At 66.6% G+C, this 55,641-nt stretch carries 54 protein-coding genes, 2 tRNA genes and 1 pseudogene (1 of these 57 only partly in view); 28 read left to right on the top strand and 29 right to left on the bottom strand.

Annotated elements, in window-relative coordinates:
* From LL06_RS04970 to LL06_RS27900, 3 genes are all read right to left on the bottom strand, one after another.
* Positions 1–764, bottom strand: the 5' portion of a protein-coding gene (locus tag LL06_RS04970; RefSeq protein ID WP_052161224.1) for an alpha/beta hydrolase. The gene continues 205 nt to the left of window position 1, outside the view; 764 of the gene's 969 nt are visible here — the first part of the coding sequence; the start codon lies at positions 762–764; the stop codon falls past the left edge of the window.
* A 180-nt stretch (positions 765–944) separates the two neighbouring features.
* Positions 945–1,021: transfer RNA gene (locus LL06_RS04965), tRNA-Pro, on the bottom strand.
* Positions 1,022–1,188: 167 nt separating this feature from the next.
* Positions 1,189–1,452, bottom strand: coding sequence for a hypothetical protein (locus tag LL06_RS27900; protein ID WP_035523054.1), 264 nt, complete (start codon positions 1,450–1,452; stop codon positions 1,189–1,191).
* 130 nt (positions 1,453–1,582) lie between these two features.
* On the opposite strand from LL06_RS27900, the gene bhcC reads away from it, so the two are divergent.
* From bhcC to LL06_RS04935, 5 genes are all read left to right on the top strand, one after another.
* Positions 1,583–2,746, top strand: a complete 1,164-nt coding sequence (gene bhcC / locus LL06_RS04955; RefSeq protein WP_035523051.1) for a 3-hydroxy-D-aspartate aldolase BhcC — start codon at positions 1,583–1,585, stop codon at positions 2,744–2,746.
* A 79-nt stretch (positions 2,747–2,825) separates the two neighbouring features.
* Positions 2,826–4,028: a glycosyltransferase family A protein gene (locus LL06_RS04950; RefSeq protein ID WP_035523048.1), complete on the top strand. Its 1,203-nt coding sequence runs from the start codon at positions 2,826–2,828 to the stop codon at positions 4,026–4,028.
* Positions 4,025–5,152 (top strand): glycosyltransferase, encoded by a 1,128-nt coding sequence (locus LL06_RS04945; protein ID WP_035523045.1) that lies wholly within the window; start codon positions 4,025–4,027, stop codon positions 5,150–5,152. Before LL06_RS04950 ends, LL06_RS04945 begins: the two co-directional genes overlap by 4 nt.
* Positions 5,153–5,337: 185 nt before the next feature.
* A complete protein-coding gene (locus tag LL06_RS04940; protein ID WP_035523042.1) occupies positions 5,338–6,306 on the top strand; it encodes an efflux RND transporter periplasmic adaptor subunit in 969 nt (322 codons plus the stop codon).
* Complete coding sequence (locus LL06_RS04935) at positions 6,303–9,521, top strand: efflux RND transporter permease subunit (protein WP_035523040.1); 3,219 nt, start codon at positions 6,303–6,305, stop codon at positions 9,519–9,521. Before LL06_RS04940 ends, LL06_RS04935 begins: the two co-directional genes overlap by 4 nt.
* Before the next feature lie 95 nt (positions 9,522–9,616).
* Here LL06_RS04935 and mog read toward each other — a convergent pair whose 3' ends face one another.
* The 3 genes from mog to LL06_RS04920 all read right to left on the bottom strand — a co-directional run bounded on the left by mog (position 9,617) and on the right by LL06_RS04920 (position 12,693).
* Entirely contained in the window at positions 9,617–10,144 is a 528-nt protein-coding gene (mog, locus tag LL06_RS04930) for a molybdopterin adenylyltransferase (protein ID WP_035523037.1), read from the bottom strand.
* 49 nt (positions 10,145–10,193) lie between these two features.
* On the bottom strand, positions 10,194–11,852 hold the full coding sequence (locus LL06_RS04925; protein ID WP_035523034.1) for a GMC family oxidoreductase N-terminal domain-containing protein: 1,659 nt from the start codon (positions 11,850–11,852) through the stop codon (positions 10,194–10,196).
* A 115-nt stretch (positions 11,853–11,967) separates the two neighbouring features.
* Positions 11,968–12,693 carry a Crp/Fnr family transcriptional regulator gene (locus LL06_RS04920; RefSeq protein ID WP_035523032.1) on the bottom strand — a complete coding sequence of 242 codons (726 nt, stop codon included), beginning with the start codon at positions 12,691–12,693 and terminating at the stop codon, positions 11,968–11,970.
* 198 nt (positions 12,694–12,891) lie between these two features.
* Between LL06_RS04920 and LL06_RS04915 the strand changes: the two genes are divergently transcribed.
* Genes LL06_RS04915 through LL06_RS04905 form a run of 3 tightly spaced genes read left to right on the top strand, consistent with a single transcriptional unit; the run spans position 12,892 to position 17,208 of the window.
* A complete protein-coding gene (locus LL06_RS04915) occupies positions 12,892–13,620 on the top strand; it encodes an ABC transporter ATP-binding protein (protein ID WP_152599496.1) in 729 nt (242 codons plus the stop codon).
* Positions 13,617–15,992, top strand: a complete 2,376-nt coding sequence (locus tag LL06_RS04910) for an ABC transporter permease (RefSeq protein ID WP_162835371.1) — start codon at positions 13,617–13,619, stop codon at positions 15,990–15,992. Before LL06_RS04915 ends, LL06_RS04910 begins: the two co-directional genes overlap by 4 nt.
* A 4-nt stretch (positions 15,993–15,996) precedes the next feature.
* On the top strand, positions 15,997–17,208 hold the full coding sequence (locus LL06_RS04905; RefSeq protein ID WP_035523029.1) for an HlyD family efflux transporter periplasmic adaptor subunit: 1,212 nt from the start codon (positions 15,997–15,999) through the stop codon (positions 17,206–17,208).
* Here LL06_RS04905 and LL06_RS04900 read toward each other — a convergent pair.
* The 6 genes from LL06_RS04900 to LL06_RS04875 form a co-directional block, all read right to left on the bottom strand.
* The gene (locus LL06_RS04900; protein ID WP_081963658.1) at positions 17,116–17,850 is read right to left on the bottom strand and encodes an SCO family protein; all 735 of its coding nucleotides are present in this window, start codon (positions 17,848–17,850) and stop codon (positions 17,116–17,118) included. The two genes, LL06_RS04905 and LL06_RS04900, sit on opposite strands and share 93 nt — an antisense overlap.
* A gap of 3 nt (positions 17,851–17,853) precedes the next feature.
* The gene (locus tag LL06_RS04895; RefSeq protein WP_035523026.1) at positions 17,854–18,354 is read right to left on the bottom strand and encodes a copper chaperone PCu(A)C; all 501 of its coding nucleotides are present in this window, start codon (positions 18,352–18,354) and stop codon (positions 17,854–17,856) included.
* Between the two features lie 187 nt (positions 18,355–18,541).
* Positions 18,542–18,919 (bottom strand): hypothetical protein, encoded by a 378-nt coding sequence (locus LL06_RS04890; RefSeq protein WP_035523023.1) that lies wholly within the window; start codon positions 18,917–18,919, stop codon positions 18,542–18,544.
* A 143-nt stretch (positions 18,920–19,062) separates the two neighbouring features.
* Entirely contained in the window at positions 19,063–19,494 is a 432-nt protein-coding gene (locus tag LL06_RS04885) for a cytochrome c (RefSeq protein ID WP_035523020.1), read from the bottom strand.
* A 130-nt stretch (positions 19,495–19,624) separates the two neighbouring features.
* Positions 19,625–19,984 (bottom strand): cupin domain-containing protein, encoded by a 360-nt coding sequence (locus LL06_RS04880; RefSeq protein WP_035523017.1) that lies wholly within the window; start codon positions 19,982–19,984, stop codon positions 19,625–19,627.
* Positions 19,985–20,055: 71 nt separating this feature from the next.
* Positions 20,056–20,838 carry an inositol monophosphatase family protein gene (locus LL06_RS04875; RefSeq protein WP_280114103.1) on the bottom strand — a complete coding sequence of 261 codons (783 nt, stop codon included), beginning with the start codon at positions 20,836–20,838 and terminating at the stop codon, positions 20,056–20,058.
* Positions 20,839–21,234: 396 nt separating this feature from the next.
* Here LL06_RS04875 and LL06_RS04870 point away from each other — a divergent pair, with 396 nt between their 5' ends.
* The 4 genes from LL06_RS04870 to LL06_RS04855 all read left to right on the top strand — a co-directional run bounded on the left by LL06_RS04870 (position 21,235) and on the right by LL06_RS04855 (position 25,118).
* Positions 21,235–22,293, top strand: a complete 1,059-nt coding sequence (locus LL06_RS04870; protein WP_152599497.1) for an ABC transporter substrate-binding protein — start codon at positions 21,235–21,237, stop codon at positions 22,291–22,293.
* 73 nt (positions 22,294–22,366) lie between these two features.
* Positions 22,367–23,266, top strand: a complete 900-nt coding sequence (locus tag LL06_RS04865) for an ABC transporter permease subunit (RefSeq protein ID WP_035523008.1) — start codon at positions 22,367–22,369, stop codon at positions 23,264–23,266.
* The gene (locus LL06_RS04860; protein ID WP_035523005.1) at positions 23,263–24,051 is read left to right on the top strand and encodes an ABC transporter permease; all 789 of its coding nucleotides are present in this window, start codon (positions 23,263–23,265) and stop codon (positions 24,049–24,051) included. Before LL06_RS04865 ends, LL06_RS04860 begins: the two co-directional genes overlap by 4 nt.
* Positions 24,051–25,118, top strand: coding sequence for an ABC transporter ATP-binding protein (locus LL06_RS04855; RefSeq protein ID WP_035523002.1), 1,068 nt, complete (start codon positions 24,051–24,053; stop codon positions 25,116–25,118). Before LL06_RS04860 ends, LL06_RS04855 begins: the two co-directional genes overlap by 1 nt.
* 87 nt (positions 25,119–25,205) lie before the next feature.
* Here the strand turns inward: LL06_RS04855 and LL06_RS04850 are convergent, their stop codons facing one another.
* The 7 genes from LL06_RS04850 to LL06_RS04820 all read right to left on the bottom strand — a co-directional run bounded on the left by LL06_RS04850 (position 25,206) and on the right by LL06_RS04820 (position 33,665).
* The gene (locus tag LL06_RS04850; RefSeq protein ID WP_035523000.1) at positions 25,206–26,762 is read right to left on the bottom strand and encodes an AMP-binding protein; all 1,557 of its coding nucleotides are present in this window, start codon (positions 26,760–26,762) and stop codon (positions 25,206–25,208) included.
* 3 nt (positions 26,763–26,765) lie between these two features.
* Positions 26,766–27,950 (bottom strand): thiolase domain-containing protein, encoded by a 1,185-nt coding sequence (locus LL06_RS04845; protein WP_035522996.1) that lies wholly within the window; start codon positions 27,948–27,950, stop codon positions 26,766–26,768.
* Between the two features lie 65 nt (positions 27,951–28,015).
* The gene (fahA, locus tag LL06_RS04840; RefSeq protein WP_035522993.1) at positions 28,016–29,293 is read right to left on the bottom strand and encodes a fumarylacetoacetase; all 1,278 of its coding nucleotides are present in this window, start codon (positions 29,291–29,293) and stop codon (positions 28,016–28,018) included.
* 78 nt (positions 29,294–29,371) lie between these two features.
* Positions 29,372–30,694, bottom strand: a complete 1,323-nt coding sequence (gene hmgA / locus LL06_RS04835) for a homogentisate 1,2-dioxygenase (protein WP_052161227.1) — start codon at positions 30,692–30,694, stop codon at positions 29,372–29,374.
* Positions 30,695–30,825: 131 nt separating this feature from the next.
* Positions 30,826–32,118, bottom strand: coding sequence for a TRAP transporter large permease (locus LL06_RS04830; protein WP_035522987.1), 1,293 nt, complete (start codon positions 32,116–32,118; stop codon positions 30,826–30,828).
* Complete coding sequence (locus tag LL06_RS04825) at positions 32,115–32,621, bottom strand: TRAP transporter small permease (RefSeq protein ID WP_035522985.1); 507 nt, start codon at positions 32,619–32,621, stop codon at positions 32,115–32,117. Before LL06_RS04825 ends, LL06_RS04830 begins: the two co-directional genes overlap by 4 nt.
* A 30-nt stretch (positions 32,622–32,651) precedes the next feature.
* Complete coding sequence (locus LL06_RS04820; RefSeq protein ID WP_035522982.1) at positions 32,652–33,665, bottom strand: TRAP transporter substrate-binding protein; 1,014 nt, start codon at positions 33,663–33,665, stop codon at positions 32,652–32,654.
* A gap of 110 nt (positions 33,666–33,775) precedes the next feature.
* On the opposite strand from LL06_RS04820, the gene LL06_RS04815 reads away from it, so the two are divergent.
* The 8 genes from LL06_RS04815 to LL06_RS04780 all read left to right on the top strand — a co-directional run bounded on the left by LL06_RS04815 (position 33,776) and on the right by LL06_RS04780 (position 40,911).
* Entirely contained in the window at positions 33,776–34,636 is an 861-nt protein-coding gene (locus LL06_RS04815) for a succinylglutamate desuccinylase/aspartoacylase family protein (RefSeq protein WP_035522979.1), read from the top strand.
* A 71-nt stretch (positions 34,637–34,707) separates the two neighbouring features.
* Positions 34,708–35,805: a 4-hydroxyphenylpyruvate dioxygenase gene (hppD, locus tag LL06_RS04810; RefSeq protein WP_052161223.1), complete on the top strand. Its 1,098-nt coding sequence runs from the start codon at positions 34,708–34,710 to the stop codon at positions 35,803–35,805.
* Positions 35,806–35,901: 96 nt separating this feature from the next.
* Entirely contained in the window at positions 35,902–36,867 is a 966-nt protein-coding gene (locus LL06_RS04805) for an ABC transporter substrate-binding protein (protein ID WP_035522976.1), read from the top strand.
* Between the two features lie 28 nt (positions 36,868–36,895).
* Positions 36,896–37,825, top strand: coding sequence for an ABC transporter permease (locus LL06_RS04800; protein ID WP_035522973.1), 930 nt, complete (start codon positions 36,896–36,898; stop codon positions 37,823–37,825).
* Positions 37,818–38,618 carry an ATP-binding cassette domain-containing protein gene (locus tag LL06_RS04795; protein ID WP_035522970.1) on the top strand — a complete coding sequence of 267 codons (801 nt, stop codon included), beginning with the start codon at positions 37,818–37,820 and terminating at the stop codon, positions 38,616–38,618. The genes LL06_RS04800 and LL06_RS04795 overlap by 8 nt, the downstream gene beginning before the upstream one ends.
* A complete protein-coding gene (locus tag LL06_RS04790; RefSeq protein WP_081963656.1) occupies positions 38,615–39,916 on the top strand; it encodes an alpha-hydroxy acid oxidase in 1,302 nt (433 codons plus the stop codon). The genes LL06_RS04795 and LL06_RS04790 overlap by 4 nt, the downstream gene beginning before the upstream one ends.
* A gap of 19 nt (positions 39,917–39,935) precedes the next feature.
* Positions 39,936–40,292, top strand: a complete 357-nt coding sequence (locus tag LL06_RS04785; protein WP_035522968.1) for a RidA family protein — start codon at positions 39,936–39,938, stop codon at positions 40,290–40,292.
* 91 nt (positions 40,293–40,383) lie between these two features.
* On the top strand, positions 40,384–40,911 hold the full coding sequence (locus LL06_RS04780; protein WP_035522965.1) for a MarR family winged helix-turn-helix transcriptional regulator: 528 nt from the start codon (positions 40,384–40,386) through the stop codon (positions 40,909–40,911).
* 223 nt (positions 40,912–41,134) lie between these two features.
* On the opposite strand, the gene LL06_RS04775 is transcribed toward LL06_RS04780, so the two are convergent.
* Together LL06_RS04775 and LL06_RS04770 are read right to left on the bottom strand one after the other, a co-directional pair.
* Positions 41,135–41,208, bottom strand: a tRNA-Gln gene (locus LL06_RS04775).
* 211 nt (positions 41,209–41,419) lie between these two features.
* On the bottom strand, positions 41,420–42,001 hold the full coding sequence (locus tag LL06_RS04770; RefSeq protein WP_035522961.1) for a biotin transporter BioY: 582 nt from the start codon (positions 41,999–42,001) through the stop codon (positions 41,420–41,422).
* A 191-nt stretch (positions 42,002–42,192) separates the two neighbouring features.
* Between LL06_RS04770 and LL06_RS04765 the strand changes: the two genes are divergently transcribed.
* Positions 42,193–43,101, top strand: a complete 909-nt coding sequence (locus LL06_RS04765; protein ID WP_035522958.1) for an MBL fold metallo-hydrolase — start codon at positions 42,193–42,195, stop codon at positions 43,099–43,101.
* 8 nt (positions 43,102–43,109) lie between these two features.
* On the opposite strand, the gene LL06_RS04760 is transcribed toward LL06_RS04765, so the two are convergent.
* A complete protein-coding gene (locus tag LL06_RS04760) occupies positions 43,110–44,018 on the bottom strand; it encodes a DUF1499 domain-containing protein (protein ID WP_035523102.1) in 909 nt (302 codons plus the stop codon).
* A 180-nt stretch (positions 44,019–44,198) separates the two neighbouring features.
* On the opposite strand from LL06_RS04760, the gene LL06_RS04755 reads away from it, so the two are divergent.
* The 3 genes from LL06_RS04755 (at position 44,199) to LL06_RS04745 (ending at position 46,389) form a co-directional block, all read left to right on the top strand.
* A complete protein-coding gene (locus LL06_RS04755) occupies positions 44,199–44,624 on the top strand; it encodes a hypothetical protein (RefSeq protein WP_052161219.1) in 426 nt (141 codons plus the stop codon).
* A 107-nt stretch (positions 44,625–44,731) separates the two neighbouring features.
* Positions 44,732–45,973, top strand: a complete 1,242-nt coding sequence (locus LL06_RS04750) for an aconitase X catalytic domain-containing protein (RefSeq protein WP_035522955.1) — start codon at positions 44,732–44,734, stop codon at positions 45,971–45,973.
* A complete protein-coding gene (locus LL06_RS04745) occupies positions 45,970–46,389 on the top strand; it encodes a DUF126 domain-containing protein (RefSeq protein WP_035522953.1) in 420 nt (139 codons plus the stop codon). The genes LL06_RS04750 and LL06_RS04745 overlap by 4 nt, the downstream gene beginning before the upstream one ends.
* A gap of 35 nt (positions 46,390–46,424) precedes the next feature.
* On the opposite strand, the gene LL06_RS04740 is transcribed toward LL06_RS04745, so the two are convergent.
* The 3 genes from LL06_RS04740 to LL06_RS04730 all read right to left on the bottom strand — a co-directional run bounded on the left by LL06_RS04740 (position 46,425) and on the right by LL06_RS04730 (position 50,516).
* Positions 46,425–46,712 (bottom strand): addiction module antidote protein, encoded by a 288-nt coding sequence (locus tag LL06_RS04740; RefSeq protein ID WP_035522950.1) that lies wholly within the window; start codon positions 46,710–46,712, stop codon positions 46,425–46,427.
* Between the two features lie 77 nt (positions 46,713–46,789).
* Positions 46,790–49,459: a pyruvate, phosphate dikinase gene (ppdK, locus tag LL06_RS04735; RefSeq protein WP_035522947.1), complete on the bottom strand. Its 2,670-nt coding sequence runs from the start codon at positions 49,457–49,459 to the stop codon at positions 46,790–46,792.
* A 175-nt stretch (positions 49,460–49,634) separates the two neighbouring features.
* Complete coding sequence (locus LL06_RS04730) at positions 49,635–50,516, bottom strand: LysR family transcriptional regulator (protein ID WP_035522944.1); 882 nt, start codon at positions 50,514–50,516, stop codon at positions 49,635–49,637.
* 101 nt (positions 50,517–50,617) lie between these two features.
* Between LL06_RS04730 and LL06_RS27895 the strand changes: the two genes are divergently transcribed.
* Positions 50,618–50,986 carry a hypothetical protein gene (locus LL06_RS27895; protein WP_035522941.1) on the top strand — a complete coding sequence of 123 codons (369 nt, stop codon included), beginning with the start codon at positions 50,618–50,620 and terminating at the stop codon, positions 50,984–50,986.
* A gap of 205 nt (positions 50,987–51,191) precedes the next feature.
* Positions 51,192–52,337, top strand: a complete 1,146-nt coding sequence (locus LL06_RS04720) for a DegT/DnrJ/EryC1/StrS aminotransferase family protein (RefSeq protein ID WP_035522938.1) — start codon at positions 51,192–51,194, stop codon at positions 52,335–52,337.
* A gap of 17 nt (positions 52,338–52,354) precedes the next feature.
* Here LL06_RS04720 and LL06_RS04715 read toward each other — a convergent pair whose 3' ends face one another.
* The 3 genes from LL06_RS04715 to LL06_RS04705 all read right to left on the bottom strand — a co-directional run bounded on the left by LL06_RS04715 (position 52,355) and on the right by LL06_RS04705 (position 53,833).
* The gene (locus tag LL06_RS04715; protein WP_345775673.1) at positions 52,355–53,035 is read right to left on the bottom strand and encodes an RES family NAD+ phosphorylase; all 681 of its coding nucleotides are present in this window, start codon (positions 53,033–53,035) and stop codon (positions 52,355–52,357) included.
* Positions 53,032–53,448 carry an antitoxin Xre-like helix-turn-helix domain-containing protein gene (locus LL06_RS04710; protein ID WP_035523097.1) on the bottom strand — a complete coding sequence of 139 codons (417 nt, stop codon included), beginning with the start codon at positions 53,446–53,448 and terminating at the stop codon, positions 53,032–53,034. Before LL06_RS04710 ends, LL06_RS04715 begins: the two co-directional genes overlap by 4 nt.
* Positions 53,449–53,566: 118 nt before the next feature.
* Positions 53,567–53,833: a PepSY domain-containing protein gene (locus LL06_RS04705; RefSeq protein WP_052161217.1), complete on the bottom strand. Its 267-nt coding sequence runs from the start codon at positions 53,831–53,833 to the stop codon at positions 53,567–53,569.
* A 248-nt stretch (positions 53,834–54,081) separates the two neighbouring features.
* Between LL06_RS04705 and LL06_RS04700 the strand changes: the two genes are divergently transcribed.
* Positions 54,082–54,366 carry a BrnT family toxin gene (locus LL06_RS04700; protein WP_035522935.1) on the top strand — a complete coding sequence of 95 codons (285 nt, stop codon included), beginning with the start codon at positions 54,082–54,084 and terminating at the stop codon, positions 54,364–54,366.
* A complete protein-coding gene (locus LL06_RS04695; protein ID WP_035522932.1) occupies positions 54,356–54,625 on the top strand; it encodes a BrnA antitoxin family protein in 270 nt (89 codons plus the stop codon). Before LL06_RS04700 ends, LL06_RS04695 begins: the two co-directional genes overlap by 11 nt.
* Before the next feature lie 32 nt (positions 54,626–54,657).
* On the opposite strand, the pseudogene LL06_RS04690 reads toward LL06_RS04695, so the two are convergent.
* A pseudogene (locus LL06_RS04690) lies at positions 54,658–55,641 on the bottom strand (chromosome segregation protein SMC); the annotation flags it as partial.

Raw genomic sequence — 55,641 nt, 5'->3', positions numbered from 1 at the left:
ATGTCCGCGGGACTGCCCGCCATCCGGCCGTCCTGGATCATGCCCTGCCTGCGCGGGCGGATCGGCATCAGCGCGTCGAGCACCAGCCGCGCCCGTTCCCGCTCGGACGCGGAGACCGAGTCGAGCAGCGCCGGATCGGTGGCGAGCAGCGTCCCCATCACCTGGTCCGGCGCCAGCCGGCTCGCGGCCCAGAACCAGGCGTCCGAGGACAGCAGCCGGCCCACCAGCGCCTGCTGGAGCGGGGTGAAGTCGACGGGATCGCGGTTTCTGAGGTTCATGGCCGGGACCAGCAGGATGAGATGCGAGCACCGGTCCGGATGGCGCAGGGCGAACTGCGCCGCCGGCAACGCGCCCGCCGATCCGCCGGCCACCGGGATCCTCTCGATGCGCAGATGATCGAGCAGGGAGGCAAAGGCATCCGCCTGGTTCTCGGGCGACGGATCGGCGGGAAAGGCACTGCGGAGATAGCCGAACCGGGACGGCGCGATCACCTGGCGCCCGCGCAGGATCAGCCCCCCGGCGAACAGCAGGCCCTGGTCGAAGCCGCCTCCGGTGCCATGGACCATCATCAGCGGATCGCCGCGCCCTTCGACGGCGTATTCGAGATCGCCGAACCGCGTGGCGACCAGGCTCGATCTCCGCGCAAGCCGCAGATGCGCCGCGCTGACCGCCTCCCTGTAGGCCCCCGCCGCATAGCCGCCGCCAAAGGCCGCAGCGCAGGCGGCCGCGGCTCCCCCGAGAAGACTGCGCCGGGACAAGGACATCACCGATCCCTCCAAGACGTGCCAGACTGCCCGCAGCCTAGCCTGAATCGGACTTCCGGCGTTGATCCGCATCAACCGCCGCCACAGGCGGGAGGAAACCGGGTATCCGCGCCAGGCCTTGCGTGTCGATATCGGTGGATGAAGCGTGAGGGATGTCCGCCGGGCCGGACAGAGAAAGACTGGTCGGAGTGAGAGGATTCGAACCTCCGACCCCGTCGTCCCGAACGACGTGCGCTACCAGGCTGCGCTACACTCCGTGACCAGTTTGCGGCTGGCCGTGACCAGCGGCTGGCTTATAGACCGGCGCAATCGTCGCCACAAGCCCCTAATGCATCTCAGGTTCAAATGGATGTGTGGAAATGTCACGGCGCGGGGGACTGCAGAGCGCGGTGGAGCGTCCGGTCGGCGGCGGCGTGCGGCCCGGTCAGCGCTCGTCGCCAGACCCGTCGCCCGCGGAGGGCGGCTGCTTTCCCGCGCCGCCCTCATCCGGGGGTGCGGTGCCGACCTGGCCCGAGAGGAAGAAGCCCCAGCCCGTGTAGGCGGTGAGGGCCAGGAAGAACAACGTCCAGCCTTGCGAGCCGCCGAGATATTCCACGACCGTCCAGCCCGCCACCACGCAGAAGATCACGATCCGGCGGACGAGAGAGTTGAAGAACGGATGGCTGAAATCGGCCAAGGCCCATCGCATGGAGTCACCTCTTGTTCATGACGCGGCAGTTGCCCACCCTGGCCCTCCGCGTCCCGGCCGGTCAAGCGCGGACTGGCATTTCGTGCGGATTTGCGGCAGGGATGGGGCCGGTCGGACCAAGGAGACTTTGATGAGCACAGACGCCAATCTCGACGGGCTGGAGGTGGGCTATGACGTGCCCGCCCTGCCCGGCATGGAGGAGCAGGAGATCCAGACGCCGTGCCTGATCCTCGATCTGGATGCGCTCGAGCGCAACATCGTCAAGATGGGCGCCGAGGCCAAAGCCATGGGCGTGGCGCTGCGGGTGCACGGCAAGATGCACAAATCGGTCGACGTGGCCAGGCTGCAGCAGAGGCTCGGCGGCGCCGTCGGGGTCTGCTGCCAGAAGGTCTCGGAGGCGGAGGCCTTCGTGCGCGGCGGGATTTCCGACGTGCTGATCTCCAACCAGGTGCGCGATCCGCTGAAGATCGACCGGCTGGCGCGGCTGCCCGCGCGGGGCGCGCGGATCGGCTGCTGCGTCGATGACATCGACAATGTGGCGGAGCTCTCGGCGGCGGCGGTCCGGCATGGCGCGACGATCTTCTGCCTGGTCGAGCTCGACTGCGGCGCGAAGCGGTGCGGGGTGAGCACGGCCCGCGAGGCGGTGGCACTGGCCAAGGCGATCGGCGCCGCGCCGGGTCTCGAATTCGCGGGCATCCAGGCCTATCAGGGCGCGATGCAGCATCTGGAGCGCCACCAGGACCGCAAGGCCAAGTTCGAGGCAGCACTTGCGATCGTCACGGAAACGGTGGCGGCGCTCGCGGCGGAGGGCCTCGCCTGCGGCACGGTGACCGGCGGCGGCACCGGCTCCTACCGCCTCGAAGGCATGTCGGGCGTCTACACCGAGCTGCAATGCGGCTCCTACGCCTTCATGGACGCCGATTACGGCCGGGTGCTCGACGAGGACGGCCGGCGTCTCGACGCGGCCCAGTTCGAAAACGCGCTGTTCCTCCTCACCTCGGTGATGAGCCACGTCAAGCCCGGCAGGGCGATCTGCGACGCGGGCCTGAAGGTGCAGTCGGTCGACAGCGGCCTGCCGTCAGTCTTCGGCAGGGACGACATCGCCTACACCGAATGTTCCGACGAGCACGGCACGCTCGCCGATCCCCAAGGCGTGCTCAGGATCAACGACAAGCTGCGGCTGGTGCCAGGCCATTGCGACCCGACCTGCAACCTGCACGACTGGTATGTCGGCGTGCGCAACGGCCGGGTCGAATGCCTCTGGTCGGTCTCGGCGCGCGGCAAGGCCTATTGAGCCCCTGCCCGCGCGTGTCAGCATGGCGCAAGCTTGGTCTGGCAGGCTGGCTCACCACAGCCGCGCTTGAAAGCTCCTTATGGTCCACCTGACAATCTGCATTCCGACGCGCAATCGTCAGGCCTATTGCATGGAGACGCTGACAGCGCTGGCGGAGGCGGACGGGGCGGATTTCGAGGTGCTGGTCGGCGACAATTCCGACGATCCGGCGCCGCTGGCGGAGTTTTTCCGCACCATCCTCAAGGACAGCCGGTTCCGGCTGATCCCGCCCGGTCCGGCGGTACTGCCGATGGTGGGCAACTGGGAGCGGCTGATCGAGCAGGCGGCGGGGCGGTGGATCTCGGTGATCGGCGACGACGATCACATCGACCCGCGCGTGACCGGACTGATCCGCCGCTGCGAGGTGCTCTACCGCGATGTCGACGCCATCAGTTGGGACCCGATGAGCTTTCACTGGCCCGACAACCGGCCGGTGCCGACCCTTGCCAGCATTCCGATGACCAGCGCCATTGCGCTGCGCCCGAAGGCGGACCTTGCCGACCGGCTGTTCCGCTGGAGCGAGGGGCGGCGGCGGCCCTCCGTCGGCGTCGGCCTCTATCACGGCGCGGTGCGCGCCTCTCTGATGCAGCGCATCCGCCAGACCTATGGCGGGCGCTTTTTCGAGCATCCGGTGGTGGATTGGGAAAACACCTGCAAGGTGGTGGCCGAGGCCGGCAAGATCGTCCATTGCGAGCGGCCGTTTTCGGTGCTGGGCGCCTGTGCCGCGTCGAACTCGGCCGCCACTCTCTCGACCGAGACGATGAAGACCCGGCTCGACATTTTCGAGCGCGAGAGCGCGGGCTGCATCAGCCTCGACCAGCCGTCCTTCCCGTTCTCGCTGTTCGATCCCGGCGTGTCGCTGTGCCTGTGCATCGCCACGACGATCGCCTGGTTCTGCCAGGCCCATGGCGTCGACCAGACCGGCTTCGGCGTCAATTTCGCCAGGGCCGCCATCGACGAGTGCAGATACTGCGTCACGCCCGAGGAGTATGCGGCCAGGGTCGGCTGTTTCGCGCGCGGGTTCGCGGCCTGGGAAGATGGACGCTGGGCCGGCCATTTCAGGCCGGAGCCGTTCAAGCCGCCCAAGACCGTCAACCGGCTGTCGGGGCTCAGCCATGACACGCTCTACATCCGCGAATCGGGCATCGGCCCGGCGACTCCCGCGGCGTTCTACCGCTTCGGCGAGAACGCCATCCTGCCGGTGGAGGCCGTGGTCACCGGCGCCAAGGTGTTCGCGCCGTGACGCTTCTGTCCATCTGCATCCCGGTGATGGCGCCCGACCCGGACCTCGCTGCAAGCCTGCGGCAGATGCTCGCCCGCGAGCGCGGCGATGTCGAGATCCTGGTGGGCGACTTTACCGGCGGCGCGGTGGCGGAGCTTCTGCAAAGCGAACCCGGATTGGGCGACACGCGGCTGCGGCTGGTTCCGCCCGCGGACGGCCACGAGGCGCTGCCGGATCTCGCCGCCTGCGCCAACCGGATGATTCCCGAGGCGCGCGGGGCGTGGGTCTGCCTGATCGAGGCCCATGACTACGCGGATCCCGAAATCTGCGCAGTGATCGAGGCGGCGACCAAGCGGGTGCCGGACGCCGATGCGCTGTCCTGGGGCCGGGCCCGCCATGTGCCGCCGGCGCTCCGCCAGGGCCGGGACATCGCGATCATTCCGACCGGAAGCCGTCTGCTCGCGCCCGAGCAGGCGGACGCGATGCGCAGCCAGTTCTACTGGGAGGGCGCCTCGGACCGGCCGGACTGTCCGTTCGGGGCCTGGCACGGCGCGGTGCGGCGCGATCTCCTGGAGCGGACCCGCGCGGCCTTTTCCGACGTCTGGTTCGAACAGGCGGCGGCGGACATCGACAGTGCCTGCAAGACGGTGACGCTCGCCCGCCGCCTGGTGTTCTGGGAGCGGCCGCTGTCGGTGCAGGGCGCCGCCCCGGCACCGGCGGCCACGACCGAGAGCGGTTCGCCCTTCGCGGATTTCCCGTTCAAGGCTTCCGCCGGACCCGCTGCCGCGGCGGCGCTGGCGATAGAGGCATTCAAGCGCCGCTACGGCATCGAGCTTTCGGGCTGGGAAGACAATTTCATCCAGGCCTGCGTGAAGGATTGCGAGACGGCGGCAACCGGGGAGCAGTTTCACGCGAAGAAGACCGCCTATGCGGATTCCATCCTCGCCTGGCGCGGCAAGCGGGCGCTGGCGTCCTTCAGGCCCGAATTCCGGCGCAAGCCGAAGATTCCGCGCTTCCAGGGCGTCCGGGACGGGCGGCTCCACTTCGACATGGCGATGGATCACACGCGCACGGCGGCGGAGTTCTACCGGCTGATCGACGCCATGCTGTTTCCGGTCGATCTGCTCGACGACAAGCTCGCCTGAGCCGGCCCGCGAAGCCGCGGCCGGGCGGCTTGCAGGGCTTTATTATTTTATATTTGCGATCTTACATATAAGCGCCTATATAGGCCGCAACCGGACCCCATGCGACTGATCTCGCGCAAAGACACTGCGCGCAAAACCGATCAGACTAGCCGCGGGTCCCCATAAACGTTGCAGCGAGGCGCCACATGAAAACTCTCAGCTTTGCCCTTCTGGTCTTTGCCTCTTCAAGCATGGTCCAGGCCGAAACCCTTACCCTTCAACCCACCGCCATCACCGAATGGAAAGCCGTGCAGGCGCGCGTCGAATCGCGCGACGTGGTGCCGGCGCGCGCGCGCATCGGCGGGGTGATCGAGGAACTGACCATCAGCGAGGGCGACCTGGTGACGGCGGGACAGCAGCTCGGTCTCGTCAGGGACGACAAGATCGCCTTCCAGATCGCCGCCCAGGACGCCCAGCTTGCGGCCTATGCGGCGCAACTCGCGACCGCGGAGGCCGAACTGCAGCGCGGCGAGACGCTGGTGAGCCAGGGCGTGGTGACGCGGCAACGGCTGGCGCAACTGTCCACCGATGTGGAGGTGATCCGCAACCAGATCGCCGCCACCAAGGCCAGCCGCGCCGTGCTGACCCAGCAGGAAACCGAAGGCGCCGTGATCGCGCCCGCCGACGGCCGGGTGCTGACGGTCCCCGCCACCCGCGGCTCGGTGATCATGCCGGGCGAGCCGGTGGCGACCATCGGCTCGGGCGGCTTCTATCTGCGGCTCGCCGTGCCGGAACGCTTCGCGGGCGAGCTCGAGGCCGGCTCCGAAATCCGCATCGCCACCGAAGGCGGGGAAGCGGCGGGACGGCTGGCCAAGCTCTATCCGCAGATCGACAATGGGCGGGTGATCGCCGATGTCGAGGTCGACAAGCTCGACACCGCCTTTGTCAATGCCCGCGTGCTGGTCGAGGTCCCGGTGGGGTCCCGCCCTGCCCTGCTCGCGCCGATGAATGCGATCAGCACCCGCCACGGCATCGATTTCATCCCGGTGGAAAACCATGCGGGCGAAGCAGTGGAGCGGACCGTCATTCTCGGCGCGCCGCAGGCAGGCGAGCATGACGGCATGATCGAGGTCATCAGCGGGCTCAAGGCCGGCGACAAGGTGGTGCTGCCATGAGCGCGACGCCCGGACTGGGAATCGCGGGCAAGCTGACCCGCGCCTTCATCGTCTCGCCGCTGACGCCGCTGTTCCTGCTGGCGGCCTTCGCCTTCGGCCTGGTGGCGCTGATGACGCTGCCGCGCGAGGAAGAGCCGCAGATCTCGGTGCCGATGGTCGACATCCTGCTCTCCGCGCCCGGCCTCAAGGCCGAGGACGCGGTGAAGCTCGTGTCCGAGCCGCTCGAGACCATCGTCAAGAGCATCGACGGGGTCGAGCACGTCTATTCGCAGACATCCGACAACAAGGTGATGGTCACCGCGCGCTTCATCGTCGGCACCGAGACCGATTCGGCCATCCTCAGGGTGCACGACAAGGTCCGCGCCAATATCGACCGCATCCCGGTCGGCATCGCCGAGCCGATGATCGTCGGGCGCGGCATCGACGATGTCGCCATCGTCTCGCTGACGCTGACGCCGTCCGCGGAAGCCGGCGACGCCGTCACCGCCACCGAACTCACGCGCATCGCCCGGGAACTCAGGACGGAACTGTCCAAGATCGACGATGTCGGGCTCACCTATCTCGTCGGCGACACCGACGAGATCATCCGCATCGCTCCCGATCCCAAGCGGCTGGCGCTCAACGGCGTGACGCTGCAGCAGCTCGCGGGCAAGGTGTCGGGCGCAAACCAGGCCTTCCCCGCCGGCCAGGTGATGGTCGACGGCCAGTCGGCGGACCTGATGGTGGGCGAGACGCTCTACGCGCCGGCCGAGATCGGCAACCTGCTGGTCACCACCCGCGACGGCAGGCCCGTCTATGTGCGCGACCTGGCGGACGTCTCCTTCGCCGCCGATTCGACCGCGCGGATCGTCGCCACGGTCACGCGCGCCGAAGACGGCGGCGTCGAGCGCAAGCCCGCCGTCACGCTCGCCATCGCCAAGCGCGCCGGCGCCAATGCGGTGCTGGTGGCCGAGCAGATCCTCGAACGCACCGAGGCGCTCGAAGGCTCGTTGATCCCGCATTCGATGGCGGTCGAGGTGACCCGCGACTATGGCGAGACCGCCAACGAGAAGGCCAACGAGCTCCTGTACCATCTGGGTCTCGCCACGGTCTCGATCATCCTGCTCGTCTGGCTGGCGATCGGCTGGCGCGAGGCGCTGGTGGTGGCGATCGTCATCCCGGTGACGATCCTGCTCACGCTGTTCGCCTCCCGCGTGATGGGTTACACGCTCAACCGCGTGTCGCTGTTCGCGCTGATCTTCTCGATCGGCATCCTGGTCGACGACGCCATCGTGGTGATCGAGAACATCGCCCGCCACTGGGGCATGGGCGACGGCCGCGACCGCAAGCAGGCGGCGATCGAGGCGGTGGCCGAAGTCGGCAACCCGACCATCGTCGCCACGCTGACCGTGGTCGCGGCGCTGCTGCCGATGCTGTTCGTCTCGGGCATGATGGGGCCCTATATGAGCCCGATCCCGGCCAATGCTTCCGCCGCGATGGTGTTCTCGTTCTTCGTCGCCGTCATGGTCACGCCCTGGCTGATGCTCAAGATCGCCGGCCGCGCGCCGATGCATCACGGCCACGCCGGCGCAGACGGCCACGGCCCCTCGGCCGGCGGCGCGCTCGGCCGGCTCTACCGCGCGGTGGCGCGGCCGATCCTGTCCAGCAAGGCGAGCGCCTGGGTCTTCCTGCTGGTGGTGGGCGTACTGACGCTCGGCTCGCTGTCGCTGTTCTACACCAAGCATGTGACCGTCAAGCTGCTGCCGTTCGACAACAAGAGCGAACTCTCGGTGGTGATCGACATGCCCGAGGGCACTTCCGTGGAGGCCACCGACGCCGTGGCGCAGGCGGTGGCGCGCGAGGTGCTCAAGCTCGACGAGGTGAAATCGACGCAGACCCATGCCGGCACCGCGGCGCCGTTCAACTTCAACGGCCTGGTGCGGCACTCCTTCCTGCGCTCGGAGGCGCAGATGGGCGATGTCGCGCTCAACCTCACCCCCAAGGGCGAGCGCGACCGGTCGAGCCACGAGATCGCGCTCGACATCCGCGCCCGGATCGCCGCCATTCCGCTGCCCGAAGGCGCGAGCCTGAAGGTGGTCGAGCCGCCGCCGGGCCCGCCGGTGATGGCGACGCTGCTGGCCGAGATCTACGGTCCCGACGCCGAAACGCGCCGCGCCGTGGCCCGACGCGTCGAAGAGGCGTTCCGCTCGGCCTCCTTCATCGTCGACATCGACAATTCCTGGGGCCAGCCGGCCGAGCGGGCCCGGGTGAAGATCTCCACCGACGAGCTGGAATTCTTCAAGGTCCAGGAACAGGACGTGTTCGACACCATCGGCATCCTCAACACCGGCAAGACGGTGGGCTATTCCCACCGCGGCGGCGGACGGGCGCCGATCACCATCAGGCTCGAGCGCCCGCGCGCCGAACGCCTGGTCGACGAGGATTTCCTGACCACGCCGATCCCGGCCAATGTGCTGCCGGGCGACCGCAGCGTGGTGGAGCTCGGCGACGTGGTCGAGGTCTCCCGCGAGACCTCGTCCTTCCCGGTGTTCCGCCACAACGGCCGCGCCGCGGAAATGGTGATGGCAGAGCTCGCCGGCGACTACGAGGCGCCGCTCTACGGCATGCTGGCGGTGCAGGAGGCGCTCGACGCGATGGACTGGACCGGGCTCGAGAAGCCGGTGATCGCGCTGCACGGCCAGCCGGCCGACGAGCAGGCCTCGACGCTGCTGTGGGACGGCGAATGGGAAGTCACCTGGGTCACCTTCCGCGACATGGGCGGCGCCTTCGGCGTGGCGCTCCTGGGGATCTACATCCTGGTGGTGGCGCAGTTCGGCTCGTTCAAGGCGCCGCTGGTCATCCTCACGCCGGTGCCGCTCACCTTCATCGGCATCCTGATCGGCCATTGGCTGTTCGGCGCGCCGTTCTCGGCCACCTCGATGATCGGCTTCATCGCGCTGGCGGGCATCATCGTGCGCAACTCGATCCTGCTCGTCGATTTCATCCGCCATGCCTATGTGCCGGGCACGCCGCTGACGCCGGTGCTGATCGAGGCGGGCGCGATCCGCTTCAAGCCGATCATCCTGACGGCGCTCGCCGCCATGATCGGCGCGGCGGTGATCCTGACCGACCCGATCTTCCAGGGCCTGGCGATCTCGCTGCTGTTCGGTCTCGCCTCGTCGACGGCGCTCACGGTCCTGGTGATCCCGGCGATCTACCGGGTGCTCCGGACCTGAGGCGGATCTTCCCGGCCCTTATCTGACCCTGCTTTCGCCCGTTTCGTGGCGCAATTCCGGACGCAAAACCGCTCCGCACTTTTGCTGGAATTGCTCTACTTCGACGGGCGAAACGCTTTCAGGATCTCGTCATGGGTCTCGATGCGGCCCGCGCCGATGAGGTCGAGACAGAAGGGGATCGCCGGAAACACCGCCGTCAGGCAGACGGCGATCGAGCCGGGCTTGCCCGGCAGGTTGACGATCAGCGTCTTGCCCCTTGTGCCGGCGGTCTGTCGCGACAGGATGGCGGTCGGCACCTGTTCGAGGCTCACCTTGCGCATCAGCTCGCCGAAGCCCGGCAGTTCCTTCTCCATCACCATCTTCATCGCCTCGGGCGTGAGGTCTCTCGGCGAGGGGCCGGTGCCGCCGGTGGTGAGAACCAGGTCGACACCGTCGACGTCACACAACCGCATCAGCGTGTCGCGCACGCTCTCGATCCCGTCGGGAATGACATGGATGACGATCTCGACCGGGCTCGAGACCACCCGCTCGAGCCAGGCCTTCACCGCCGGCCCGCCCAGATCCTCGTACTCGCCGCGGCTGGCGCGGTCGGACACGGTGAGAACGGCAATGCGAACGGTCATGGCAGGCTCCGGAGGCTGGGAAAGGATGTCCCCTGTCCTAGCAAGCGCGTCACCCCCCGGCAACCGGCGCGGCGGCTGGCCCCCGCCGCGGGTCCCGGCCCCGGGAATTGCTCACGATCATGTCGGCCGCCTTCTCGGCGATCATCACCGTGGGCGCATTGGTGTTGCCGCCGATCAGCGTCGGCATCACCGAGGCGTCGACCACGCGCAGGCCCTCGACCCCGTGAACCCTGAGTTCGGGATCGGTCACCGCCATCGGGTCGCGGCCCATGCGGCAGGTGCCGACCGGATGGTAGATAGTGTCGGCGCGGGCGCGGATATGGCCCATCAGCTCGTCGTCGTCCATGCCGTCGCGGGTGTAGACCTCGCTCAGGCGGTACTTGCTGAGCGACGGCGCATCCATGATCGCCCGCGTGATGCGGGCGCCCTTGAGCATCAGCGCCGCATCGCGCGGGTCGGAGAGATATTTCGGGTCGATCCGCGGCGCGCGCAGCGGATCGGGCCCGTCGAGCCCGACCTCGCCGCGGGAATGGGGCCGGAGCGCGCAGACATGGCAGGAATAGCCGTAGCCCAAGTGCAGCCTGCGGGAATGGTCGTCGACCAGCGCCGCCACGAAATGCAGTTGCAGGTCGGGCCGGTCGAGGCCCGGGTCGGACTTGACGAAGGCGCCGGCCTCCGCGCCGGGCGAAGCCACCAGGCCGGATCCGTCGCGGCGCCAGTCGAGGATGTGGCGGACGAGCTTGGCGGCGCCGGCCAGGCCCAGCCCCAGCCCGTCGGTGTCGCGGGTCTTGGCGGCATAGATGTAATCGAGATGGTCCTGTAGGTTCTGGCCGACGCCGGGCAGATCCTTGCGCACCTCGACGCCGCGCGAGCGCAGGTGCTCGCCCGGCCCGATGCCCGAGAGCATCAGCAGTTGCGGCGAATTGAACGCGCCGCCCGAGAGGATCACTTCGGCACGGGCGCGGACCTCATGGTCGCTGCCGCCCTGCCGGTAGCGCACGCCGGTGGCGCGAAGGCCGTCCATCAGCACGCGGGTCACGTGGGCGCCGGTGATCACGCGAAGGTTGGGCCGGGTCATCACCGGATGAAGATAGGCGGCGGCGACCGAGCAGCGCTCGCCTTGCCGGCCGTCGCGCCAGAACTGGGTGACCTGGTAGAGCCCGGCGCCTTCCTGCTCCGGGCCGTTGAAATCGTCGTTGCGGCGGATCTGCACCTCGGCGGCCGCGTCGATGAAGGCGCGGCTGATCGCCCGCGGGCTGCGCTGCTCGGCCACTTCCAGGGGTCCGGATGCGCCGTGAAACGCATCGGCGCCGCGGACATTGCGCTCGGAGCGGCGGAACACCGGCAGCACGTCGGACCATCCCCAGCCCTCGCACCCTGCCCTCGCCCAGTCGTCGTAGTCGGACGGATGGCCGCGGACATAGAGCATGGCGTTGATGGCGCTGGAGCCGCCCAGCACGCGGCCGCGCGGCTGGTAGCCGCGCCGGCCGTTGAGGCCCGGCTGCGGCACGGTTTCGAACGCCCAGTTGTTGATCTTCGGCCTTCCGGGCAGCATGACGATGATGCCGAGCGGCGCGCGCACCAGTAGGCCCTTGCCGTCGCAGCCGGCCTCGAGCAGGCACACCTTCACCGAAGGATCCTCGCTCAGCCGCGCGGCAAGCACCGACCCGGCGGAGCCGCCGCCGACGATGACATAATCGAACTCCATCCCCGCCTCCTCCCAAAGGCACTCCCGGAGACGAGCCTAGACCAGAAGCGGCGGGTTGAAAACAGGAATTGACGTTGAAGAGGTCTGCGTAAGATGGCGACCAGGGACCGGGCGCCTAGAAGCCGGCCCGGTCCGACAGGCGCGTGATCTCGGGAATGACGACATGCCGGTTGTTGGTGATGCGGATGACGCCGTCCGCCCGCAGCTTGGTGAACTGGCGGCTGACGGTCTCCATGGTGAGACCGAGAAAATCGGCAATGTCCATGCGGCTCATCGGCAGCTCGAACTCGGCCGTATCGGTCTCGTTCTCCGGAAAGGCATGGGTGGCGATCAGCAGCAGGTAGCTCGCCACCTTCTCGCCCGCCGTCTTGCGACCGAGGGTAAGCATCCAGTTGCGCGCCTCATCGAGCTCGTCGAGCGTCTGCTCGAGCAGCTTGTGTTCGAGCTCCGGCATCTCGCCGATCATCCGTTCGATGACGGTCTTGGGGAAGGAGCAGACCTTGACCTCGGTCGCCGCCTCGGCGGTCACCCCGTTTTCCTTGCGGAACGGCCGGCCGAGAAAATCCGGCGCGAACTGGAGCCCGACGATCTGCTGGCGGCCGTCGGCCATCATCTTCGACAGCTTGACCACGCCGGAAATGATGTTGGAGTAATTCTTGATCTGGGTGCTCTCGCCGATCAGCTCCGTCCCCGGCTCGACCGCGCGGCGACTCGAGTGCTTGCTCAGTTGCAGCAACTGGTCGCTCGTCAACGCGCCGCACACGCCGCGGTGGCGGCTTTCGCAAGCCTGGCAAAGCACAGGCGTATCCGAATTGTGGACGTCTTTGCGTTTGATATCCATGACGCTCCTAACTCGACGCTGCTCCCGATAGAGCCTATACTACTGCACGGCAGAAAGATGCAAAAGATGCAAGATATTGCAGTCTTTGATGGAACACCCGTGCGGGGGCGGCCGCGCCGCACCGATTTAAGCCATCCCCGTCCCCTCCGATTGACCGGAATCAAGGACTTTGACGCCCGGAGAGCTAAGGTCGCCCCCATGAGATCCGACCTGACCGCCCCCTCGCTGCCGATCTTCGCCGTCACCGGCCTGACCAAGGTCTATAGCACCGGGGACGTGGAGGTGCGCGCGCTCAATGGCGTCGATTTGACGCTGGAGGCGGGCGAGATGGCGGTGATGCTGGGCCCGTCGGGCAGCGGCAAGTCCACCCTGCTCAACATCATCGGCGGCCTCGACCGGCCGACCACGGGCTCTGTCATGTTCAAGGGCGAGGAGCTGTCGGGGGCGGGCGACCGGCAGCTCACCGCCTATCGCCGCGACCATGTCGGCTTCGTCTTCCAGTTCTACAATCTCATCCCCAGCCTCACCGCCTGGGAGAACGTGGCGCTGATCACCGAGGTCGCCGCCAATCCGATGCAACCGGGCGATGCGCTGGCGCTGGTGGGGCTCGAAGGCCGCATGAACCACTTTCCGGCGCAGCTTTCGGGCGGCGAGCAGCAGCGGGTGGCGATTGCCCGGGCGATCGCCAAGCGGCCCGACGTGCTGTTGTGCGACGAACCCACCGGCGCGCTCGATTCGGCCACCGGCATCATCGTGCTCGAAGCGCTGGCGCGCGTGAACGAGGAAACCGGCGCCACCACCGCGATCATCACCCACAATGCCGGAATCCGGAAAATCGCCCACCGGGTGTTCTCGTTTCTCGACGGACGGATCGCCTCCTGCGAGATCAACGAGACCCGGATCAAGCCGTCGGAGGTGAGCTGGTGACCGGGCTCCGCATGCTCGACCGCAAGCTTGTGCGCGACCTGGCGAGGCTCTGGGCGCAGTCGCTCGCCATTGCGCTGGTGATGGCCTGCGGGGTGATGACACTGATCCTGGCGATGGGCGCGACGCGGGCGCTGGAAGAGACCCGCGCCGCGTTCTACGACCGGACGCGCTTCGCCGACGTGTTCGCCAGCGCCACACGGGCGCCCGAAAGCATCAAGGCCGACATCGCCGCCATCGACGGCGTCTCCTCGGTCGAGACGCGGGTCGTCAACCCGGTCATCATCGAGATCGCCGGCATGGCCGAGCCCGCGACCGGCATGCTGATCTCGATCCCCGACCACGGCGAACCCTCGGTCAACCGGCTGTATCTGAGATCCGGGCGGATGCCCGAACCGGATCGCCCGGACGAGGCGGCGATCATCGAATCCTTCGCCGAGGCGCACGGGTTCCAGCCGGGCGACAGCTTCGCCGTGCTGATCAACGGACGCAAACGCGAGCTGTCGATCACCGGGATCACCCTGTCTCCCGAATATGTCTACGCCATCGGGCCCGGCGACATGGTGCCCGACCAGAAGCGGTTCGGCGTCATCTACATGCACCGCTCGGTGCTCGAAGGCGCCTATGACATGAAGGGGGCGTTCAACGACATCTCGGTGACGCTGTCGCACACCGCCGACAAGGACGAGGTGATGGCGCGGCTCGACGCCATCCTCAAGCCCCATGGCGGCACCGGCGCCTATGACCGGACCGACCACATGTCGGATGCGTTCCTCGATTCCGAGCTGACCCAGCTCAGGGCCATGGCGCAGGTGATCCCGCCGATCTTCCTGTTCATCTCCGCCTTCCTGGTCAACATGATCCTGTCGCGGCTGATCGCGCTCGAGCGCGAGCAGATCGGCCTGTTGAAGGCGGTGGGCTACTCCAACAGCCGCATCGCCTGGCATTACGCCAAGCTCACGCTGCTGATTTCCGTGGTCGGCGTGGTGATCGGCGCCATCGCCGGAACGCGGCTGGGGCACGGCATGGCGTCCCTCTACGGCGAATTCTACTCGTTCCCGTTCCTGGTGTTCTCGCAAAGGCCGGATCTCTACGTGATTTCCACCGGCGTGACCTTCGCCGCGGCGCTTGCTGGGGCCGCCAACGCGATCGCCGGCGCGGTCCGGCTGCCGCCGGCGGTGGCGATGCGGCCGCCGGCGCCGACCCGGTACCGCAGCCTGTTCAGCGGCGGCTCGGGAGGCTTCCGGCTGCCGTTCTCGCAGCTCACCATCATGGCGCTGAGACACCTGGTGCGCTGGCCGCTGCGCACGGCGCTGACGACGCTGGGGACGGCGCTGCCGGTGGCGCTGCTGATCACCTCGCTGTTCGCCTTCGATTCGGTCGACCACATGATCGACACCGTCTGGTTCAGGGCCGACCGCCAGGATGCGACGCTGACCTTTGCCGCCGACCGGCCGGAAGATGCGCTCAGGGCGGTGGCGCGGCTGCCCGGTGTGATCGCCGCCGAGCCGTTCCGTGCGGAAGCCGCCACGCTGCGCAACGGCCACCGCTCGCGCATCATCCAGATCATCGCCTCCGATCCCGACACCGACATCAGCCGGGTGCTCGACCGCGACTTCAAGCCGATCCGGCTGCCTCCTAACGGCATCCTGCTTTCCGAGCGCCTGGCCGAGCATCTCGACCTGAAGACCGGCGACCAGGTCGAGGTCGAACTCAGCGACGGCCAGGGCCGGCGGGTGCTTGTCCCGCTGGTGGGCGTGACCAACAGCTATGTCGGGCTGAATGCGAACATGAGCCGCGAGGCGCTCGACCGGCTGTCGGGCATCGGGCCGCGGCTGTCGGGCGCGCGGGTGATGGTCGACGAAAGCCGCATCCGCGACCTCTATGCCGAGGTCAAGCAGACGCCGGCCATCGCCTCGGTGGCGCTGCAGGGGATTTCCCGGCAGCGGTTCAAGGAGGTGATCGACGAGAACATCGGCATCTCCATCACCATCTACGTGTCGCTGGCGGTGATCATCACCTTCGGCGTGATCTACAATTCGGCCCGCATCCAGTTGTCGGAGAGGGCACGGGAACTGGCGAGCCTGAGGGTCTTCGGCTTCACCAACGCAGAGGTTTCAAGCGTGCTCCTGACCGAGCTCGGCGTCATGGTGGTTCTCGCGCAGCCGCTGGGCTGGCTCGTCGGCCGGGGGCTCGCGGAACTCGTCGCCAAGGGCTTCGAAAGCGACCTGTTCAGGATTCCGCTCATCATCAATCCGCCCACCTACGCGGTGGCGAGCCTGGTCGTCCTCGGGGGCGCCGTGGTGTCGGCGCTGATCGTGCGCCGGCGCATCGACCGGCTCGACCTGATCCGCGTCTTGAAAACGAGGGACTGACCCCATGGCCTCTGTGCTTGTCCGAAGCCTTGCAGGATTGGCGGCCGCCGCCGTGATCGGCGGGGCATTCTATGTCGCCTTCGGCGAGACCCCCGTGCTGGTCGACCTCGCCACCGTGACGACCGCGCCCCTGCAGGTGACGGTCGAGGACGACGGCGTCACCCGCATCCGCAATGTCTACGCGATCTCCTCGCCGATTGCCGGACATCTCGACCGGATCACCTATTCGGTCGGCGACCGGATCGGCGAAGGCGAAAGCATCGCCCGCATCCACCCGCTCGATCCTCCCTTCCTCGACACCCGCACGCGCACCGAGCTGATGGCGTCCATCGACGCGGCGCGCTCGAGCATCGCCGTGGCCGAGGTCGAGCTCACGCGCGCGCGCACCGCGCGGGACCTCGCCAGCGCCAGTCACGCACGGGCGGAAAAACTCGCGGCGACCAACATCGTGCCGGCGAGCGAGCTCGAACGGCTCCTGGGAGAGGTCGAGCTCGCCCAAGCCCAGGTCAAGTCGGCCGAAGCGATGATCGCGCTCCGGCGCGCCGAACTCGCCAGCGCCCAGGCGCGGCTGACGCAGCCCGGGCAGACGCCGATCTCGGTCGCCAACGGCGAATGCTGCATCGACATCGTCTCGCCGATCAATGGCATCATCCTCTCGCTCAACGCCAAGAGCGAACAGCCCGCCACGGTCGGCCAGTTGATCGCCGAGGTCGGGGATCCGGCCGATCTCGAGATCACCGTCGACGTGCTGTCGGCCGATGCGGTGAGGGTGCGGCCGGGTAGCCGGGCGCTGATCACCGGCTGGGGCGGAACCGAGACGCTCGAAGCGACGGTGGAGCGGATCGAGCCCTCGGCCTTCACCAAGGTCTCCGCGCTCGGCATCTCCGAGCAGCGCGTCAACGCCGTCATCGCGCTCGCCGAGCCGCCGCCGGCCGAACTCGGCCACGGCTTCCGGGTGATCGTCAACCTGATCACCTGGTCGTCCGACGGTGTCCTGCAGGTCCCCGTCAGCGCGCTCTACCGCGATGGCGGGGACTGGGCGGTGTTCCGGATGGAGGACGGCAAGGCCCGGGTGACGCGGGTTGAGATCGGCCACATGACCGACCGGCGCGCCGAGATCCTGTCAGGTCTCAAGGACGGCGACCGGGTGATCCTCTATCCGGGCGATTCGCTCGAGGACGGCAGCCTGATCGAGGACCGGGCCGCCGCGGAGTGATCCGCCCGAGCACAAGCCGGCGGTGCCGGCCAGCCTCCTGAGCTTGGCTGTCGCCGCCTCGGCGCTTTCGCCATAGGCGATGGTGCCCTTGAAGACGCCGTCACGGTCGATGAGGAACACGGACGCCGTGTGATCCATGGTGTAGTCGCCATCCCCTGTCGGCACCTTCGTCGCATAGACATGCCAGGCGGCGATCACCCTGGCGATCTCGTCGGGGTCGCCGGTGATGCCGGTGACCCTATCGGAGAAGGCTTCGGCGTAGCCCTTCATGATCTCGGGCGTGTCGCGCTCGGGATCGACCGTGATGAAGAACGCCTGCAGGTCGCGGCCCTCTTCGCCCAGCGCCTCGAACCAGCCCGACATCTCGTAGAGCGTCGTCGGACAGACCTCCGGGCAGCGGGTGAAGCCGAAATAGAGAAGCGTCGGCCGCCCCTCGAAGGCGGCCTGGGTGATCGGCGCGCCGGTGTGGTCGACCAGCGTGAACTCGGTTCCAAGCTCCAGCCCGGCGGTCAGCGAGCTGTCGGTGCCCTGGACCGCGTATTGCCAGCCGAGGAACCCGACCGAAAGCAGGAGCAGGGCGGCAATCGCCGCCCCGATCCAGGCTCCGGATCCGAAGCGATGCTTGACGGAGCCGTCGCCCATGGCTCAGCCGCCGTGCTTCATGGCGCCATGGTCCATCTTCGTGGCGTCCTGCATGGCCTTGATGTCCTCGACCTGGAACTCGAGTTCGATGGCGCCGGCCTTTTCGAAGACGACGGTCGCCTTGCGGGTCTCGCCGGGCTTGAACTGGCTGTCGATGCCGATGAACATGATGTGGAAGCTGCCGGGCTTGAGCACCACTTCGCCGCCGGCCGGGATTTCCAGGCCGTCGGTGAGCTGGCGCATCTTCATCACCTCTCCGTCCATGGCCATTTCATGGATTTCCACCCGTTCGGCGAAAGCGGCCTCGCCCGTGAGCAGGCGGTCGGCCTCGGCTCCGGTGTTGCGGATGGTCATGTAACCGCCGGAGACCGGGGCGTTGGGCGGCGTCGCCCGGGCATAGGGATGCTCGATCTCGAGCGCGCCGAGCTTGAAGTCATGGGCGAAGGCCGAGGCAGAGGAAAGAGCGATGAGGGCGGCGGAGAGAAGAAGGGCGATGCGTGTCATGAGTATTAGCCTTTGATAGAGCGTCCAGGATCGGACGCGGGAGGAGGAGTTGGCGCGTCTCAAGGCGCCGGGGGAGATTTCAGGATCGTGGCTAGACGGGGAACGGGAGCCGACCGCGCGCAGCGGGATGCGGACACCGGTTCACCCCGCGCGCCAGGCACGGCATCCCGCAGGTCAGGCGGGACGATCAGGCTGAAAAGGACGGGGGGCCGCGCGGGGAAGCACCCGGCCGGAGGGCCGGATGGGCAAGCCGGATGTCGCGGGAGACCGCGAGCTCGGCTGCGGCGGACCAGCGGGTGATCACATAGCCGTCACAGGGGGACGGCAGATCGACCGCGGAGACGATGCGGCAGGCTTCGCAATGACTGGCGGAATAATGGCCGGGGTCGTCCTCGCCGGTGAGGCAAAGATCGGGCAGCGTTCCGTCGGGAAGGACGAACGAGGCCATCTCGGCGCTGGCATAGGCGGGCGCCGCATCCGTGAGCGCGAGGGGGCGATGGGCGAAGGCGACAAGCAACAGCGACAGCGCGCAGAGCATGCGCACCAGTCCCGACCTGCTGATCATCCCTCGTGTCCCGATCATGTCCTCAACCTGGGAAAGCGACGCGCCAAGGCGTATACCCTGGTTGCGGCGCCAGCAAGACTTTTGCGGGAGCCTGCGACAAGATGTGCGCCGGGCGGTGTTGCGCGACGCACGGCCGCCGCCGCTCAGAAAATGCCGTTGGCGGCCTGCAGCTCGCGGACATAGGTGACGATCGTGGCGATCTCGGCGTCGCCGATCTGCTCCACGGGCGGCATGTCGCCGAACGGCCAATGGTGCGCGCGCACGCCGTTCCGCGCCGCAAGCTGAAACGAGATGTCGCCGTGATGGCCCGGTTCGTAGATCTTGTGGACCAGCGGCGGAGCGATGCCGTCCTGCCCGGCGGCGTTCACGCCGTGACACTCGGCGCATCTGGCGTCGAACGCGGCCTTCCCCGCCTGCGCCGTCCGGCTCAGCGCCGGAACCGTGACCGACACCAGGGGTGCTCCCGTCGAGGCAGCGGGGTGCTCGGGCGTAGCGCTCATCTTCCAGACCAGCTTCCAGACCAGCCCGCCGCCCAGGACGACGGCTGCGGCAACGAGAACGGACTTCCTATCCACATCGCATCCTTTCGTGACACTCCGGTCCCCTGCGCAGCATAGGGACGCGGCGCCGCAAGGCCAAGGGCGGGGGGCAAGGCAGGGAGGCAAGGCGCTCGGGTCTCGTCCCCTGCCCGCGCCGCCCGCGGTCTCAGCCCCGGCTGGTCAGCACATAGGTCTTGCGCACCCGTTCATGGATGGTCCACTGGCCTTCCCAGCCGAGCGGAAGGATCAGCATGTCGCCCGGGCCGATCCTGCGTTCGTCGCCGCCCGACTTGCCCACGACGGTGGCCGAGCCGCTGATTATATGGCAGATCTCGGAGGATCTGGTGCGGTCGGCGGAGAACCGCCCGGGCGTGCATTCCCACACCCCGACCTTGCTCACGCCGTCCTCCGACGCCCAGAGTTCGCGCGCGGCCTCGACCTGGCCTTCAGTGAAACTGGTCGGCTTGGGCGCGAACGGTCCCAGATCGAGGCTGGAGAGGTCGCCGAAGCTCTTGAGATTGATCATGGCTTTTGTCCTTGGAAGAGAGCGTCCGCTGCAGGCACGGGGCAGGCGTTGACAATGTAGGTTGGCGCGGCTCAGACCCGGAAGCAGTCGTCGGCGATGTCCTTGATCGCTGCAAAGACATGGGGACCGCCGGCGATCACCCTCGCGCCGTGTTCCAGCGAGGTCTCGGGATCGGGCCTCAGAATGACGCCGCCGGCCTCCTCGATCATCAGCAGGCCCGCCACGCAATCCCAACTGTTCATGTGCTCCTCGACATAGCCGATGAGCCGGCCGCCCGCGACATAGGCAAGCATAAGGGCGCCGGAGGCGTTGCGGAAGAACACGCCGCCGCCGCCGACGATGCGGTCGATCAGCTTGACGATGTTCATGCTCGATCCGCGCACCGAGTAACCGGTGCCGATCGATCCCTCGCCGATGCCCGTGGCGTGCGACGCGCGTATGGGCCTGCCGTTGCAGAACGCGCCGCCGCCCTTGACGGCATGGAAAAGCTCGCCCGAGCTCGGCTCGTTGATGACGCCGATCACCGCCTCGCCGTCCTTCGCCACCGCGAGTGCCACGCACCACTGGGGAATGCCGCGGACGAAGTTGGCGGTGCCGTCGATCGGGTCGATGACCCAGTCAAAGCCGCTGGTGCCGGGCGTGCGGCCGAATTCCTCGCCGACGATGCCGTCATCGGGCCAGTGCTCGGCGATGGCCGCGCGCATCAAAGTCTCGGTGTCGCGGTCGGCGTTGGAGACGAGGTCCTGATGGCCCTTGCTCTCGATGACCAGCAGGTCGAAGGCCTTGAAATGGGCGTGTGCGAAATCGCCCGCGCGGCGGGCCAGCTCCATGGCGAATTCAAGTCTGTCAGACACCGTCACATCCACTCCGTCGTATCGAGGATCGCCAAGCCAGTATCAGGTCATCCGCCGCAAGACCATCGCAAATCACGCGCCCGGCGCTGCTCGCGAACACATTCGCGCGCGCCCGGAAAAAGGCCCCGCGCCGGCCGCCCGCGCGCGGACCGGCCGAGGTGTTCTCTATTGCGGAAACTGCTAAAATGGAGTTGGATCAAGGCCGGGGGGCATGTCGGACTGCGACTGTCATCCTGCCGTCATGGACGGCGCTTAGGTGCTCACGACGTGGTGACAACATCACCCGAGATCCCTCAGACGGGCAATAATCAAACCGCTTCGGCGGAAACAGGAGCGTTCGAAATGTCGAGACTTCACAAGCTTGGCGTGGTGCTGGCCACCACCACAGCCTTCACGATGAATTTTGCCGGCGCGGCCTTCAGCCAGAACATGGACGAACTGGTCGCCGCCGCCAAGGCCGAAGGCATGCTCACCACCATCGCGCTGCCGCATGACTGGTGCGGTTACGGCGGCGTGATCGCCGGTTTCAAGGCGAAATACCCCGAAATCACCGTCAACGAGCTGAACCCCGATGCCGGCTCGGCCGACGAGATCGAGGCCATCAAGGCCAACAAGGACAACAAGGGCCCGCAGGCGCCGGACGTGATCGACGTCGGCCTCGCCTTCGGCCCGTCGTCCAAGGCCGAAGGCCTGACGCAGCCCTACAAGGTCTCGACCTGGGACTCCATTCCCGATGGCGCCAAGGATGCCGAAGGCTACTGGTACGGCGACTATTACGGCGTGATGTCGTTCCTCGTGAACAAGGATCTCGTCGCCAACACGCCGACCGACTGGTCCGACCTGCTGAAGCCGGAATATGCCGGCCAGGTGGCGCTCGCGGGTGACCCGCGCGCCTCCAACCAGGCCATCCTCGCCGCCCTCGCCGCAGGTCTCGCCAATGGCGGCGCCGCCGGCAAGGAAGCCGGCGAAAAGGGCCTCGAGTTCTTCGCCGAACTCAACAAGGCCGGCAACTTCGTGCCGGTGATCGGCAAGGCCGGCACGCTGGCGCAGGGCGCGACCCCGATCGTCGCCATGTGGGACTACAATGCGCTGGCCGCCAAGGACACGCTCGCCGGCAACCCGCCGGTCGAAGTCGTGGTTCCGGCATCGGGCGTCCTCGCCGGCGTCTATGTGCAGGCGATCAGCGCCTATGCGCCGCACCCGAACGCCGCCAAGCTCTGGATGGAATATCTCTATTCGGACGAAGGCCAGCTCGGCTGGCTCAAGGGCTACTGCCACCCGATCCGCTTCAACGACATGGCGGAGCGCGGCGTGATCCCGCAGGACCTGCTCGACAAGCTGCCGCCGGCTGAAGGCTACGCCAAGGCCTACTTCCCGACGCTCGAGGAAGTGAACGCCAACAAGGAAGCCGTCGTTGCCGGTTGGGACGCCGTCGTCGGCGCCAACGTTCAGTAAACCGACACCCTGAACAGCCGCCCCGCGCCCGCCGCGGGGCGGCTCCCGTTTCCGCTCGACCGAACATGGCGCGATGACTTTCCAGCCCTCCCCAGATGTCGACACACCCAGGCGCGTTCCGCTCAAGGAAAGGCTGCCGCTCGACTGGCTGGGGCTCGCGCCCTTCCTGGTGTTCGTGACCTTGTTCCTGCTCGCGCCCACCATGTACATCGTGGTCGGCGCATTCCGCTCGGTCGACGGCAGCTTCACCTTCGACAATGTGATCGGCCTCAACACCCCCTCGATCCGTTCGGCCTACTGGATCTCGATCAAGATCTCGCTGGCCTCGGCCTCGCTCGGCTGCCTCATCGGCTTCGCCATGGCGGCGGCGATGACGCTGGGCGGCCTGCCCAAGGCGATCCGCGGGCCGCTCCTGACCTTTTCCGGCGTCGCCTCGAATTTCGCCGGCGTGCCGCTGGCCTTCGCGTTCCTGGCCACGCTCGGCCCGATCGGCCTGGTCACCGTGTTCCTCAAGACCAATCTCGGCCTCGATCTCCGGATGCTGGGCTTCAACATCCTGAGCTTCTGGGGGCTGACGGTCACCTACCTGTTCTTCCAGATTCCGCTGATGATCCTGATCATCACGCCGGCGCTCGACGGGCTCAAGCGGGAATGGCGGGAGGCGGCGGAGATCCTCGGCGCCACCGGGCCGCAATACTGGCGGATGGTGGCGTTTCCGATCCTGTTCCCGGCGATTCTCGGCACCATGGCGCTCCTGTTCGCCAATTCCTTCGGCGCGGTGGCGACCGCGATCGCGCTGACCGGCTCGTCGCTCAACATCGTGCCGATCCTGCTGTTCGCGCAGATCCGCGGCGACGTGCTGGGCGACCCGCATCTGGGCTATGCGCTGGCCTTCGGCATGATCGTCGTCACCGGCATCGCCAACACGATCTACATCGTGCTCCGGGCACGCTCCGAGAGGTGGCAGAAATGATGCGGCTTTCGGCCTGGGCGGCCATCGCCTTCGGGATGCTCTACTTCCTCCTGCCGCTCCTCGGCATGACCGAGTTCTCGCTGAAGATGCGGCGCGGCGTCTATTCGTTCGATGCCTATGCCAAGGTGCTGGCCGATCCGCGGTTCCAGGAAACCTTCAGCTATTCGGTGATGATGGCGGTGTTCACCATCGTCTTCGGCGTGCTCCTGGTGGTGCCGACGGCCTACTGGGTGCGGCTCAAGCTGCCGCGCGCCCGTCCCTTCGTGGAATTCGTCACCCTGCTGCCGCTGGTGATCCCGGCGATCGTCGTCGTGTTCGGCTATATAAGGCTGTTCAACACCTCGAGCTGGCTGCCGCTCACCGGCACGGCGATGGGCACCAACATCCTGTTGATGTTCGGCTATGCGACGCTGTCGCTGCCCTATATGTACCGCGCCGTCGACACCGGGCTCAGGACCATCGACGTCACCACGCTCACCGAGGCGGCGCAATCGCTCGGCGCCGGCTGGGTGACCATCCTCGGCCGGCTGATCCTGCCCAATGTCCTGGTCGCGGTGCTGTCAGGCGCCTTCGTCACGCTTGCCATCGTCATCGGCGAGTTCACCATGGCGGCACTTCTCAACCGTCCCGCCTTCGGTCCCTACATGCAGCTCCTGGGCGCCAACCGCGCCTATGAGCCGGCCGCCCTCGCCGTGATCGCCTTCGGCATCACCTGGGCCTGCATGGGGCTCATCCAGCTTGTCGCGCGGCTCGCGCCCAAACCCGCAACTCCGGTGAAAGACTGATGACCGAAGCCCCCTATCTTTCCATCAACGGAATCTCCAAATCCTTCGGGACCATGCAGGTGGTGCGCAACGCCGACATCGAGATCGGCCGCGGCGAGTTCGTCTCGTTCCTCGGACCGTCGGGCTGTGGCAAGACCACGATCCTGCGCATGGTGGCCGGCTTCGAGACGCCGAGCGCCGGATCGATCAGCATCGACGGCCGCGACGTGACCTACCTCAAGCCGAGCCAGCGCAACATCGGCATGGTGTTCCAGTCCTATGCGCTGTTTCCGAACCTGACGGTGGCGGGCAATATCGGCTTCGGGCTCCGGGTGGCGGGCGAAAGCCGCGCGGGCATCGACCAGCGGGTCAAGGAAATGCTGGCGCTGATCGGGCTTCCGCAACTGGCCGACCGGTTTCCCTGGCAGCTTTCGGGCGGCCAGCAGCAGCGCGTGGCGCTGGCCCGGGCGATCGCGCCCAGGCCCTCGGTGCTGCTGCTCGACGAGCCGCTGTCGGCGCTCGACGCCAAGATCCGGGTGTCGCTGCGCGAGGAGATCCGCGCCATCCAGCAGGACCTCGGCATCACCACCATCTTCGTGACCCACGACCAGGAAGAGGCGCTGTCGATGTCGGACCGGGTGATGGTCATGAACCAGGGCCGGATCGAGCAGATCGGAACGCCCGCCGACATCTACAACCATCCCAACACTTCCTTCGTCGCGGCCTTCGTCGGCACCCTGAGCCAGTTGGAGGCGACGGTGACCGACCCGTCGCGCGGCGAGGCGCAGGTGGGCGAAGCGCGGATTTCCGGCCTGCGCCTGCCGCAGCAGGCGAAGCCGGGCGACACGCTCCGCCTGGCGCTGAGGCCCGAATCCCTGAGGCGCGACCATCGCGAGGGCGACCAGACGCTGGAAGCGCGGATTCAATCGGTCAATTTCCTCGGCGCCGTCATCCGCATCAAGCTCGTCATCGGCGCCGTGCCGCTGTCGCTCGACACCTTCAACGACCCGACACGCCCTCCCCCGGTCACCGGCCAGACCATCAAGGTGCATTTCGCGCCGCAGACGGTGCTGGCGCTGACCGATTAAAGCCGGCCAGGGCGTCCCTTGGCGGAGGCGGATCCGACGGCCGGTCCGGCACCCTCGGAACGCGGGTAGACTTTGGCAAGCCGCACGTCATCCCTGGGAACCGGGACTCGCGTCCCGTGCCGCGATCTCGCGCAATGTCGTTTTGACGACCTTTCCGTAATTGTTCTTGGGAAGGTCGCTCACGAAGACATAGCGCTTCGGCTTCTTGAAGGAGGCCATCTGGGATCTGCACCAGGTCTCGAGACCTTGCGGATCGCCACCCGCCCCGCCCTTGAGCACGACAAAGGCCACGACCGCCTCGCCCCATTCCGGGTCCGGGGCGCCGACGACCGCGGCCTCAGCCACAGACTCATGCAGCAGCAGGACTTCCTCGACTTCGCGCGGATAGATGTTGGTGCCGCCCGAGATGATGACATCCTTGGCCCTGTCGGTGAGCGTGAGAAACCCGTCGGCGTCAAGATATCCCAGATCTCCGGTGCGCAGCCAGCCGTCCACCAGCGTTTCGCGTGTCGCTTCCGGATTGCGCCAATAGCCTTTCATCACGGTGTCGCCGCTGACCATGATTTCCCCGGTCTCGCCGTGCGGGCAGGCCCTGAACTGGGCATCGACCACCCGCAGCCTCACGCCGGCCTGCGCAAGACCCACCGAATTGCGCCGGGACCGCCAGTTCCCGTGACTGGTATCGCTGACAAGATCGCGCGGCAGCACGGTGATCGTCATCGGGCTCTCGCCCTGCCCGTAGATCTGCACGAACCGGGTCCCCAATTGCTCAAGCGCCGCGTCGAGATCACCTGCATACATGGGGCCGCCGCCATAGATGATCGACTTGATGCCGTCTCCCTCGAAGCCGGTTTCGCCACTCGCATCCACGAGCCGCTTGACCATGGTCGGCGCGGCGAAAAAGGTCAGGTTGCCGAGCCTGCCCGCCAGATCGATGATCTCCCTCGGATCGAAGGCTCTCGACCTTGGCACGATGTGACAGGCGCCCCGACGGATGTAGGGGAAGTTGTAGAGCCCGGCGCCGTGCGACATCGGCGCGGCGCAGAGCGGGTGATCGTCGCCCGAAACCTGGTCGACATCGAGGGCATAGGTGAGGCTCATCGCCGTGAGATTCCTGTGCGTCAGCATCACTCCCTTCGGCCGCCCTGTCGTGCCCGATGTGTAGAACAGCCAGGCGATATCATCGGCCTCGCGAGGAACGGGCGCGATCAGGTCCGCGGCGGAGGTTTCGACATCGACGACGAGTTGCGCATGTTGCGGCGAGCCGATGCCTATTTCCGTGCACCGCTGCAGCAGCCCGTCCTGGGCGAGATCGGATCCCGTCTGCGTGAAGATCAGCCGGGCCCCCGCATTGGCGACGATCCATCCCGCTTCCCTGGGGTGAAGCTTGTGATTGATGGGAACGGCCACGGCCCCCGCCCACCAGATCGCGTAGAGCAATTCCAGGTATTCCGGACAATTCGCCGCGAAGATCGCCACCCTGTCGCCGGGGCAGACGTCATGATGCGCAGCCAGACGACGCGCCATGGTCGCGGCGCGCGCCGCGAACTGTCCATAGGTCGCGTGAAGCTGATCGCCGAAGCGGATCGCCGGCCGGTCGGGATATGCGCGCGAGGACGCGTGAAGCCAGTTGGCGATGTTCATCTCTTAAGCCCCACCCGCCTCTAGGACGGTCGCGTAATTCGCCACCGCGGCGCCACCCATGTTGAAGACAAGCCCGAGACGCGCCCCTTGTTTCTGGATGCCGCCGGCCTGGTGGGTCACCTGCCGGTACGACAGGGCATGCATCGACACCCCGGTCGCGCCGACCGGATGGCCTTTGGCCTTCAGGCCGCCGGACAGGTTTACCGGCAACCTGCCCTCGCGGTAGACGGTCCCGTCCGCCAGGGCGTCGGCGCCCCTGCCCGCCGGCGCCAGTCCCATCGCTTCGTAGATGAGGAGTTCGGCGATGGTGAAGCAGTCGTGGACCTCGGCGAAATCGAGGTCGTGAAGGGTGATGCCGGCGGCATCGAGCGCGGAGGCAATGGTTCTGGCCGGTCCCTCGAAGGCCGCGAAATCACGGGCCGCCATGGGCAGGAAGTCGCTGACATGGATGGCCGAACGGATATGCGCCTTCTTCCCGAAGCGGTGAGAATTCTCGTCCGTTGTCAGAATCAGGGCCGCGGCGCCGTCCGTGATGGGCGAGCAGTCGGTCAGCCGCAAGGGCGGAGCGATGACGGGATTTGAACGGGAAATCGTGTTGCAGGCATGAAAATCCAGCGCCTTGTGCATGTGGGCAAGCGGGTTGCCCAACGCGTTCTGATGATTCTTGGCCGCGATTTTCGCCATTGTATCGAGGGGATCGCCGAAGCGCTGGCGATAGGCGTCCGCGGCAAGCGCAAAGATCTGCGGAAAGCTCAATCCGCTTTCCGAGGCGCTGTTCTGATAGCCGGCCCCGGCCAGCGACGCCGTCACATCGGCGGTCGCCCTGTGCGTCATCTTCTCGGCGCCGACAACCAGCACCGTCCGCGCGGCTCCGGCGCGAATGGCATTGATGCCAGCAAAGATCGCTGCCGCCCCGGACGCGCAGGCATTCTCGCATCGCGTCGCAGGTTTGAACCGAAGCTCCGGATAGGCCTGCAGCACAAGCGACGAGGCGAAACCATCCGGCACAAGGGCAAAATTGAAATGCCCCAGGAAGGTCGCGTCGATTTCGTCGGGTGAGATACCGCTGTCCTCGACCGCCTCGGTGGCCGCGGCGACAATCAGTTGTTCGAGCGTATCGTCGACCCTGCCGAACTTCGTGTGGCCGGCGCCGACGATCGAAATACCGGTTCTTCTGCTTTCAGTCATCTGCTCTTCCCTTGGAAAAGAGTTTGCTTTCGGTATCTGCGCACCACACTTTTGAAGACCCCGAGCTAAGCGCCGCGCGCATAGGGATCCGCATGGGCCGGCAGCAGCTTTCCGGCGCATTCGCCAAAGCCGATCAGGTAACCGTCGCCCCGCGCCGCGCCGCGGAAGACAATGGTGTCATTGTCCTCGATGAACGATCGCGTGCCGCCGCCATCGAGCCCGATCGGCTCCTTTCCGCCCCAGGACAATTCGAGCAGCGAACCCCGGCTCTGCCGGGTTGTGCCGGAGATGGTGCCCGACCCCAGCATGTCGCCCACCTCCATCGGGCATCCGGAGGTGGTGTGGTGCGCCAGATTCTGCGGAGCGGAGTAGTACATCTCCCTGTAGTTCGAGCGCGTGATCGTCGTCGCATGTTGCGCCCCATCCGGCTGGAGCAGCACATCGAGGTCGATGTCGTAGAGCATCGGCCCCGGCTCGCGGAGATGCGGCAGCAGCGGTGTGTCGCGTTCGGGCGTCGACACGTGGAACGGCTCCAGCGCCAGGCTGGTCACGATCCAGGGGCTGATGGTGTTGGCCGTGGCCTTGGCCTGGAACGGACCCAGGGGCTGGTATTCCCATGTCTGGATGTCGCGGGCCGACCAGTCGTTCAAGAGAACGTAACCGAAGATCATCTCATAGGCCTGGGCGACGGAGACGGGCCTGCCAAACTCCGACGGCTGCCCGACAATGGCGCCCAGCTCCAGCTCGAAGTCGAACCTTTCACAGGGCGCGAAGCGCGGCGCGGCTTCGTCCGGCGCCTTGAGCTGGCCCCAGGGCCTGCGGATCTCGGTGCCCGAAATCACGATCGACGAGGCCCGGCCGCTATAGGCGATGGGCAGATGAAGATAATTGGGCGGAAGCGCGTTTTCGGGACCGCGGAACATCGTGCCCACGTTGAAGGCGTGATTCCTGCATCCGTAGAAGTCGGCATAGCCGCGGGTCTCGACCGGCAGATGCAGGGCGGCATCGGCCTGGGGCACCAACGCGCCGGACCAGGCTTGCCGATCGGCCTGCGACGCCTCTTTTCCCAGCATGGCATGCAGGCGGGCCCTGAAGGCGCGCCATGTCTCGGGCCCGAGCGCCATGAAGGCATTCCATGACGGCCTGTCAAACACCGGATGGTCGTGAACGGACAGGAGCCCGCCTTGTTCCAACGCCGTCACGTCCAGAATCTGGTCGCCGATAGCGACGCCGCAGCGGCGCCTGCCGCCCGCCGTCGAAAAGATGCCGCAAGGCAGATTGTTCAGTGGAAACTGGCCATCGGGCGCGTTGGCGCTCTCGACCCAGGAAGTGAGCAAGGACATCGGGTCTCCCGTCTCGGTTTCGATTGTGGATCAGCGGTCACCGCCCTTGGAACTGGCGATGACCGGCGGAGTTGCCGCCTATCGCGGCCGGGGCGTGCCGTCGAACTTCTTCTCCAGCGACGACCAGCAATCGATGTAATCGTCCTGCAACGGCGCCTCCTGCGCCGCGAACCGGGTCAGATGCTGGGGGAACCGCGTTTCGAACATGAAGGTCATGGTGTCCTCGAGATAGACCGGCTCCATCGGCTCGGTGCTGCCTTTCTCGAACGCTTCCCGGTCGGGGCCGTGCGGCAGCATCATATTGTGAAGCGACATGCCCCCCGGCACGAAGCCCTGCGGCTTGGCGTCGTAGATCCCGACGATATTGCCGCACAACTCGGACATGATGTTCTTGTGATACCAGGCCGGACGGAAGGTGTTCTCGGCCACCAGCCAGCGCTCCCGGATCAGCAGGAAATCGATATTGGCCGTGCCCTCGATCCCCGACGGGGCGGTGAGGACGCAAAAGATGGAGGGATCGGGGTGGTCGAACAGGATCGCGCCGACCGGGCTGAAGGACCTCAGATCATATTTGCAGGGCGCGTAATTGCCATGCCAGGCCACCACATCGAGCGGCGAGTGGTCGATCGTGGTCTGGTGAAACGACCCGCACCATTTGATCGTCATGCGGCTTTCGGCGTCCCGGTCCTCGAACCAGGCGACCGGCGTCTTGAAGTCGCGGGAATTGGCGAGGCAATTGGCGCCGATCGGGCCCCGGCCCGGCAGATCGAATTTCTGGCCGTAGTTCTCGCAGACAAAGCCGCGCGCCGGCCCCTCGACCACCTCCACGCGATACACAAGCCCGCGCGGGATAACCGCGATCTCCTTGGGCGCCAGGTCGATAATCCCGAGCTCGGTGTAAAAGCGCAGCTTGCCCTGTTGCGGGACGACCAGAAGTTCGCTGTCGGCCGAATAGAAGTAGTCATCCTCCATCGACTTGTTCGCCAGATAGACATGGCTCGCCATGCCGGTCTGGGTGTTGACATCGCCGGCCGTGGACATGGTGCGCATGCCGGTGATGAAGGTCAGTTCCTCCTCGGTGTGCGGCACCGGATCCCAGCGGTACTGGCCGAGCGACACCAGATCGGGATCGACATGCGGCGCCGACTTCCAATGCGGCATGTCGATCTTGGCGAAGCGATGCGTGTGCTTGACCGATGGGCGGATACGGTAGCACCAGGTGCGCTCGTTCTTGCCGCGCGGGGCGGTGAACGCCGTGCCCGTCAACTGCTCGGCGTAGAGCCCGTAATTGCACTTCTGCGGGCTGTTCATGCCCTGCGGCAGGGCGCCGGGAAGCGCTTCGGTTTCAAAGTCGTTGCCAAATCCCGGCATGTAGCCCTTGTCCGGACTGTAGCCCTGCATTGTCGGGTTGGTCTGGGCCGGTGCGATTGCATCCACGCGCGCGTTCATGAGTACCTCCTGGATAGATGTGCGAATTTCGTTACGCTGAACTTTCAACATATTGGGTCGGCCTTCGGACCTGGACCGGGCGATCATTTCATCGTGTGCGGCAGAAACAGCGAAATCGCCGGGATCGAAATCAGAAGCGCCAGGCGCACGACATCGGCCACCAGAAAGGGAATGATGCCGCGGTAGATCGTCGGCAAGGCGATATCCGGGTTGAGGCTGCGGACGATGAACAGGTTCATGCCGATGGGCGGCGAGATCATGCCGAACTCGATCGCGACCACCACGACGATTCCAAACCAGACGAGATCATATCCCAGGCCGGCAACGAGCGGCGCAAACAGCGGCACGGTCAACAGCATCATCGCCAGACTGTCGAACACGCAGCCGAGCACGAGATAGACGGCGACGATCGCAACGATGATCAGGACCGGCGAGACTCCCACGGACTGCACCAGGCCGGACAGCATGGCGGAGAAGCCCGAGAAGATCATGATGTTCGAGAACAGCAGCGCGCCGATCAGGACGAACAACAGGACAGCCGTCATGATGGCGGCATCGAGGGCAGCCTTCAGGATCTCGTTGAAGGCGAGCCTGCCGCGCAGGACGCCCAGCAGCAATGCGCCGCCGGCTCCGATTCCCGCCGCCTCGGTGGCGCTGAAAATGCCCAGATAGAGCCCGCCGATGACCACGCCGAACAGGATGATGACCGGCCAGACGCCGAGCAGTGCGGCCCCGGGCGACGGCAGGTCCATGCCCTCGGTCGAGGGCGCCAGTTGCGGCTGCAGCCGCACGGCGATCATGATGGCGACGACGTAGAGGACCATGCCGAGGATGCCGGGCAGAATGCCGGCAAGAAACAGATCGCCGATGCTTTGCTCGGTGATCGTGCCGTAGATCACGAGCACGATGCTGGGCGGAATGAGGATGCCGAGAGTCCCGCCCGCCGCCACGGATCCCGTGGCCAATCCGCTATCATAGCCGAACCGCTTCATTTCAGGCATGGCGACGGACCCCATGGTTGCCGCCGTCGCCAGGCTGGAGCCGCAGACCGCGCCAAATCCTGCGCACCCCGCAACCGTCGCCATCGCCAGACCGCCGCGCACCCGGCCGAGAACCGCATTGGACGCATCGTAAAGCGCCGACGCGATTCCGGCCCGGGCCATCAGATTGGCCATGAAGAGGAACAGCGGCAGCACAGTGAGCGTGTAGCTGCTGGCTGTGTCGAAGGCGGTCTGGGCAAGCATGGACCCAGCCGCACCGGGCCCGATCATGGTGATAAGCCCGATGAAGCCGACCGCGCCGAGCGCGACGCCCAGACGCACGCCCAACCCCAACAGAACGAATATGGCTGCAAACGAAATCAATGCGGTGGTCATTGGCGCGCCTCCTTCCAGCCGTGGAGGATGCCGCCGATGGCCGCGGCGACGAACGCAATCGCCGCGGCCCACGCCGCCGAGTGCAGCGGCAGGCCGAGGTAATCGGTCCTGTCGCCATAGGACATCAGCTTGAGCGCGAACCCGGCGCAATACCACGCCATGGCCAGCAGATATCCGGTCAGGAACACACCCGCGAGGAGCAGGGAAAGCTGCCTCAGCACCCCCGTGAAGCGCTCGGAGAGCACATCGACGATGACGTGATCTCCCCTCAGCGTTGCCAGCGGCAAGGCGGCAAAGAACAGGATCGACATGAGGAACTGGATCGCTTCGCCGCTCCAGCCCAGCGGCCGGACCAGGACATAGCGGAACAGCACGTCCCAGCACATGATGAAGCAGATACCGGTAACGGTGGCGATGGCGATGGCGCTGAATATCCGCTCCGCCAAGGAGACCGGCCAAGGCTGCCGGGCCGTGGCGGAGTGCGCGCTTGTCTGATCAGTCATTCGTCTTGTCCAAGCCTTCCAGGGAGCCAGTCACTTCGCGCCGGACAGCGCGCGGATGCGATCGAGCGCGGCCCGGCCATCGATGCCCTTGGCCTCGGCTTCGGCGATCCATGCCTCTTCGATCGGCAGCAGGCGCTGGCGGATTTCGTCAAGCAACGCGCCCTCTGCCGTAAACCGCTTCACGCCATCGGCTTCCATCCGTTCGATGGCGCTTGCATCGGCCTTGTCCCAGGCTCGGCCGCCGAGGCGCGCCAGCGATTCACCGGAGACCGACCAGATGGCGTCCTGGTCTTCCTGCGAAAGGCTGTCCCATTTCTGCTGGTTCATGATGATGTAGACGGCGGCGTTGTAGAGCCCGCCGGGGACCGAGAACTGGCCCTGGACGACATCGCCGAGCTTGTAGGATTCATAGGCTTCGTGCGTCCAGAACGCGCCGTCGGCAACCTTGCGCGCGAGCATCTCGTAGGCCTCGCTCGAGGGACCGGTGACCCCCGCCCCGCCAAGGGCCTCTGCGATCTCCTGGGGCGTCTTGCCTCCCGCGCGGTACTTCTTCCCGGCAAAGCCGTCGAGCGCGTGCGGCGGCTCGCCGGTCGTGTAAATGGTGCCCGGTCCGGTGGTGTAGACGGCCAGCACCTTGACGCCGTCGAACTCCTTGGCGGCTTCGAACATTTCCTGGTGCACGGTCCAGTAGGCGACCGAAAGCGCCTCCGCATTGTCGCCCAGGAAGGGCAGATCCAGGGCCTTGGTGAGGGTGAAACGACCCGGCGTATAGGCCGGCACGCCCCAGGCCACGTCCACGGCGCCGCTTTCCACGGCGTCGAACATCCGCGGGGGAGCCGCCACGGTCGACGGCAGGAATTCCACTTTCACCCGGCCTTCCGTGGCCTCCTCGACGTTTCTCGCCCAAGGCTCGAACACATCGACGACTTGACCGTGCTGTGGCGGAAGAAAATTGTTGAAGCGCAGAACCGTCTGCGCCTGAGCCGGCAAGGCGGCGAAGCCGAAGGCGAGGCCAGCGAGTGCGCCAGTGAGAACGAATTTCATAATCTTACCCTCCCAAGTGAAGCTGATGGGGGCAGTTTCTAACACACAGAAAAAAACTTGCAATATGAAATTATTTCGTTTTGAATGCATTTCATCGACAGGAGACACCCGTGTTGCAGGATACCTTTGAGTTCAGCTCTTCGTTCGCCGGGCCGCGACTGGCGGTGACGATACTCATGCATGGAGATGAAGCCTGCGGGCTGGCGGTGCTGGACACGGTGCGCGCGGAAAATTTCGCGCTGTCCTCAGGAAGCCTCGTCGTCCTCGTCCTCAACCGGCGCGCCCATGAGGCGCCCGAAGGACCGGTTCGGCATCTGGGCACGGACATGAACCGGATCTGGTCGCACGCGGGCCTTGGAGAGCGCACCGAGGAAGCACGGCGGGTCGCTTCCACCCTGCCCTGTCTGAAGGACGCGGACGCGATCCTGGATATTCACTCCATGCCGTCCCAGGACACGCCGTTTCTTTTCGTTTCGGAAACGCACCCGCGATCGGCGGACCTTGCGGAAAAGCTCGGCGCCGCCGTTCCCCGCGTGGTCACGGCGCCGCCTCCCCAACAGCGCGGCATGGCGCTCTTCGAAACCGAGCTGCTATCGAAAGAAACGCCGATCGTCGTCGAATGCGGACAGCATCAGTCGGCGCAGGCGCCGGACGTCGCCCGAGCGACATTCCTGCGTTTTCTCTCTGTCCATGGGATGATCGAGACAGGTGGAGACGCCGAGACAGCCTCCAGCGAGACGGTCCGCTTCTACGAGATGTGCCGGGAGATCAAGCTCGACCAGGGGCCGCTGACACTCGCCCTGCCCATGCGGGGCTTCGACCGCCTGGATCGCGGGGAAACCTATGGCTGGGACGGGCCCCGGCCGCTCATCGCCGAAGAGGATTGCCACGTGCTCTTGACACGGCCGGCGGTCAACCCCGGCGACGAGGCGCTGACACTGGTGCGCCTGACGAGGACCAGGCACGTGTAGGACCCATCGATCTTCGCGTTTTGGCGCGCAGTACCCAAGCCATTGCCTAACACCCAACCAGGAGGAACCTTATGGGCATTCCAGTCGAGAAAGATCCGAACAGACAGCACGAAAATCCGCTCGGCACGGACGGCATTCCCTTCATCGAGTTCAGCGCGGTCGACACCGGGCCGATTGCGACCCTGCTCGAGAAATGCGGCTTCGCGCACATCGCCAATCATCGCCATCACTCGGTTCAGCTTTGGCGGCAGGGCGAGATGGACGTTCTCCTCAACGACGATCCGAAGACCTACGGCGTCAATTTCGCCAAGCTCCACGGCCCCTGCATCTCGGCCATCTCCTTCCGGATCGCCGACGAGGACCAGTCCTGCGCGGCGGCCGCGGCCAACGGCATCGTCTATTACGAGGGCGACCGCGGCGTCCTGACCGTCGGCGCGCCGGCCATGGACGGGATCGGCCACAGCCTGCTCTACCTGATGACACGCGAGACCGAGACGCGCATCAAGTCCGACGAATTCATCCCCCTCGAAGGGGACACCTTGCCGGAGGTGCCGGGCGCCGGATTCAGGCTCATCGACCATCTGACCCACAATGTGAGGGCCGGCAACATGGAACGCTGGGCCGCCTTCTATCGCGACGCCTTCAACTTCCGCGAGGTGTTCTATCTCGACACCAAAGGCCAGAGCACGGGGTTGCGGACCCGCGCGATGAAAAGCCCGTGCAACCGTATCTGCATTCCCGTCAACGAGCCGACCGACGAGAAGTCGCAGATCCAGGAATATATCGACCAGTACAAGGGCGAAGGCGTGCAGCACCTCGCCTTTCTCAGCGATGACCTGAACGACAGCGTCGAGCGGATTTCCGAAAACGGCATTCCGCTGATGGAGATTCCCGACAGCTATTACGATCAGATCGAGGGCCGCATGCCCGGCCACGGCCAGGATGTCGCCCGGCTCAGGTCGAACGGAATCCTGATCGACGGCGACCGGGATGACAACGGCGACTGGACCATCCTGCTGCAGCTTTTCTCCAAGAACCTCATCGGGCCGATCTTCTTCGAGTTCATCGAGCGGCGCGGCAATGAAGGCTTTGGCAACAACAACGCCAAGGCCCTGTTCGAGGCGATCGAGCGCGATCAGATCAAGCGCGGCGTCGTCCAGGCCTCTTAACGACCCGCCCTTGTCTGAAGTCCAACGGGAAGCACCGCGGTCGCGCACCCCGTCGCGACCGTCCAAGACATCACCATCACCAAAGGGAGCAGCATCATGAATGTCAAAATGTTGGCGACACTGGCCGCATCAGCGCTTTTCGCCTCGACCCTGTCCGTCCTCGCCCAAGACAAGGTGAGCGTGAAGCTCAGCTATATCGTCGACCACCCCGCGATCGACGCCGCGCGGGACGGCGTGATCGACACGCTGAAGGCGGCGGGGTTCGTCGAAGGCGAAAATCTTGATCTCGAGGTCCAGAGCGCCCAGGGCAACATGACCACCCAGGCGCAGATCAATCAGAAGTTCGTCGGCGACAGCCCCGATCTGATCGTCGCCATCTCGACGCCGAGCGCGCAGACCGCCATGAGCGCGACCTCGGACATCCCCATCGTCTTCGCGGCCATCACCGACCCGCTCGCCGCGGGTCTGGTGGATTCCAATGAGAAACCGGGCCGCAATCTGACCGGCTCGAGCGACAAGACGCCGGTCGACAGGCATCTCCAACTGGTCAAGCGCATCGTGCCCGAGGCAAAGACCATCGGGATCGTCTATAATGGCGGAGAAGCCAACTCCGTCGCCCTCGTCGAGGAATTGAGGGCCGAGGCCACAAAGCTCGGCCTTGAGGTTGTCGAGGCGACAGCCATCCAGTCGTCGGCCGTTCTCGATGCCGCGCGCAGCCTCGTGGGCAAGGTCGACGCCATCTATGTGCCGACCGATTCCACGGTCGTCAGCGCCTTCGAGTCCGTCGCCCGCATCGGGGGCGAAGCGGACATCCCCGTCATCGCCGCCGACACCACCGTCGTCGAACGCGGCGCCATCGCGGCGCTCGGCTTCAGCTATTACGACATCGGCGTTGCCGCCGGCGAGTCCGCGGTGAGGATCCTCAACGGCGAGAACCCCGCCGATATCCCGGTCCGCTTCATCGACAAGCTCGAACTCTACGTCAATCCGGGCGCGGCCGAGGAGATGGGCATCAGCCTGCCCGACGACCTGCTGGCGGAAGCCACCCGGGTGATCGAATAAATCAACAGACCAGAGCAAGGCCTTTGACATGACATTCTATGCTTTCATGGGCGCGGTCGAGGCCGGATTGATCTTCGGCCTCGTCGCCATCGGGGTGTATCTTTCCTTCCGCGTTCTCGATTTCCCCGACCTTACCGTCGATGGGAGCTTTCCGCTGGGCGCGGCGGTCGCCGCCGTGCTCATCACCTCCGGCGTCAACCCGTTTCTGGCGACGGCGATCGCCGTCGCCGCGGGGTTCGTCGCAGGCTACATAACCGCGACACTGCACATACGCCTGAACATCTTGAACCTGCTCGCCAGCATCCTGGTGATGCTGGCCCTGTTTTCCATCAATCTGCGGATCATGGGGCGTCCCAACCTTCCGCTGCTGTCTTCGGAAACCGTGTTCTCTCCGCTCAAGGCCCTCTCCGCCCCCAGCTACATGACCATACCGGTTGCCCTGGCGGTCGTCGTGGCCGCCGGCAAGCTGGTGCTGGACTGGTTCCTGGCAACCGAGATCGGGCTGGCGCTGCGCGCCGCGGGCGCCAATGCGCGCATGGCCTCCGCCCAAGGCATCGACCGCAACCGGATGCTGCCGCTGGGGCTCGGCATCTCCAACTCCTACACGGCGCTGGCCGGTGCGCTGTTTGCCCAGTCGCAAGGCTTCGCCGATGTCGGCATGGGCATCGGCATCATCATTGTCGGCCTCGCCGCCGTGATCGTCGGCGAGACGATCATCTCGCCACGCACCGTGCTTCTTGCCACGCTGAGCGCCATTGTCGGCAGTCTGATCTACCGGATCGTCCTCGCATTCGCACTCAACCTCGATCAGATCGGGTTGCGGGCGCAGGACCTCAATCTCGTCACCGCCCTCCTCATCGTGCTCGCCCTGTCGCTGGCCCGCGCCCGCGGATCGTCCTTTCCGAAACTCAGGGCGGCGCGTGCGGCATCCAAGAAGGAGCAACAAGGCAATGCTTGAGGCCAGGAACATCGATGTCGTGTTCAATCCCGGCACGGCCCTTGAAAACCGCGCCGTCAAAGGCTTGTCCCTGACCATCCGCACGGGCGAATTCGTCACCGTCATCGGCACCAATGGCGCGGGCAAATCCACGCTTCTGGGCGCGTTCGCAGGCGATGTGTCGCCTGCCCGCGGGCAGGTGCTGATCGACGGGCAGGACGTGACCAGGGCCAACGCCTCCAGGCGCGCCCGCCAGTTGGGCCGGGTCTTTCAGGACCCGCGCACCGGCACCTGCGAGACGCTGACGATCCTTGAAAATCTCGCCATCGCCGCCAACCGGACACGCGCGAGGGGAATCCGCACGGGAACCCCAAAGGCGAAGATCGCCGAATGGAAAGACCGCCTCGCCGAACTGGGGCTTGGCCTCGAAAGCCGCCTCAACGACCGCGTCGGCCTGCTGTCCGGCGGGCAGCGGCAGGCGCTCAGCCTGCTGATGGCCTGTCTCGTGCCCAACCGCGCCCTGCTTCTCGACGAGCATACCGCGGCGCTTGATCCGGGGGCGGCCGAAAAGGTCCTCGAGCTCACCGATACTTTTGCGGAACGCGACGCGCTCACGGTGCTGATGGTCACCCATTCCATGGCGCAGGCGCTCGCGCACGGGACCCGCACCGTCATGCTGCATGAGGGGCAGGTCATGTTCGATCTTTCAACCCAGGAACGCGCCGACCTCGGCGTCCGGGGGCTGCTGGATCTGTTCAAGCAGGTCCGCGGCCGCGAGGTCGACGATGATTCCATGCTTCTGGAGCCGGCATGATGGATGAGACCCAAGCCCCCGACAGGATCGACGCGCAGCCCGGCGGCCTTGCGCTGGATCCCCCGGCGCGCGCGCCGGCCGCGCCGCAGCATCCCCAGGCCGCCGGGCTTCCGCTGCGCCGGTTCGCCAAGGTGCAGAACGTGCTGGAGATGCGCACGCGCGCCAGGAAGGCCATGCCCAGGGCGGTCTTCGACTTCATCGACGGCGCCGCGGAACAGGAGATCTCGCGCCGCCGCAACCGCTCCCAGTTCGACAATTGGGGCTTCGTCCACAGGGTCGGCGTGGATGTGAGCCGCGTCGACATGTCGGTGGAGCTCTTCGGCGACACCTATGACGCGCCCTTCGGGATCGGGCCGACCGGGCTTGCCGGTCTCGCCTGGCCCAAGGCGGAAACCCTCATTGCGCAGGGCGCAAAAGCCGCCAATATTCCGTTCTGCCTGAGCACCGTCTCCAGTGTCCGCCTCGAAGAGGTGGCCGAAAGCGCCGGTGCTGGACTCTGGTTCCAGCTCTACATCTTCAGAGATCGCGGCCTTTCCCGCGAGCTCGTCAGCCGCGCCAAAAAGGCCGGTTACAAGGCTCTGGTCATCACCGTGGATTGCGCCACCGGGGGCAACCGCGAGCGGGATCCCAGAAACGATTTCACCCTGCCCTTGCGTCCCACCCTCCGCAGCGCATTCGACACCCTGAAGCGGCCTGGCTGGATCGGCAGGCTGGTGGCCAACGGCGCGCCGAGACCCGAGAACATGGTGGAGGCGGCCGCAAAGGCCGCCCGGAACGCGCAAGGGCTGGTGGTGTTCATGAGCGAACAGCTCGACCCTTCGGTGACCTGGGACGACGTGGAGGAGTTTGTCGACCTCTGGGACGGCCCGGTCATCATCAAGGGCGTGCTCAGCACCGAGGACGCCGAAAGGGCGGTAAAGGCCGGCGCCGACGGATTGATCCTGTCAAACCACGGGGGCCGCCAGCTCGATGGCGCCGTGTCTTCCCTGCACGTCCTCGAGCGCGTGCGCGATGCCGTCGGTCCCGCGCCGACGATCTTCTGCGACGGTGGGTTCCGCCGCGGCGCAGACATTCTCAAGGCCAAGGCCCTGGGCGCGAATGTCGTGCTGATGGGCCGCAACACGCTTTACGGTGTCGGCGCCGCCGGCCGGCCGGGCGTCGATCACGTCATTCACCTGTTGAAGACGGAAGTGGAACGGGCGCTGGTGCTGCTCGGCGTCCCGCGGGTCTCGGACCTGACCCGCGACCATTTGATGGACATGTCCCGCCTGCCGCCCGCGCCGGCCAAGGCCGACTAACCTTTAAGGAGCACTTTGCATGAGCCCCACCCATATCGGCGAAAACCCCCTGATGGCGGACGTCACAATGCACAAGGACGTTGCGTATCTGTCCGGCCAGGTCGCGATGGAGGCCCGCAACGCCCCGTTCGCCGACCAGGCCCGGGCGGTTTTCGCGCGCATCGACGATCTGCTCGCGCAAGCGGGGACAGACCGCTCACGGCTCCTCACCGCTTCCATATGGCTTGTCGATCTCGACGATTTTGCCGAGTTCAATGTGCTGTGGCGGGATTGGCTGAAAGATCAGCGCCCGCCGGCGAGGGCAACCGTGGGGGCATCCCTCGTTCTGCCGGGGCTGAAGCTGGAAATCCAGGTCACGGCTGCTGTAAGAATATAATCCCTGCGCGTTGCCGGGCTTCGATGGCATATCGGCCGGTAAGCCGATATGAATGAATCCGCGATCTTGTTCGAAGACAATTGGAAACAACGTGACTCAAACAGGCCATTCCCCTGACAGCCCCGCTGGCGAAAAACGTCACGAAGCTCCCGCCATCCTCAATCTCGATGACTGGGTGCCTTATCAGTTCTCCTACATCTCCAACCAGGCCTCGCTTTATCTCGAGGATCTCTACAGCAGCCGGTTCGGACTTTCGGTGACCGGATGGCGCGTCATGGCGAACCTCGCCATTCATGCGCCGCTCTCGGCCAAGGAGGTCGCCGCGCATACCGCCATGGACCAGGTCCAGGTCACCCGCGCCATCAACCACCTGCACAAGATCGGGATGATCAGCCGGCGCACCGATACGCAGGACCGGCGCAAGGTGGTATTGCGGCTGAGCCAGCGCGGCACCGAAGTCTATGCGACGATCGCGCCCTACGCGATCGAGATCGAGCGCCGGCTCCTCGCCGGCTTGAGCGCCGCCGAGGTGGAAACCCTGCGCAACCTGACGCGCAAGGTCCTCGTGGTCGCCCAGGAGGTCTTCAAGGAACAGGACGAAACCGCCTCCCGGAAGTGACGCGCGATCATTTCGGTCACGGCACTCTGCCTTCGACGTCTGCGGTTGAATGTGAACTCAGCGAGCGGTCCGAGGGTTCACGCGGCCTGAACGCGAGGTGTGCGAGTGCCCTGCTTTCGCGGCGGTTGAGCGGGACTGCGCAGACTTGAAGCGGGACATTGTCCGACTCCCGGCCAATCCGGACATGCCGGAATACCTGGATTCAAGGGCTTGAAAAAGAGACTGGCTGGGGCGCCTGGATTCGAACCAGGGATGGCGGTACCAAAAACCACTGCCTTACCACTTGGCTACGCCCCAACAGTGCGGCCGGACAAACCTGGGGTTGGCCGGCCTGGTTCCGGCGATGATCCGGAAGCCTCGCGGGGATAGCAAAAGACGGCAGGGACCACAAGCGCGGAAAATCCCGCCGGCCCAGGAATCTGGCCGTGAAAAAACCCGCCGGGCGGCGGGCCCGGCGGGTCGTGGCTTAAAGCGAGCGGGAGCCGGTGGGGCTCCGCGCCTCTTGATCCTAGCGGCGGAACAGGGTGGCGATCTGCCAGCCTGCGGGCACCACGGCTGCGGCGAGGGCTGCCTTGATCACGTCGGTGATGATGAAGGGACCCACGCCCCAGGCCAGCGCCTTGTCGGGGCCGAAGGCGAGCGCGATCCAGGCGGCGCCGAGAAGCAGAATGATGGCGGCGCCGGCGAGATTGACGGCGAACAGCTTGAGCGCGTTGCGGTCGAGCCCGCGGTCGGCGGCCCAGCCGGTGAGGCCGGCGGCGACGACGAAGCCGGCGAGATAGCCGCCGGTGGGGCCGGCGAAATAGGCGAGCCCGCCGCCGCCGGTGAACACCGGCAGGCCGATTGCGCCTTCGACCATGTAGGCGGCAAGCGTGGCGAGCGCCAGCTTACGGCCGAAGGCGGCGGCGATGATGAAGATCGCCAGCGTCTGCAGCGTCGCCGGAACCGGCCAGAACGGAACGGTGATCTTGCCGGCGACGGCGATCAGCAGGCTGCCGGCCAGGATAGCCACGCCATAGGTGGCGTAGCGGGCGACCGTGCTTTCCGGGGCAAGGGATGGGACAAGCGAGCGGGCGGGGGCAATGGCCATGGATCGGTCTCCGGATGTTTGGCGGGAGCGACTTTTGCAAGCCGCGCATGACAAAACGGTATATTGACTTCGCGGCCCGAGAACAAGACAGTCCGGCCCAATTCACCGGCCGTCCACAATCGGCCGCCGCAGGACCCCGGCCTTCCGGCCGAAACGGCCGCCGCCGGCCGCCCGAGAGACTGGAGACATCCGTGACCGAACCCGAATTCGACAAGGCCTTCGAGCCCGCCCATGGCCAGGCCGTGCCGGTGGCGGCGGACGTGCTGCGCGTCACGGCTCCCAATTCCGGGCCGCTCACCTTCCATGGCACCAACAGCTATGTGGTGGGGCGCGAGACGCTGGCGGTGATCGATCCGGGGCCGGAGGACGAGAGCCACTGGCGCACGCTGCGCGCGGCGATCGCCGGCCGGCCGGTGAGCCACATCTTCGTCACCCACACCCACCGCGACCATTCCCCGCTCGCGGCCAGGCTCAAGGCCGAGACCGGGGCGGTCGTGGTCGCCGAAGGCCCGCACCGCGCGGCGCGGCCCCTGCATGTGGGCGAGGTCAACCCGCTCGCCGAAAGCTCGGACATGGAGTTCGCTCCCGACATCGCAGCAGGCCATGGCGCGGTGATTGCGGGCGACGGCTGGGCGATCGAGACGCTGCACACGCCCGGCCACACCGCCAATCACGCGGCGTTCGCGCTTCAGGAGACCGGACTGGTGTTTTCGGGCGACCATGTGATGGCCTGGGCGACCTCGATCATCGCGCCGCCCGATGGCGCCATGGGCGATTTCATGGCCTCGCTCGACATGCTGGCCGCGCGCGACGACCGCAGCTACCTGCCCGGCCATGGCGGGCCGGTGCGGGAGCCCAGGCAGTTCGTGCGGGCGCTCAAGACCCACCGGCGGATGCGCGAGCGCGCCATCCTCGCCCGCGTCGAAAAGGGCGACCGGCTGATCGCCGACATGGTCAAGGCGATCTACCGCGACACCGATCCGCGGCTGCACGGGGCCGCGGCGCTTTCGGTTCTGGCGCATCTCGAGGATCTGGTCGGCCGCGGCGAGGTGGTGACCGACGGTCCGCCGGCGATCACGGGCGAGTATCGCGCCGCCTGATCGGAGCCTCAGCCGCCGGCGATGCCGAGCAGGCGCACGTCGAGATCATGCAGGAACGAGCGGATCAGCGCGGCGTTGAGGCCGAGATCGTGATCGCCGTCGCGGGTCGCCACCCGCATGTCGACGAAGGTGGTCTCCTCCTCCTCGACCAGGCGGACCAGGATATCCTGGGGAATGCCGAGGACCAGCGTCTTCGTCTCGTACTGGACCAGCGCATCGGTCGGCATCGGCTCGACCGGCTGGTTCTCGATGTCGGGCCGCGGAACAGGCACCGGCGCGCGCGCCGGATCGGCCTCGCCGGTGGTTGCAGGCGGGGCCTCGGCGGTCTCGGGCGCCGGCTCAAGCCCGTCCACCAGCAGGTCGGCGCCGACATTGGCGACCTGGGTCCATTTGTTATCTCCCGCGACGCCGCGCACCGCCTGGAGAACCCGGTCGATCGCCCCGTCATAGCGCCGGCCGGCGACCTGCGGATAGGCGATCGCCTGCGCCGCGCGTGCGGCGGGAACGTCTCCGTTCGATCGCGGCAGCCAGGAGGGGGTAATCACCGGCTCCTCTATCCATTGCGGCGCGTCGACGATGTCGGTGGAGACATCGTGAATGGCGGGCAGTGTCAGGTAGCGGCCGGCGGCGAAGCCGACAGGGCCCAGAACCATCAGCGCCATGACCATGCCGCTGAAGGCGGCGTGTCCGCCCTTGGCCCCGACCTGCCACAGCATGAAGAAGCCGATCATCGCCAGGCCGAGCACGATGAGCGCCAGGCACGACGCCAGCAGGATGGCGGCCACCGCGTTGGGCAGCACCAGAATGCCGGCGCGGTGCAGCAGCGCCGCCATGAAGGCCAGCAGCAGGCTGAACCGGCCCAGCCTGCGTGACCAGCGGGCGGCGATGGAGCTCGGTCGTTGGGGGCGGAAGGGCATGGCGGCGGCCAGGTGTCCGGGACTGGTGGCGCGCGGGATGCGCATCCGGTTGAGGTGGTTTTCATTAGCCGCTCAGGGCGGTGGCGGCAAGCGCCACACTTCAGCCATGCTTGAAAGCGACCCTGAAGAATGGGGGGCCGATCAATCCGGACAAGCGTGGCTTGCCGAAGGAGATCCGCCATGACGACAGACAGCACGCCGGTGCCCGTCTCCACACCGCCCGCCTCCGGGCCGAGCGCCGCTCCGGTCTCCGACACCGGCTTCGAATTCGACGGGGAAAGCCCGGCGCCGATGCAGCTCGATCTGGTCGAACTCGACCTGGCGCTCGATCTCAACGACATCGCCGAACATGGCTTCGGCCAGGCCGTGCGCCAGGCGGCGCGGACGGTGGGCGGGGAGTTCCTGTTCGACCTGCCCGCCTCGGGACTGATCGAGAACGCCCAGCGGATCGCCCTTGTCTGCCTGTCGCGCGACAATGGCGGGCGGTTCGGCCTGGTCCTGCTCAGCGCCGACGGAGACCGTGTCCGCACCGTGGAAGCGGATGAGGACACGATGGGGCTGGTCCACTTCGCCCGGGCCTTCGTCGCGGTGCTGGAGAAGCTCTGACCGCAGTCGCCTGTGCAGATCTATGGCGGGTCCTGGAACAGGCCCTATCTCCCGGCTTCCCGGCAGGCTAGTCTCGCCCGCGGACAACACGTCACGGGGAACGCCGGGTGGAACTGACTGAGGACGACCAGGCGCTTCTGGACGGGCGGCACGGACCGGCCGCCGCGGACGCCATGGGACTGGTGCTGCGGTTCGCTGAGGCCGTCGGCGCGACGCGGCTCATCGCCTGCGACAGCGCCCATGTCGACGGCTGCCTCTATCACGGCCAGGCGAGCCTCGATTTCGTCGAGCGGTTCGTGGCGCTCGGGGGCCGGGTCCGGGTTCCGACCACCTTGAACGTCGGCTCGGTCGACCTCATCCACCCCGAGCTGTTCATCGGCGATCCGGCGCTCGGCGCTGCGGGCCAGCGGCTGATGCAGGCCCATGTCGAGCTCGGCTGCACGCCGAGCTTCACCTGTGCCCCCTACCAGACCCTGCTCCGGCCCAGGTTCGGCGACCAGCTCGCCTGGGCCGAATCCAACGCCATCGTCTTTGCCAATTCGGTGATCGGCGCGCGCACCAACCGCTACGGCGACTTCATAGATCTCGCCTGCGCGCTGTCGGGCCGCGTGCCCGATTACGGCCTGCACCGGGCGGAAAACCGCCGCGCCGGCGTGATCGTCGAGATCCACGGCTTCGAGAATGCCGGACCCGACCAGGCTGGCGGCGTGGCTGTGGCGGCCGGGCTCTCCGTCGGCAGGGCGTGCGGCGACACCATCGCCGCGATCACCGGCCTGCCGGCCCGGACCAGCGAGGACGATCTCAAGGCGCTGGGCGCCGCGGCCGCGTCCGCGGGCAGCGTGGCGATGTTCCACGCGGTCGGGCTGACGCCCGAGGCGCCGGACCTGGCGGCCGCCACCGGCGGCCGGGATGTCCCGGTCGTGGCCCGGCTCGGGCCGGCCGAAGTCTCTGCCATCCTCGCCAGCCTCTGCACCGTCGCCGACGGCGCGGCGCTCACCGCGGTGGCGCTGGGGACGCCGCATTTCTCGCTCGGCGAGTTCGACCGGCTGATGCCGCTCCTCGATCTCGAGCCGTTTTCGGTGCCGGTCTATGTCAACACCGGGCGGCATGAATGGGAGCGGTTGGTGGGCGACGGCCGGGCGGCGCGGCTCGAGGCCGCCGGCGTCACCGTGGTGGTCGACACCTGCACCTATGTCACCGCGATCATCCGCGACCTCTCCGGCGCGGTGATGACCAATTCGGGCAAATGGGCCTATTACGCGCCGGGCAATCTCGGCGTCGACGTGGCCTTCGGCACGCTCGCCGAGACGATGCTCTCGGCCAGGGCCGGCAGGGTGGCGAGGGCATGAGCGCGCGGGCGCTGGTCCATGGCCGCGCCGCCGGCCCGGTGCTCAGGCTCGACGATCCGCTGAGCTTCTGGGGCGGCTTCGACAGTGCGAGCGGCAAGGTGATCGACCGGTTCCATCCCCAGCACGGCGCCTGCCTGTCGGGCGCGATCCTGCTCATGGAGCGGGGCCGCGGATCCTCGTCGGGCGCCTCGGTGCTGGCCGAGGCGATCAGGCTCGGCACGGCGCCGGCGGCGATCCTGCTCCTTGATCCGGACGCCATCATCGCCACCGGCGCGCTGGTGGCGCAGATGCTCTACGGGATAGACTGTCCCGTGGTCGCCATGAACGACAGGAGCGACTGGCAGGCCTTGGCCGCGCGGGCGCGGATCACCATCGAGGCCGGGCCGGACGCAGTGCGGATCACCGAGCCGGCCTGACCCGCGACCACCTTGGAAAAAAGCTCTTGTCCCGGTCAGCCGGCGACCTCGGCCGTCAGCGAGATCCCCAGCGCCTTCATTACAGCGAGCGTGGTCTTGAGCGTCGGATTGCCCTCGTTGCTCAACGTCCGGTAGAGTTGCTCGCGCGACAAACCCGCCTCGCGGGCAATCCCGGCCATGCCCTTGGCCCGGGCGACCACACCGAGCGCATGGGCGATATAGGCGGCATCATCCGTCTTGAGCGCTTCATTGACGAAGACGGAAATGGCCTCGGGGGAATCCAGGTCTTCGGCAGGATCGTAGCCGGTCAGGATCTCAGGCATCGGAGTTCCGGAACGTCCCGGTCTGGTTCAACTCGACCGTTTTGTCGTCCAAAAACTACAATTGCGCAAGCTTCGCGTTAGCGTTTCCCCGCCTCGATCGCCGCCTGGGCCGCGGCCAGCCGGGCGATCGGCACCCGGAACGGCGAGCAGCTCACATAGTCGAGCCCGATCGAATCGCAGAACCTGACCGAGGCCGGGTCGCCGCCGTGCTCGCCGCAGATGCCGAGCTTGATGTCGGGGCGGGTCGCCCTTCCCTTCTCCGAGGCGATCCGCACCAGTTCGCCGACGCCGTCGATGTCGATCGTGACGAAGGGATCGTGCTCGATGATGCCCTTCTGCTGATAGGTCATCAGGAACGAGGCCGCGTCGTCGCGCGAAATCCCGAAGGTGGTCTGGGTCAGGTCGTTTGTGCCGAAGGAGAAGAACTCGGCCACCTCGGCGATGGCATGCGCCCGGATCGCCGCGCGCGGCAATTCGATCATGGTGCCCACCAGATAGGTGATGTCGACGCCTGCCTCGCCGATGACGTCGCGCGCCGCGGCGTCGATCCGCGCCTTGACGAAATCCAGCTCCTCGCGCAGGCCGACCAGCGGCACCATGATTTCCGGCACCACCGGCGCGCCGGTGAGCTTGGCGGCTTCGACCGCGGCCTCGAAGATGGCGCGCGCCTGCATTTCGGCGATTTCCGGGTAGGAGATCGCCAGGCGGCAGCCGCGATGGCCGAGCATCGGATTGAACTCGTGCAGCTCGTCGACGCGCTGGCTGAGCTTGTCGACCGAGACGCCGATGACGGCCGCCACTTCGGCGATCTCCTCGTCGGTCTTGGGCAGGAATTCGTGCAGCGGCGGATCGAGCAGGCGGATGGTGACCGGCAGCCCCTTCATGATCTCGAACAGCTCGATGAAATCCGAGCGCTGCATCGGCAGCAGCTTGGCGAGCGCCGTGCGGCGGCCGACCTCGGAACCGGCGAGGATCATCTCGCGCATGGCGGTGATGCGGTCGCCGTCGAAGAACATGTGCTCGGTGCGGCACAGGCCGATGCCTTCGGCGCCGTAGGAGCGCGCCGCGCGCGCGTCGGCCGGCGTCTCGGCATTGGTCCTGACCTTCATGCGCCGGGTTTCGTCTGCCCATTCCATGATGCGGCCGAAATCGCCCGAGAGTTCGGGCTGCAGCATCGGCACGGCGCCCTTGAGCACCTGACCGGTGGAGCCGTCAAGCGTGATGACGTCGCCCGCCTTGAGCGTCGCGCCCAGCGACACCAGCGTGCCGTTGCGTCCGTCGATGCGCAAACCGCCGGCGCCGGAGACGCAGGGCGTGCCCATGCCGCGGGCGACCACCGCCGCATGGCTGGTCATGCCGCCGCGCGAGGTCAGGATGCCTTCGGCGGCATGCATGCCGTGAATGTCCTCCGGGCTGGTCTCGACCCTGACCAGGATTACCTTGCGGCCGGTCTTGGCGGCTTCCACCGCCTCGTCGGAGGTGAAGACGATCTCGCCTGTGGCCGCGCCCGGAGAGGCGGGCAGGCCCGTGCCGATGATGTCGCGGGTGGCGTGCGGATCGATGGTCGGGTGCAGAAGCTGGTCGAGCGAGGCGGGATCGATGCGCATCACCGCCTCCTCGCGGCTGATCAGCCCTTCCGCCGCCATGTCGACGGCGACCTTGAGCGCCGCCTTGGCAGTGCGCTTGCCGGAACGGGTCTGCAGCATCCACAGCTTGCCCGACTGGATGGTGAATTCGAGATCCTGCATGTCGCGGTAGTGCCGCTCGAGCCGGTCGCAGATGGCGATGAATTCGGCGAAAGCGTCGGGCATCAGCTTTTCGAGCGACGGCCGGTCGGAGCCCGCCTCGAGGCGCGCGGCTTCGGTGATGGATTGCGGCGTGCGGATGCCGGCCACGACGTCCTCGCCCTGGGCGTTGACGAGGAATTCGCCGTAGAGCTCCTTGGCGCCGGTCGAGGGATTGCGGGTGAAGGCCACGCCGGTGGCCGACTGGTCGCCGAGATTGCCGAACACCATCGCCTGGACATTGACCGCGGTGCCCCAGGAGGCCGGGATGTCGTGCAGTTGCCGGTAGGTGATGGCGCGGGCGTTCATCCAGCTCGAAAACACCGCGTCGATGGCGCCCCAGAGCTGCTGGTGCGGATCCTGCGGGAACGGCACGCCCAGTTCCTCCTCGATGATGGCCATGTAGCGGGCGATGATCCCGCGCCATTCATCGGCGGAAATGTCGGTGTCGAGTTCATGGCCGAGCCGGGCCTTCTCGTCCTCGAGAATGTCCTCGAAGACCTCGTGGTCGAGGCCCATGACCACGTCGCCATACATCTGGATGAAGCGGCGGTAGCTGTCGAAGGCGAAGCGCTCGTCGCCCGAATCGCGGGCGATGGCGAGGACGGTCTCGTCGTTGAGGCCGAGATTGAGAACGGTGTCCATCATGCCCGGCATCGAGGCGCGGGCGCCGGAGCGCACCGACAGCAGCAGCGGCTTTTCCGGATCGCCGAAGGTGCGGCCGGCAATCGCGCCGACCTTGGCCAGCGCCTCGACGACGGCGGCCTCGAGGCCCTCGGGCATCTTGCGGCCGTTCTCGTAGAACCAGACGCAGGCGTCGGTGGTGATGGTCAGTCCCGGCGGCACGGGCAGGCCGAGATTGCACATTTCGGCGAGGTTCGCGCCCTTGCCGCCCAGCAGGTTCTTGTCCGCGGCCGAGCCTTCAGCCTGCCCGTCCCCGAAAGTGTAGACCCATTTCCTCATCAAATTCGTCTCCGCGTCGCCTGCCGGAAAAGGCGAACCAACCGGCCTTTGGCGCAAGGCTTAGGCGGAGCGCGGTTGCTCGGTCAACCCTGATCTTGGCTCTCGAACCGCCTATATCGATTGAAACGCGCTGCGTCGCAAACATAAGCCGGAAAAACAGCCGTACACTGGATTTTCAAGCAGTTGCGTTGCCTTTGAGCCAGTCGAGCAGAATCATCGCATCGGGGTTCGGAGGTTGGTTGGCGGGGCCTGTCGGCCGCACGAGAAGCCCGCCCTTGAACCGGAGAAACCCGGCCGGGGCGACCAGTTCGCCGGCGTCGATCATGTCGGCGATCAGGAAGCGCGGCGCGATCGCGGCGCCCATCCTGGAGCGCGCGGCCTGAAAGGCCAGGTAGGAATGGTCGAAGACCTGGACCTTCTGGGCCTCGATCGCGATACCGGTCAGCGACGTCCAGGCCTGCCACATCGCCTCGTCATGGCGCCGGTCGATCCGGGTCTGGAACGACAGCACATGGTCTTCCAGCGCATGGCCGTAGTCCGGCGCCAGCACCGGGCCGATCTCCACATCGCCGAGCGACACGGACCCGTGCCATGGCTCGGGGCTGAGCAAGCGGTTGTAGGAGAAAGTGAGATCGGCCTGGCCGGCATGGCTCCGCTCGCCGTTCGGCACGAACATGCGCAGGGAAACCTCGATATCGGGATGGTCGACGCCGAACCGCGACAGCACCGGAATGAGCCAGCTCCGGGCGAAGGTCGCGCTCGCCAGCACCGTAACCGGACGCCGTTCCTTCGTGCGCCGCAGATCGTCATAGCCCGAGCGGATGTCATCGAGCGCGGCGGCGACGATCCTGGCGAAGTTTCGTCCATGCGGGGTGAGCTCCAGCCCCGAGCCGTGTTTGCGGAACAGGTCCACGCCGACGTGATCGTGGAGCTGATGCAATTGCTTGGAGACCGCCCCGTGGGTGCGCCCGAGTCTCTCGGCGGCCGCTGTCACCGATCCGGTGCGATAGACGGCTTCGAAAGCCAGAAGGCTGGTGAGGGGCGGCAGGTCGCTCAAGGCTGGTCCAATTGTGAATTTTTCTCACAGGTCGAGTTCTTATTACTCAATTTTTTTCTCCGGAAGAAGAGCTATTTTCCCGGTCTCGAAAGGAGATCGCCATGCCGGCCCAGCCCTATCCGCCCGACCGGGGACTTGAACGCGAGAGTCGGCCGTTTACCTATCGCGGCAAGGACTATCTGCGCTTCGAAGCGATACCCCCGACGTCCCGCGGCCCCGATTCCCGCGCCCTCCCGCCCATGCCGGCCCTGTATTCCGCCGTATCGCGCCCCGCCGCCGTGGCGGCGACGCCGCCTGGCGGGGTGCTGGCAACGCTACGGCTGTGGCGGGCCCGAATCGCCGAGAGACGGCGGATGATGGACGAGGTCGAGGGATTCACGGACGAGATGCTGAGGGATCTCGGCCTGACCCGACGGCAGGCGCGCGCGGTCGCCAGGACGCCGTTCTGGCGCGGCTTCGAGCGGGCGTAACGCGCCTTCCCTGCCCGCGCGACTGTCACGGCGCATCAACATTGGCAACGCAAAGTGATTGAGTCCTGTGCCTGATCCCCGTCGATCTGGGCGCAGGCATCTGGACCCTCACGCCATGGCGCTTTAACAGGATTGTCATCATCCTGCCGTCTTCGGGCCCGCGGCGGAGACACCCCGATGCTCGAGCCCAGAGGCAACCGGCACAATGTCATCAGCGCAGCGCGAACCCATCCGTTTTGTCGATCTGGCCGCCCAGCAGGCGCGCATCCGCGATCGCGTCGATGCGGCGATCGCCCGCGTGCTCGATCACGGCCAGTACATCATGGGCCCCGAGGTGGCGGAATTCGAGGCGCAACTGTCCGCCCATTGCGGCGCCGCCCACTCGATCGCCTGCTCGTCAGGCACCGATGCGCTGGCCATGGTGCTGATGGCCGCCGAAGTGCGTCCGGGCCAGGCGATCTTCTGCCCGGCCTTCACCTTCGTCGCCACCGCCGAAGTGGTGGCCTGGCTTGGCGCGCATGTCTGGTTCGTCGATGTCGACGCCGACACCTTCAACATGGACCCGGCCTCGCTCGAAGTGGCTATCAAATCGGCGCGCGACGCCGGCCATGCGCCGGTGGGCGTGATCCCGGTCGACCTCTTCGGCATTCCCGCCGATTATGACGCGATTTCGCAGATCGCCGCGCGCGAAGGCCTGTGGGTCCTGGGCGACGGCGCGCAATCCTACGGCGCGCGCTACCACAACCGCCGGGTCGGCACGCTGGCCACCGCGACGGCCACCAGCTTCTTCCCGGCCAAGCCGCTCGGCGCCTATGGCGACGGCGGCGCGATCTTCACCGACGACGCCGAGTTGGCCGAAACGCTGCGCTCGATCCTGTTCCACGGCAAGGGCACGAGCCAGTACGACAATGTCCGCATCGGCATGACCGGCCGGATCGACACGATGCAGGCGGCGATCCTGATCGAGAAGCTCAAGATCTTCGACGACGAGATCGAGGCGCGCAACCGCATCGCGTCGCGCTACTCGGACATGCTCAAGGGCCATGTCGCCACGCCGGTCGTGCCCGAGGGGCTGCAGTCGGTCTGGGCGCAATACACCGTCAAGCTGCCCGAAGGCGCCGATCGCGCCGCGATCCAGGCGCATCTGAAGGATGAGGGCGTGCCGAGCGCGGTCTATTACGCCAAGGCCCTGCACCGCCAGGATGCCTACAGCCACCACGGTGTGGCGGGCGGCGCCCTGCCCGTCACCGACATGCTCTGCGAGCGGGTGCTCAGCCTGCCGATGCATCCCTATCTCGACGAGGAGACGCAGGACCGGGTGGCCAAGGCGCTGATTTCAGCGCTGGGCTGAACCCTTGCCCGGCGGTCTCAAGCGGTGGTGACCGTGTAATCGCGGCTGCCGTTCCAGATCATCTTCCAGCGTGCCCCCGGCCGCACATTCTGCACGAGATGCGGCTCGAAGGCTGCGATGCAGGTCCCTCCCGGCCGCCGCACGGAGGGATAGATGACGCCGCGCGATCCGGTCTCCCGCAGCGCGCGGGCGAGTGCCTGGCCCTCGGGATAGGCGCGCGAGGGATCGGGCGACAGGAACGGCGCCTCGACGGGCTCCTTCCTCAGATCGTGAAAATCGCCCATGAACCCCGCCAGCAGCGCCTGGTAGACGGCCTCGTCGGTGAAGTGATTGATCCGCTCCAGTTCGCGCGTGCGATGGAAGGCCACCTCGGCGATCGCCGTCAGGTCCTCTAAGCCCGCATACCAGGCGCCGCGGGAGGCATCGTTGAAGCGGTTGCCTTCGGCTCTTGTATAGGCGAAGGCGGCGTTGACATGGGTCTGGCCCCAGGCGCGGAACAGGAGTTCGCGCGAATCGAGGCCCGGGAGTCCGGATTTTTCCGCGATCAGCCGCTGGCTGGTCAGGCCCTCGATCGCCGCAAGAACGGCGAGGTCCGCCGCGTCCTCGAGCAGCGGCGTGAGCACCGGCCGCTTGTAATAGGCGGTGGGGATCAGGCGGACCGTCGCCTCGACGGCGATGGTCGCCAACGGCAGCGTCACGCGCCGCCCCTCAATGCATCGACATAGGTGCGCGTGGCGAGGATGGCGGGAAGCCCGCCCGCGATCATCGCCTCGACCGGCGGCTGTCCGCCGAACTGCGGGCCGGTGTTGGGCATGGTCACCCAGCGGTCGGCCAGGTCGTCGCTGAAATAGAGGTGCAGGCCCTTGTAGAGGCCGGTGACGGCGCTGACCCGCAGCAGTTGGTCGCGGCTTAGCCGACCCGTCCAGTCGCCGGTCTTCATCCGCGCGAAGGTACGCGGGCTGATGTCGAGCAGGTGCGCGGCCGCCTCATTGCCCAGACGCCAGGCCGCAGCGATGCGGGAATAGGCAGTGGCCGCCACGCGGGCGATACGCGCAGGCTCGATGCCCGCGAGGGAAACGGCGTCTGCGGGGCCTGTTGGGGCGCGTAGCACTGTTTCGGTTCTTGCCATATGGCGTTATATACCACGCCAATTGGCAATTTTCAACAATGAGCTTTGCCACCGCGCCCTCCTCCCGCAGATAGGGAAGAAGAGGGAGCGGCTGCCGCGATCAGTCTTCGTCGCGGTCGGTAGTGGCGAAGGTGGTCATGTCGAGTTCGAGATCATATTGCTTGCCGTCCGTGTGGATGGCGTCGTCAACGTCCCAGACCTGGCTGTCGTCCAGTTCGATCTCGCCCCAGGAGGCAAAGCCTTCGGCGGTCAGGGCGGCTTCGATCTGCGTGCGCTCCTCGGCGGTCGGCGCGCGATCGTCGGCAAGCGCCGGAGCGGTGAAGGCGGTGAGAAGGAAGGCGGCGGACATGGCGGCGGTGCGCGTCATGGGGGTCTCCTTGCGTTCATGGAAGATTGACTGTCGAACGCCAGATCAATGGCCGGTTCGCGGGATGGTTCCGGCGCATCGTGCGGACGCGACACCCTGCCGCGGCGCTCAGCCCGCCTCGCGCAACTGCTCCGCCGTCTGCAGATCCACCGACTCGAGTTCCTGACGCAATGCTCGGCGCGGGCGCCCTGGACTTGAAATTTGCAAAAATGTATATACATTCGACTACATAATCAGACGCTGTCGCGATGAAGCTGGACGGTTTTGAGTGGGATGACGGGAACTGGCCGAAATGCGCCAAGCACAGCGTGTCCAAGGCCGAGATCGAATTCGTGTTGATGCACACGCCGATGGTCATGCCAGACCGGTCACCGGTCACTCAGGAGGCGCGGTTCAACGCGGTCGGCGTCACCGAGCAGGGCAGACATTTGTTCGTTGTCTTCACTCTCCGCCCGCGCGGCGAAGGTATGCGCCTTAGGCCGATAAGCGCCCGGTACATGCATGAAAAGGAGATCAAACGGTATGAGCAGTGAGAAGTCCCCGGGGACGGGCAAGCAGTTCCCCCGCTTCGACACGGACGCCGAAGCCGAAGAGTTTGTCGAGAACGCCGACCTGTCGGAGTATGATTTCAGCCAGTTCAAACCGATGGGCTTCGAGTTCGAGAAGAAGACCAAGCAGATCAATCTGCGCATGCCCGAAAGCCTTGTCGACGCCATCAAGGCCCGCGCCAAGCAACGCGACATTCCCTATCAGCGGCTCATCCGGGAAGCCATCGAGAACGCTCTGCGGTAAGGTCGTCTCGCGCCGGTACGGGCGCTTCGCTCCTACCCCGCGTCGCGCAGTTGCTCGGCCGTCTGCAGGTCCACCGACACAAGCTGGCTGACGCCCTGCTCGGCCATGGTGACGCCGAAGAGGCGGTTCATGCGGGCCATGGTGATCGGGTTGTGGGTGATGATGACGAAGCGGGTGTCGGTGGACGCCGCCATCTCGTCCATCAGGTTGCAGTAGCGCTCGACATTGTGGTCGTCCAAGGGTGCATCGACCTCGTCGAGCACGCAGATCGGCGCGGGGTTGGTGAGGAACACCGCGAAGATCAGCGCCATGGCGGTGAGCGCCTGTTCGCCGCCCGAGAGCAGCGTCATGGTCTGCGGCTTCTTGCCGGGCGGGCGGGCGAGGATCTCGAGCCCGGCTTCGAGCGGATCGTCGGATTCGATGAGCTGCAATTCCGCCGTGCCGCCGCCGAAGAGATGGGTGAACAGCCGCTGGAACTGGGCGTTGACCACGTCGAAGGCCACCAGCAGGCGCTCGCGGCCTTCCTTGTTCAGCCCCTGGATGCCGGCGCGCAGCTTCTTGATGGCGTCGATGATGTCCTCGCGCTCGGTGATGATGGTGTTCAGCCGCTCCGAGAGTTCGGCCTGCTCTTCCTCGGCGCGCAAATTGACGGCGCCCAGCCGCTCGCGCTCGATCTTCAGCCGCTCGAGATTGCGCTCGACCTGGGCCGGGTCCGGCAGCGGTGCGCCGGCCGCCAGTCCGGTCAGGCGCATGGCGTGGTGCGGCTCGCAATTCAATGCCTCGCGGATGCGGGTCTCGCCCTCCTCGCGGCGCTCGCGCGCGGCCATCAGCCGTTCCTCGGCGCGGCCCCGCGCCTCGCGGCCCTGCGACAGCGCGCCGATGGCCTCGGTGGCGAGCTTGTCGGCCTCGCGCGAGCGGGTCTCGGCGAGCGCCAGAGCATCGGCGGCCTCCTGGCGGCGTTTTTCCACCGCGCTCAACTGGCTCATCAGCTCGCGGCGGCGGGCGGCGACCTCTTC

Origin of the sequence: Hoeflea sp. BAL378 (assembly GCF_000759435.1) — a bacterium.
Classification (GTDB): Bacteria; Pseudomonadota; Alphaproteobacteria; order Rhizobiales; family Rhizobiaceae; genus Hoeflea.
This window is presented reverse-complemented; position numbering and strand designations above follow the sequence as displayed.

What these genes read in the sequence shown, in the direction of transcription:
- LL06_RS27900 (WP_035523054.1), bottom strand. Translation starts at nt 1,452, where the DNA reads ATGCGATGGGCCTTGGCCGATTTCAGCCATCCGTTCTTCAACTCTCTC.
- bhcC (WP_035523051.1), top strand. Translation starts at nt 1,583, where the DNA reads ATGAGCACAGACGCCAATCTCGACGGGCTGGAGGTGGGCTATGACGTG.
- LL06_RS04950 (WP_035523048.1), top strand. Translation starts at nt 2,826, where the DNA reads ATGGTCCACCTGACAATCTGCATTCCGACGCGCAATCGTCAGGCCTAT.
- LL06_RS04940 (WP_035523042.1), top strand. Translation starts at nt 5,338, where the DNA reads ATGAAAACTCTCAGCTTTGCCCTTCTGGTCTTTGCCTCTTCAAGCATG.
- LL06_RS04935 (WP_035523040.1), top strand. Translation starts at nt 6,303, where the DNA reads ATGAGCGCGACGCCCGGACTGGGAATCGCGGGCAAGCTGACCCGCGCC.
- mog (WP_035523037.1), bottom strand. Translation starts at nt 10,144, where the DNA reads ATGACCGTTCGCATTGCCGTTCTCACCGTGTCCGACCGCGCCAGCCGC.
- LL06_RS04925 (WP_035523034.1), bottom strand. Translation starts at nt 11,852, where the DNA reads ATGGAGTTCGATTATGTCATCGTCGGCGGCGGCTCCGCCGGGTCGGTG.
- LL06_RS04920 (WP_035523032.1), bottom strand. Translation starts at nt 12,693, where the DNA reads ATGGATATCAAACGCAAAGACGTCCACAATTCGGATACGCCTGTGCTT.
- LL06_RS04915 (WP_152599496.1), top strand. Translation starts at nt 12,892, where the DNA reads ATGAGATCCGACCTGACCGCCCCCTCGCTGCCGATCTTCGCCGTCACC.
- LL06_RS04905 (WP_035523029.1), top strand. Translation starts at nt 15,997, where the DNA reads ATGGCCTCTGTGCTTGTCCGAAGCCTTGCAGGATTGGCGGCCGCCGCC.
- LL06_RS04900 (WP_081963658.1), bottom strand. Translation starts at nt 17,850, where the DNA reads ATGGGCGACGGCTCCGTCAAGCATCGCTTCGGATCCGGAGCCTGGATC.
- LL06_RS04895 (WP_035523026.1), bottom strand. Translation starts at nt 18,354, where the DNA reads ATGACACGCATCGCCCTTCTTCTCTCCGCCGCCCTCATCGCTCTTTCC.
- LL06_RS04890 (WP_035523023.1), bottom strand. Translation starts at nt 18,919, where the DNA reads ATGATCAGCAGGTCGGGACTGGTGCGCATGCTCTGCGCGCTGTCGCTG.
- LL06_RS04880 (WP_035523017.1), bottom strand. Translation starts at nt 19,984, where the DNA reads ATGATCAATCTCAAGAGCTTCGGCGACCTCTCCAGCCTCGATCTGGGA.
- LL06_RS04870 (WP_152599497.1), top strand. Translation starts at nt 21,235, where the DNA reads ATGAATTTTGCCGGCGCGGCCTTCAGCCAGAACATGGACGAACTGGTC.
- LL06_RS04865 (WP_035523008.1), top strand. Translation starts at nt 22,367, where the DNA reads ATGACTTTCCAGCCCTCCCCAGATGTCGACACACCCAGGCGCGTTCCG.
- LL06_RS04860 (WP_035523005.1), top strand. Translation starts at nt 23,263, where the DNA reads ATGATGCGGCTTTCGGCCTGGGCGGCCATCGCCTTCGGGATGCTCTAC.
- LL06_RS04855 (WP_035523002.1), top strand. Translation starts at nt 24,051, where the DNA reads ATGACCGAAGCCCCCTATCTTTCCATCAACGGAATCTCCAAATCCTTC.
- LL06_RS04850 (WP_035523000.1), bottom strand. Translation starts at nt 26,762, where the DNA reads ATGAACATCGCCAACTGGCTTCACGCGTCCTCGCGCGCATATCCCGAC.
- LL06_RS04845 (WP_035522996.1), bottom strand. Translation starts at nt 27,950, where the DNA reads ATGACTGAAAGCAGAAGAACCGGTATTTCGATCGTCGGCGCCGGCCAC.
- fahA (WP_035522993.1), bottom strand. Translation starts at nt 29,293, where the DNA reads ATGTCCTTGCTCACTTCCTGGGTCGAGAGCGCCAACGCGCCCGATGGC.
- hmgA (WP_052161227.1), bottom strand. Translation starts at nt 30,694, where the DNA reads ATGCAGGGCTACAGTCCGGACAAGGGCTACATGCCGGGATTTGGCAAC.
- LL06_RS04830 (WP_035522987.1), bottom strand. Translation starts at nt 32,118, where the DNA reads ATGACCACCGCATTGATTTCGTTTGCAGCCATATTCGTTCTGTTGGGG.
- LL06_RS04825 (WP_035522985.1), bottom strand. Translation starts at nt 32,621, where the DNA reads ATGACTGATCAGACAAGCGCGCACTCCGCCACGGCCCGGCAGCCTTGG.
- LL06_RS04820 (WP_035522982.1), bottom strand. Translation starts at nt 33,665, where the DNA reads ATGAAATTCGTTCTCACTGGCGCACTCGCTGGCCTCGCCTTCGGCTTC.
- hppD (WP_052161223.1), top strand. Translation starts at nt 34,708, where the DNA reads ATGGGCATTCCAGTCGAGAAAGATCCGAACAGACAGCACGAAAATCCG.
- LL06_RS04805 (WP_035522976.1), top strand. Translation starts at nt 35,902, where the DNA reads ATGAATGTCAAAATGTTGGCGACACTGGCCGCATCAGCGCTTTTCGCC.
- LL06_RS04800 (WP_035522973.1), top strand. Translation starts at nt 36,896, where the DNA reads ATGACATTCTATGCTTTCATGGGCGCGGTCGAGGCCGGATTGATCTTC.
- LL06_RS04795 (WP_035522970.1), top strand. Translation starts at nt 37,818, where the DNA reads ATGCTTGAGGCCAGGAACATCGATGTCGTGTTCAATCCCGGCACGGCC.
- LL06_RS04790 (WP_081963656.1), top strand. Translation starts at nt 38,615, where the DNA reads ATGATGGATGAGACCCAAGCCCCCGACAGGATCGACGCGCAGCCCGGC.
- LL06_RS04785 (WP_035522968.1), top strand. Translation starts at nt 39,936, where the DNA reads ATGAGCCCCACCCATATCGGCGAAAACCCCCTGATGGCGGACGTCACA.
- LL06_RS04770 (WP_035522961.1), bottom strand. Translation starts at nt 42,001, where the DNA reads ATGGCCATTGCCCCCGCCCGCTCGCTTGTCCCATCCCTTGCCCCGGAA.
- LL06_RS04760 (WP_035523102.1), bottom strand. Translation starts at nt 44,018, where the DNA reads ATGCCCTTCCGCCCCCAACGACCGAGCTCCATCGCCGCCCGCTGGTCA.
- LL06_RS04755 (WP_052161219.1), top strand. Translation starts at nt 44,199, where the DNA reads ATGACGACAGACAGCACGCCGGTGCCCGTCTCCACACCGCCCGCCTCC.
- LL06_RS04745 (WP_035522953.1), top strand. Translation starts at nt 45,970, where the DNA reads ATGAGCGCGCGGGCGCTGGTCCATGGCCGCGCCGCCGGCCCGGTGCTC.
- LL06_RS04740 (WP_035522950.1), bottom strand. Translation starts at nt 46,712, where the DNA reads ATGCCTGAGATCCTGACCGGCTACGATCCTGCCGAAGACCTGGATTCC.
- ppdK (WP_035522947.1), bottom strand. Translation starts at nt 49,459, where the DNA reads ATGAGGAAATGGGTCTACACTTTCGGGGACGGGCAGGCTGAAGGCTCG.
- LL06_RS27895 (WP_035522941.1), top strand. Translation starts at nt 50,618, where the DNA reads ATGCCGGCCCAGCCCTATCCGCCCGACCGGGGACTTGAACGCGAGAGT.
- LL06_RS04720 (WP_035522938.1), top strand. Translation starts at nt 51,192, where the DNA reads ATGTCATCAGCGCAGCGCGAACCCATCCGTTTTGTCGATCTGGCCGCC.
- LL06_RS04705 (WP_052161217.1), bottom strand. Translation starts at nt 53,833, where the DNA reads ATGACGCGCACCGCCGCCATGTCCGCCGCCTTCCTTCTCACCGCCTTC.
- LL06_RS04700 (WP_035522935.1), top strand. Translation starts at nt 54,082, where the DNA reads ATGAAGCTGGACGGTTTTGAGTGGGATGACGGGAACTGGCCGAAATGC.
- LL06_RS04695 (WP_035522932.1), top strand. Translation starts at nt 54,356, where the DNA reads ATGAGCAGTGAGAAGTCCCCGGGGACGGGCAAGCAGTTCCCCCGCTTC.